Raw genomic sequence first — 56910 nt, 5'->3', positions numbered from 1 at the left:
TGCCCTGACGGCTGTCGGTAAAGGTAATCAGCTTGCGGCCGCGGCCGGGTAGCTCTTCTGGGGAGCGTCCGTTGCTATCATCTTTGTCCGCATCCGGGCAGAACTCCAAGACTGTCGGGACGGCATTCGCGACGTAGAAGGGCGCGCCCAGATAGGCCTTTCTCAGAAAGCTTTTGCCGTTTGGCAAATAGTGGTCACAGTGGCTACAGCAGGCTTCTTTGTCTTCCGCTATGACAATGTTGATAGGGCGTTTTGCGTTAGTGGCGCATATACCGTGCGTGTCGAGATCGAGACTGACGGTAAGGAAAGGCTCTTGTGCCACCTGCAAACCAGCAATCACAAGGCGTTGCACTGGCGTCCTATTGGAGGGACCGGTAACTTCACCTCCAGACGATGCCTCTTCTTCTCCGTTCTCGTAGCTGAGAGAAAACTCATCACCTGCGTATGGGCTTAGCTGATGAAGTACGCCGCTTCGATCCTCCGCAATCAAATGCGGGGTTTTACAGTCATCGCAAAAGCCCAGCTCGTAAACAGGCGCTTTGCATTCGCAGACTGCGCGCTGATTCACGTAAACGTTACCGAACGGCCAATCTTTCAGATGCGCGGATTTGGCACTGCAATTCACATCAACGCAGGACCAAAGGCCATGAAGCATTCGTTGGAAAAGGTGCGTGCGTAGCTTTAGGAAGGGAGGATCGTCTTTTTTGAGCCGCGTGCCAGTCAACACATCAAGCCAGCCTAATACTTCCCGTTGCTGTTTTAGTCTACTTCCAGGTTGTAGCTTCGAATCGAGCGCCACAAGCAAGTCATCTAGATCGAGCGGTTTAGCCGAGTTAACAACGGTATGTCTTAATGATCTGGCAATTGAGCTTTGACCAAGGGCATCGAATCGGGTCGACGATACCTCGTGCTGGGGCTCGATGGATTGAACCTCCTCGAGCGGAATGTCTTGTTCTTCAGAGTCAAACAGGAGATCAGGCCAAACACGGGATCCGCCGATTACTTCCACCTGCTGAAGCCTCACCCCCGCCAGATCCGCAAGATAACGTTTCAAACTATCTTCGGCGTCCACACCCGCTATGGTGGCTGATGTTGCAATAAAGCGAATTTGCTCTGGAGTTTTACCGAAGGCCTGGACAACTCGACGCAGTAGTAGGGACATTTCTGCTGCTTGGGAGCCAACGTAAGTGTGCGCCTCATCAAGGACTATCCAGCGCAGAGACTGCTGTTGTTTTGAAATTTCTAGAATCGGATTGTCTACCTGGCGGACCAGCATGTATTCGAGCATTGTTGCGTTGGTCATCAGTATTGGCGCAGGCTCTTTACGCAAGAGTTCCCGTGACAAAACTTGATTTTGTTTCAGTACTTGAATCTTGCGAACTACACCTTCGCGCTCTTCAGTTTTACCGTTGTATAAGCAAAACCGAATATCTTTGCCGTATGCGCGCGTCCATGCGTCCAAACGCTCCTGTTGAGAGTTGATTAGGGCGTTGAGAGGATAGAGGAACAGCGCTCTCACTCCGACCAAGGGCGTCTGTTTCAGATCACGCTCACGGATTAGATCCTCGAGGATTGGCACCATAAAACACTCAGTTTTACCCGAGCCGGTACCGCTGGTGATTATGGCAGAGCGAGGCTCCTCGCAGAGTAAAGTACGCCACGCGTGAAGCTGGTGCGTATATGGATGGGCGTCTTTTGGAAAAATATAGGCGTGTGCATTTTGTAGCGTATTAAGCAGGCTTTTAGAGAGCAACGAGCCCTCTAAATCTTGGAGGCGTTCTTTTGACTCTTTCCAACCAAACGTGTGCTCGAAAACAGGGGGCGCTAGGAAGCAGCCGTCGGCCCCCAGCTCATCTACCATTTTTTCGCTTAAATGACGACGAAGCCCTGAGTCGTTGACGCCCAAGACCCCCAGAGTCGCTTCCCTCGTGCGGTTAAGACTTTGCTCGATCAAATCCCTGAAAAAACGCATTGAAACTCCTTATGCCCCGTCTTCAGAGGCCAGCAAATAGGAGACCATCAGAGCATGAGTCGGCGCGAACCAGCCCTGACGGTCGAAATCAGAGACAAGACGAATTGCGAATTTCAGATACGCCATAGGCACAGGCAAATCGTTTAGCGTTGCCTTTCCGGCAGTCACGTAGGCCAAAAAAATTGGTAAGTAGGAAACAGCCTTGGTGAAACCAACGGGTGTGATTTCTCTCAAGAAGGCGGGTATCGGATTCTGAAAAACCCAGCTGGTCAACTCCGCAGTGAGATCTGTAGGCCACTTAGTGTTGGACGCGTGTTGTTGGCGTAATGCTTGGTTCCAACCCGGTACCACCAATTGAGGCGGGATTTTCGTCAGGCTGCTTTTGTTACCGGTGCGCAGATAGTCGCCCAGGTAATCGAAGCCCGAAACCACCAGACGCAATACCGCGGCGCGATTCGCCTCCAGGTTCTTAATGAGAATTTCCGGGAAGCCAGTGGCCACCAATCCTTCCAGAAACTGCACATGAGCCTCTGCCCACACAGGCAGAGGAATCGCCTCCCAGATAACGGCTAATTCGTCGCGAATTCGGCCGCAAAATACTTCATCCATCTCAAGACGAAGAACAGCAAAGGCCAAAGCTTCCGGATTTCTTGACAGCGCTCTCCAGCTTTCAAAAGAAGACAAGGGTAGGTGCGCGTAGTGTTGCTTCAAGTCCGCCAGGTATTGCCAGCCGCTGTGACCAAACTCTTTCGCCATAGCGGCAATTTGTTGGCTGATTGCGGTGGAATTTGTTTTCGGGTGAAAAACCTGCGTGGCCCTATGCAGTGAGAGAATCTCTGTCGCCCCGTCTGTGATGGTGGCGTCGGAAAGGAAGAGGGCAGGACGGAACTGAGTTTTGCAGTCCTTGGCCGGATAGATCAGCCACGGCCCTTTGCGATGCATAGTGTTCGGTATATCGAACTGTCCTGTTCCCACGTTTTGACTCTTACGTTCACCAAGATGGATTGGCGATTGTTTTGGATCAGAAAGAAGCATCGCTTCGACTTGGGCGCCGTCCAAAATAGTATCTGTGCTCATCTCGCAGATCGTAAGCGTGTCTCGACTCTCCCATTGAAGGCGCCCGTTGTAGCGTCGAATACTTAGGCTAAGAAGACGCTGCTCTGTTTCCAGCGTGAGCTTGATGAATGCATCCTGCTCATCAACGGCACCTAGCATTTGCTGCATGTCGCTTTGGTAGCTGAATAAATTCAGCAACGTTGGGATAGAACCTACCTTGATTTCGTAGTGTCGCTTGGGGTGCGGCGTAGCCTCGCAAATTAACTCCATTTGCATATGGAAGCTTTGGCCCTGCATTAGCCCTGACGTTAATGTGATGCGATGCCCGATTAACTGGTTCAGCGTGAGTTCGCGTACTCGCGAAGGGGTTTCGTCGGGTGCTATGAGTCGCGCCCCTTGGTAAGGATAAGGCAGTCGAATTTGTAGGGGCTGGTTGCCGCCTATTCGGTCGATCTCCAACGTAAAGCTGGCCGGAGGTGTTTCACCTAGATGGTGAAGACTGAATGTGGCGCATTGCTCTGAGTCCAATCGCTTGGCCGTCAACATATCGCTGCCAACCTTTAAATCGAGCTGTAGGGCGCCTTTGATCTGCAATCGGGCCGACTTTTCGTTGGCCGCTGGAAAGAGTGAGAGGCTAAAATCTTTAGGCAATACCGCGAAACGACGTTGTAAAAGCGTTTTTCCAGAACGACTCTTCAGGGTGTAGCGCACCACACCGGTGAGGCCGACACGACGAAGGCTATCCAGTGGCTGCCCATTGGCAAACTCTTGAATCTCATCCACAGCAAATGCATAGCCATCGGGCAGCACAAGCCGTGGCCAACCCAGATATGTGACGCTGGGATTGCTGTCGTAGAGCCCTTGAGCACCAGCAAGTGTTGGTCTGTTTTGATCGCTCCGCGCTTGATTAAGCTCGATCCGATAATGATCTGTGCCATTCAGCAGAGATAAATCGGCCAAGGTATCTAGCCACTGACCGCCCTCGCTGTCTTTAGTCAGTAACTCGGGAGCAGCGCCTTCAGATGAAATTTTAAAACCAACTGGGAGGCGAAGCCGGGCCAGGTTTCCCGCCACGCAGCAAGAAGAAGTTCCAGCTAATTGCCAGCGATCCGATCGCTGCTCAAAAACCAGCGGTGTTTCCTGGGAATCTAAACCACTGCCGTCAAAATGAAAGCACTGAACCATACGTCCATTGTCGAGCAAGCGCAGTGTCACTTGCTCGTTCAGTCGACGTCGTTCCAGTGTGACCTGTGGGCTTGAAAAGCGAACTGTCAGTTTGTCGCCAGCCAGCTGGCCATACACGGCCGCGCCGCGAGCGAGTATGTGTTCACCCTCGTAATAAGCCAATTCCAGGCGTGTACTGCCTAGCTGCTCGGCGTCGACGGTGAAGGTTTTCTCAATTGGCAGAGTCAACTCTGTTCGAATCTTCCATTCTGGAAGCACTCCTTGCAGGAAATGTTCACAGGTGAAGGCCCTAGCGCGCTCGAGAACTTCTTTTCTACCTAGACGCACTTGCTCAGCGTCACGCAGCCAGTCGTTAATCAGACCTCTGGCATTAGTTTCGTCGAGAGGAATCGGAAAAGCTCCCGTCCACTCAGGGGCTACTTTATCCAGGTAGGCAGCGGGATCTTTATGGCCCTTCAGTGGATATTGCTCGGCCAGATACATCAACTGCTGAACGATGCCGGCCAGTAGCTGACGGGTTTCCAGGTTACGAAACGAAGAGGGTAGCTCGTCTTCATGGTCAGCTATGAGGTCGGCAGTGGTACGGCGATTGCCTTCGGTGCTAAAGAAGTTTTTAATTCCGCGCCTTACGGCTTTACCGAAGCCGTGCGAATCCTTTTGAACCAGTGGCCACGGTAATCCTCCTTCAGCAAAGAGGGAGCCCAGCCAGTCTCGGCCGTTTTCACGGTAGCGAATGGGGCGCTTCCAGTACTCCAGCCCCTTGCTGGTTAGGTCTGAATGCTGGGCTTGCGAAAGCGAGACAGAAAGTTCGGCTTCTGCACCGGACCACGACCATGAGCTGTTGTAGTTTCTACGGTACTGCTCACTGACGAACAGGCAAAAACAGCCTCCCAAATGTAGAGCATGGAGTGAATTGTTAGCTCGACAGAGGTTCTGGCGAAGCAAATTTCGTAGCGATCCGTATTCATGTTCTGAGAGTTGGTAGCTGTAAAGAGGCTTTCCGCTAGGGCCTTTGAATAGCTCGCGATTGAGCAAAAACTCGCTCAACCAAGCTTTCAATGGATTTGTAGTTGTGGTGTATGCGGTCATAACGCAAATCCTTTCGCTTACCGTTTCAGACGCATTTGGGCGTCAGATGTCTTGCTGGTTGCCTGGCACCTGTCTTCGTGGCCCTTTGCCATCCTCTTCGCGCGAAATGCACAAGTCAAGGCGTGTCTCGGGGAGTGCTCAGCCGTCCGTCGCTCTAGGCATTAGGTTCATCCGGACTTGGTCTTGGGTGAAGAACGTCGATGTGATACTTACCAACCCTTAATTGGTTTGCTCTGCACTCGGCACCCCAAGAATTAACCCATGTCACCCGCATAGCTCGCGAAGACTATTGCTTCTACTGTAGTCACCTCTCAGGTATCTCACGAGTTGTTGTCGGCCTTTTCAGTTTGCGGCGGGCGAACTGGAGCGGAGCTGGCATATACAGCCCAGGCATCCATCAACTCGCGGCGCTTATCAAAAAAGTCAGATCGGGAATAGGCGCTCTCAGTTTCGCCGCGCTCATCATGGGCCAAGGCCAACTCGCAGATTTCTCTAGGGAAGTGGGTCTTTTCACCAGCCCAATCCCGAAAGGTCGAGCGAAAGCCATGACGGGTGATGTGCTCATAGCCTAGCTCATGAAGTAGATTACGAATGCCGTTGGCATGCATAACACCGCTTCGACCGCGCCCTGGAAACACGTACGGGCTCTCGGTGCCGAACTTGGAAAGGTTTTTCAGAAGAGAGACGGCTTCGGGGGCTAGCGGGATCGCGAAAGGCTCGCGAGTTTTCATGCGTTCAGCTGGCAAAGACCAGCGACCAGCTTCCAGGTCTAACTCATCCCAGCGTGCGAGCCGAATCATATGTGAGCGGGCGCCAGTAAGGATCAGTAGCTGAGTTGCGACGGAGACGTGGCTGGGGTTGTTGTTCAACGTCCGCATTAGTTCAGGAAGGTCTTGCCATCGAAGTGCTGGATGATGGACACGTTTTCGTGCCTTCTTCTTCTCATGACGGCTGAGGAGGTTTTCCAGATGACCGCGCCAACGAGCCGGGTTTTCGCCTGTCCGAAGTCCTTGGGCTCTAGCTGCATCCAGGATCTGTTCGATTTGCCCACGAACTTCGTCAGCCGTCCGCGTCTTGGTTGACCAGAGCGGTTGCAAGACTTTGATTAAATGCTTGGTGTCGACCTGGTCAGCCGACAGCTTCCCTATAGTAGGAAAAGCATAGAGCTCGAGTTTCCTCAGCCAGCCCTTGCGCCATTTCTCCGACCAGCTTGATCCATGGGCGTCTCGGTAGTCAGCGGCCAGCTTCTCGAAGGTAATCAGCTGCGCCAGTTCCCGGCGTGTGGCTTCCCGCTGAGCGGCTTGTTCAGCCTGTCGTTTCGCGAGTGGATCAGTGCCATTGAGGATCTGGATTTTATTTTCATAGGCGGCTGCGCGGGCTTTTTTCAGGTCAAGCTGAGGGTAGCTCCCCAGACCCATCTCCCTGCGTTTGCCATTCAATTGAAAGCGGAGCACCCAGGTTTTTCGTCCTGAGGGTTTCACTAAAAGACGAAGCCCGTCACCGTCTTCGTACGTTCCAGCCTCAACCAAATTTTTGACTTGATTTGCGGTCAGCTTGCCCATTTTTTCGCCCTCTGTTCCCCCACTTGTTCCCCCACATACGCGTGGAACGCCTCGGATCAAAACGGAAGTCACAGGAACGAAAATAGGCTGAAACCCTTGATCTATCAAGGCTTCAGAGGGTTTTAGTAGCTGAGAGTGGCTTTCAAAAAGACATTAAAAAGCCGGCTTGTGGCCGGCTTCTCGGGGACTGGCTTGGTTTATTTTTGGTAAACCGCGCCAGCCTTCAAAACGTACACCCGGATCTTGCGTCCGGCTGTGGGACTTGGCGAGAAAGTCATCTGCCTTGTCGGTGCGATCTGAGCCTGAAGAAGGGTCGATGCGCAAATGTGGGGCGCAGCATACTGATTTTTTTGAGAAATTCCCAGCTTGGTATGCGAGGTAGAAGGATTGCGCTGTGTAGCAGCTGCCGAAGGCTGCGTTCGGCTGCGAAGCAGTCGTAAACCCGGTAACCATGGACTGTCTGCCACAGTGAATGGTTTGCGACTGCTGCGCAGTCGAACGGGGCGATGCAGCGTTCCGACAAGCCCCCTCGCCACAGTGGATCACAGGGTTGCGTGCTTACAGGAAGGGCACGGAAGGTCTGCGTTTATTGAGCGTCGACCACCAGAAAACCCATCCCAATACCCTGATGTTTTGCTTGTCGATCTGCTCGGCACTGAAGATCTCGTCTGGATACTCGGCTTTGTTATAGCTGCGCAACCGCAACGCATTCCCCGGCATCCGATGCAGGTATTTGATTCGCAACATCCCGTCGTGCTCGATCGCATAAATCTCCCCATCAATTACCTGATTCAGTCCGCGGTCGATCGCAAGCGTCGAACCGTCTTCTATCTTGTCGCCCATGCTGTTGCCGATCATTTGGGTACAAATAGCGTCGGCGTGGTTGATTTCCAGGGAGTCCAGATGGCTGCGGGGCAGGCGGATGGATTGGCTGGGGTCTTTGACGACGTGGGTTTTGTTGGAGCCCGGGGCGGTGGCTGTTTCTTTGTAGAAGGGCAGCTCAACGTCGATGGGCTCGATCACCGTGTAGATGCCGCGAATGGCTTGGGCGTCGAAGGTGTTGCCGGCCTCGTCGAGTACGCGCAGACGAGAGGACTCTTTCGGGCCTTCGCCGGTTTTCAGCCAGTCGCTGTTTACAGACAGTAGTCTGGCGACCTCTTCCATGCGGTAGGCGGGCACACCGCGGGTGTACCAGTTATGGATATTTTGCGCTTCCGTGTCGAAGAAAGCGGCAAATCCTGTGGTTGTGATTTTCGCTGCTTCAAGGAGCGCTTTAAACCGTGGGCCGCTAGTGTTCTTTTTCATAAACACGAGTTTACTGGCGCAGGATGGGGGTTTGAATAAACGACCTGTTCAAATTTCGAGGGAAATTTAAGACTGGATGTAAGACGCTTTTAGTGGAATTTAAACAGGCAAAAACCAGAGCCAATAAGCGTTCCACGTACCGTTAAAGGTGAGTGTCTGAGCGGAGCGCCCACAAAAAACCCCGGATCAACCGGGGTTCTTCTTCAAACGTCGCAGCTAGAAGCTTACTGCGGCTTCTCAGCCTTTATAGGCAGCAACCGACTTGGTGATCGCGTCGCGGGCGGCATCTGCGCCGGCCCAGCCTTCGATCTTCACCCATTTGCCTTTTTCGAGATCTTTGTAGTTCGCGAAGAAGTGCTCGATCTGCTGAATCAGCAGCGCAGGCAAATCGGTGTATTCCTTCACATCGACGTACAGCTGGGACAGCTTGTCGTGTGGAACCGCGATCACTTTGGCATCGCCGCCGCCGTCGTCGGTCATGTTCAGGATGCCGACTGGACGCGCGCGGATTACCGAACCTGGAGCAACAGGGTAAGGGGTCACGACCAGCACGTCGAGGGGATCACCGTCGTCGGCCAGGGTGTTCGGGATGTAACCGTAGTTGGCCGGGTAGAACATCGGGGTGGCCATGAAACGGTCAACGAACAGGCAGTCGCTGTCTTTGTCGATTTCGTATTTGATCGGCGCGTGGTTGGCCGGGATCTCGATCGCGACGTAGATGTCGTTCGGCAGGTCTTTGCCAGCCGGAATCTTGCTGTAGCTCATTGGGCGGTGCCCCCGTTAGTTGACCAAAAACACTTGGCCGGATTGACCAAAAAGTGGCGGCGATTATAGGCATATTCCGCCTTCGACGCTATGGACCAGAGGTCGTGTAGACCTTAGTCGTGTGCCTGATAGACCGGATCTTCGGCCTGAAGTTGCCGCAACCTGCTCAAAGGATCCTGACGATAAAACAGCTTCAGCTGCTCATAGACCTGTGGATAAGCCTTGTGCAGCAAATCCGGGGCGCTAAAGAAGTATTCGCTGGTGACCGCGAAGAACTCGGCGGGGTTTTCCGCTGCGTACGGGTCGATGGCGGTCTGCGCGTCAGGGTTGCGGTCCAGTTGCCGGTCGAGGTCGTCATAGGCTTCTTGCATGACCTTGGCCCAGTCGCTGACGCGCATATCGGCATGCAGCGGTGGCAGGCCATTGGCGTCGCCGTTGAGCATGTCGAGTTTGTGCGCGAGTTCGTGGATGACCAGGTTGTAGCCTTCCCAGCCACCGCTGGCCATTACGCCGGGCCAGGCGAGGATGATCGGGCCTTGCTGCCACGCTTCGCCGCTGTGTTCGCCGTCCCATTCGTGTTCAACGCCGCTGGCATCGCGATGGCGCTGGGGGCTGAGGAAATCGTCGGGGTAGAGGATGATTTCGTGAAAGCCCTGATACCAGTTCAGATCGCCCAGATGCAGCAGCGGCAATTGGGCCTGGGCGGCGAGTAGCAGGCGTTGTTCCTGGTGAAGCTCGACGCCGGGCAGGGCGGTCAGGTGCTTGTCTTGCAGGAACAGCACGCAGGCTTTGCGCAGCCACTGGTCTTCGGCTGCGCTGAGGCCATCGAGAAAGCTCAGGTGATGGCGCACCCGTTGCCACATGTCGTCGGCAATCGGATGCCTGGCCAGGGTGCGCTGGCGTCGCCAGGCGCTAAGGGACCACATCGTGAGTCAGCGGGGTTCGGCTTTGGACGCGGCATGACCGAGGCGGCTGCGGATCACGCCGATGATCATCGGTAGCAGCGACAGGATGATGATGCCCAGCACTAGCAGCGACAGGTTCTGCTTGATGAACGGTACGTTACCGAAGAAATAGCCGAGGGTGACCAGACCGCCCACCCAGAGAATGGTGCCGAGGATGCTGAAGGCAAAGAAACGCGGATAAGGCATTTTGCCAACGCCGGCGACGAACGGGGCAAAGGTGCGGATGATTGGCAGGAAGCGCGCCAGGGTCACGGTCTTGCCGCCGTGTTTGTCGTAGAAGTCATGGGTTTGTTGCAGGTAGTCGCGGCGGAAAATTTTCGAGTTCGGGTTGCTGAACAGCCGTTCGCCAACGGTTCGGCCAATCAGGTAGTTGGTGCTATCGCCGAGAATCGCCGCCAGCATCAGCAGACCGCCCAGCAGCACCGGGTCCATGCCGCCACCGGCCGCCACGGCGCCCGCAATGAAAAGCAGAGAATCGCCTGGCAGGAATGGCATCACCACCAGACCGGTTTCGCAGAAGATCACCAGAAACAGAATGGCGTAAATCCATGCCCCGTAGTTGGTCACCAGCAAGTCGAGGTAAACATCGAGATGCAGGATAAGGTCGATAGGGTTGAAATCCATGGAAAGCACCTGTGGTGATGGCCCGACTCTGCAGGCCTGTGCGGATGGCTTCGCGTAAGACTACAGCTAAGTGTGATTTTTCTTACGAGCCGGAAGAATGGGCATTATACGGGGTGACAAGTGAAAAACGCGTCGAGTTTGTAGCGGGGAATGTCGATGGCTCGATCAGAGGTATTTTGCCCTTGCGCATTACCTCGTGGCGAGGGGGCTCGCCCCCGTTGGGTTGCGAAGCGACCCCTAACCAGACGGCGCGTTTCTTCAGGCATACCGAATTCAGCAATTTGCGACTGCTGCGCAGCCGAACGGGGCGATGCGGCGTTCCGACAAGCCCCCTCACCACAAAAGCCCGCAGCTTCAAGCTGTGTTACAGCTCCTCACTGATCGGCAACACGTAGTTCTTGAACTCGGTGTCTTCCTTGAACCCGATGGATTCGTAGGTTTTCTGCGCGACGTCGTTATTGCTGCTGGTGGAAACACGCATGCGCACGGCATTGGTTTCCTTGGCCATTTTTTTCGCGGTGCGGATCAGGTTGTCGGCCACCAACTGGCGGCGGGCGTCTTCGGCGACGTAGATGTCGTTGAGGATCCACACGCGTTTAAGCGAAAGAGACGAAAAGCTGGGGTACAACTGACAAAAGCCCATCAGTTTTTTGTCGTCGTCATCGGCCAGGGCCAGGTAGATCACCGATTCCTTGCGCCGCAGGCGTTTCTCGAGGAACGCCCGGGACGAGTCCGGATACGGCAGGGAACCGTAAAACTCACGATATTTGACGAACAACGGGGTCAGCAGGTCGAGGTGTTCGAGGGTCGCTTGAATAATCCGCATGGTAGGTCTCGTCTTCAAGTGGCTGTCTTACGTGGTGACGGCGACGGGAAACCCTGGCGGCCGTGCATCGATCCTGCCTGAAACCTGAATAGAAACGCAATGCGGAAACGGTTCAGGTATCCGACGGGCTCAGTAGGAAATTACCTTTCATATCTGCACCAATGTCCGACTCCAGCGTCTGAACCTGGGCTTCGTCCTTCAGACTGACCCCTGATAACTGCCGCCGACAGGCTTCGCGCATCAAATACAGCAAACGGTGTGCCGCCATGCCGTAACTCAAGCCTTCGAGCCGAACATTCGAGATGCAGTTGCGATAGGCATCTGTCAGTCCGACTTTGGGATTATAGGTGAAATACAACCCCAGGCTGTCTGGCGAGCTCAAGCCGGGGCGTTCGCCGATCAATATGACCACCATCTTCGCGCCCAGCAGCTCGCCGATCTCGTCGGCCACCGCGACTCGGCCCTGTTCCACCAGAATCACCGGCGACAGGGACCAACCCTCAGCGGCTGTCTGTTCTTCCATGCGCGCCAGAAACGGTAAGGTGTGGCGATGAACGGCCAATGCCGAGAGGCCATCGGCCACCACAACGGCCAAATCGATCCCGCCAGGATGGCTCAGCGCGTAGTCGCGCAGGGTCTGCGCCGACTGATCACTCAGCTTGCGCCCCAAATCGGGGCGCTGCAGATAGCTGTTCCGGTCCGTGGCGGCGCTGTGCAGCAGCAAACTCTCACGTCCACGCTCGGCCAGTTGCGAACTGAGCCCCATGTGATCGAATGGCAGGTGCACCGCATCCCGGGCCTGTGCATGGGCGTACTGAAAATCCAGCTGCGCGCTGGTCGGCATGCTGGTGCCTGTACGACCGAGGGCAATACGTGCCGGGGTCAGGCGACGCAGTTCCAGCAATGGGTTTTGCGGATCGACAGGTGGTTTATCCATCTCAATACTCATCCCAGTTGCGCCATGGCCTGACGGAAGGCCGGCGGCAGGTTGTCGCCGAAGTGAATTTTGCCGTCTGCCTGGGTGAAGATGCCCATGTTCGCCAGCCACTGTTCAAACTCCGGCGCCGGTTTCAGGCCCAAGGTTTTCCGGGCGTAGAGGGCGTCGTGGAACGATGTGGTCTGGTAATTGAGCATGATGTCGTCGGAACCGGGAATGCCCATGATGAAGTTGATCCCGGCCACGCCCAGCAGGGTCAGCAGGGTGTCCATGTCGTCCTGATCGGCCTCGGCGTGATTGGTGTAACAGATGTCGCAACCCATGGGCACGCCCAGCAGCTTGCCGCAAAAGTGGTCTTCGAGACCGGCGCGGATGATCTGTTTGCCGTTGTAGAGGTATTCCGGGCCGATGAAGCCTACGACAGTGTTCACCAGAAACGGTTTGAAATGGCGTGCCACGGCGTAGGCGCGGGTTTCGCAGGTCTGTTGATCGACGCCGTGGTGGGCGTTGGCCGACAAGGCGCTGCCCTGGCCGGTCTCGAAATACATCAGATTCTGGCCCAACGTGCCGCGATTCAGGCTCAAGCCCGCGTCATAGCCTTCCTGCAAGACGTTGAGGTTGATGCCGAAACTGGCGTTGGCCGCTTCAGTGCCGGCGATCGACTGGAACACCAGGTCCAGCGGAACACCGCGATTCACCGCCTCGATGGAGGTGGTGACGTGGGTCAGCACGCAGGCCTGTGTAGGAATTTCGTAACGCTGGATGATCGCATCGAGCATTTCCAGCATGGCGCAGATCGAGGCGATGCTGTCGGTGGCCGGGTTGATGCCGATCATTGCGTCACCGTTGCCGTACAGCAGACCGTCGAGAATGCTCGCGGCGATACCGGCCGGTTCGTCGGTGGGGTGATTGGGTTGCAGGCGCGTCGAGAGCCGGCCGCGCAGGCCCATAGTGCCGCGAAATTTCGTGACCACGCGGATTTTCTGCGCCACCAGCACCAAGTCCTGCACGCGCATGATCTTCGACACGGCGGCGGCCATTTCCGGGGTCAGGCCCGGAGCGAGGGCGCGCAGGCTCTGTTCGTCGGCGGCGTCGCTGAGCAGCCAGTCGCGAAAACCGCCAACCGTGAGATGGCTGACCGCTTTAAAAGCCTGTTTGTCGTGCGTGTCGATAATTAGTCGGGTGACTTCATCGGTCTCGTAAGGAATCAGTACTTCCTGCAGGAAGTGAGTCAGCGGGATGTCAGCCAGGGCCATTTGTGCGGCCACTCGCTCGCCATCGTTGAGGGCGGCAACGCCGGCCAGAAAGTCCCCGGAGCGCGCCGGGCTGGCTTTGGCCATGACGTCCTTGAGGCTGTCGAAGCGGTAGGTCTGGGCGCCGACCGTGTGAGCAAAACTCGCCATACAGATTCTCCGTGACGGCGCAGACAGGGTCTGCGCCGTGATTTGCGGCCGTTAGTGCAAGGCTTCTTCAGCTTTCTGAATGGCCGCGAACTCTTCTTCGGGCGTGCCTGCTACCAAGTGATGCCGACTGTAGAAAGCAAAGTAAGCAATTAACACTCCATAGATGATCGCGGCGCCAATCACCACCCGCGGATCCACCAGAAAACCCGCCACCACGGCGATGCAAGCCAACACCAGTGCCACGCCTGAGGTGAAGATACCGCCGGGCGTGCGGTACGGCCGATCCATTTTGGGGCGACGGATACGCAAGGTGATGTGCGCGGCCATCATCAGCACATAGGAGATGGTCGCGCCGAATACCGCCACCAGAATCAGCAGGTCGCCCTGGCCGGTCAGTGACAGACCAAAGCCGATGATGCCGGGAATGATCAACGCCAGTACCGGCGCCTTGCTCTTGTTGGTTTCGGACAATTTGCGCGGCAGATAGCCGGCACGGGACAAGGCAAAGATCTGCCGCGAATAGGCATAGATGATCGAGAAGAAACTGGCGATCAGCCCGGCCAGGCCCACAAGGTTGACGAAACTGCCCATCCAGGTCGAGCCGCCATAGGCTTTGGTCAGCGCTTCGACCAACGGGTTACCGGAGGTCAGCAGCGCGTTTGAGCCGGCACCGCCAGGGCCGATGACCAGAATCAGCAAGGCAAAACTCACCAGCACCAGCATGGCGCCGATTAGCCCGCGCGGCAGATCGCGTTTCGGGTTTTTGGTTTCTTCTGCCGCCAGTGGCACACCTTCGACGGCCAGGAAGAACCAGATTGCGTAAGGAATGGCTGCCCAGACACCGACATAGCCGAAGGGCAGGAAACTGCTGGCGCCCTTGGCCTCGGTCACCGGGATGTCCAGCAAATTGGCGACGTTGAAGTGCGGCACCATCGCGATCAGAAATACTGCCAATGCCAAGGCTGCGACGGCGGTGATGACGAACATCAGCTTCAGGGCTTCGCCGACACCGAAAATGTGAATGGCGATAAAGATGATGTAGAACGCCAGGTAAATCATCCAGCCGCCAATGCCGAACAGCGACTCGCAATACGCCCCGATAAACACCGCGATCGCCGCTGGGGCGATCGCGTACTCGATCAGGATCGCGGTTCCGGTAAGGAACCCGCCCCACGGCCCGAATGCACTACGGGCAAATCCGTAGCCACCGCCGGCGGTCGGGATCATGGAAGACAATTCGGCCAGGGAGAAGCACATGCACAAGTACATGGTGGCCATCAGCAACGTGGCGAGAAACATGCCGCCCCATCCGCCTTGGGCCAAACCGAAGTTCCACCCGGCGTAATCACCTGAGATGACATAGGCCACACCCAAGCCCACCAGCAGGACCCAGCCCGCTGCACCTTTTTTCAGTTCACGTTGTTGGAAATAATCGGAGCCGACTTTTTCGAAGTCGACCGAGGAGATTGCCGGCTGCGCGCTGGCTTGATCGCTAGGCATAGGGGTTCACCTGTTCTTATTGTTTTTTAGTCGGCGTTTTTGCCGGGGTGGCGCTAGACATTTTTGCTGAATGTTCAACCGCTTCGCGAGCAAGCCCGTTCCCTCAGGGGAAGTGGCTTGCTCGCGACAGGCGTTTAGAAGAAGCCCAACGGATTGATGTCGTAGCTCACCAGCAGGTTTTTGGTCTGCTGATAGTGGTCGAGCATCATTTTGTGGGTTTCACGGCCGACGCCGGACTTTTTGTAACCACCGAACGCGGCGTGCGCCGGGTACAGGTGGTAGCAGTTGGTCCATACGCGACCGGCCTTGATGGCGCGGCCCATGCGATAGGCGCGGTTGATGTCGCGGGTCCAGAGGCCGGCGCCCAGGCCGAACTCGGTGTCGTTGGCGATGGCCAGGGCTTCGGCTTCGTCCTTGAAGGTGGTAATGCTCACCACCGGGCCAAAGATTTCTTCCTGGAACACGCGCATTTTGTTGGTGCCCTTGAGCAGGGTCGGCTGGATGTAATACCCGGTCGCCAGGCTGCCCTCGAGTTTCTCTACCTTGCCGCCGGTCAACAGCTCGGCGCCTTCGCCCTTGGCGATTTCCAGGTACGAAAGGATTTTGTCGAATTGCTGCTCGGACGCCTGGGCGCCGACCATGGTGTCGGTGTCCAGCGGGTCGCCACGCTTGATTTGCAGGACTTTGTTCATGACCACTTTCATGAACTCGTCGTAGATCGACTCTTGCACCAAGGCGCGGGACGGGCAGGTGCAGACTTCGCCCTGGTTGAAGAACGCCAGCACCAGGCCTTCGGCGGCTTTCTCGATGAAGGTCGGTTCGGCTTGCATGATGTCTTCGAAGAAGATGTTCGGCGACTTGCCACCCAGCTCCACGGTGGACGGAATGATGTTTTCAGCGGCGCATTTCATGATGTGCGAGCCGACCGGGGTCGAGCCGGTGAAGGCGATCTTGGCGATGCGCTTGCTGGTGGCCAGGGCTTCCCCGGCTTCTTTGCCGAAGCCTTGCACCACGTTGAGCACGCCGGGTGGCAGCAGGTCGCCAATCAGTTCCATCAGCACGGTGATGCCCAGCGGGGTTTGCTCGGCAGGTTTGAGGACCACGCAGTTACCGGCGGCCAGGGCCGGGGCAAGTTTCCAGGCGGCCATCAGAATCGGGAAGTTCCACGGAATGATCTGCCCGACCACGCCCAGCGGTTCATGGATGTGATAGGCCACGGTGTTGCCGTCGATCTCAGCGGCGCTGCCTTCCTGGGCGCGGATGCAACCGGCGAAGTAGCGGAAATGGTCGGCGGCCAGCGGGATGTCGGCGTTGAGGGTTTCGCGAACGGCCTTGCCGTTGTCCCAGGATTCGGTGATCGCCAGCACTTCCAGGTTCTGTTCGATGCGATCGGCGATTTTCAGCAGGACCAGCGAGCGTGCCTGGGCGGACGTGGCGCCCCAGGCATCGGCGGCGGCATGGGCAGCGTCCAGGGCCTTTTCGATGTCTTCGGCTGTGGAACGCGGGAATTCGGCAATAGGTTGGCCGTTGACCGGCGATGTATTGGTGAAGTACTGACCTTTGACAGGCGCGACGAACTCGCCGCCGATGTAGTTACCGTATTTGCTCTTGAACGAAACGATAGCGCCTTCAGTACCGGGGTGAGCGTAACGCATGATGGGTTTCTCCTTGGCTTTTGTGCTTATAAGGGAGGACGCGCTAAAGCGCTGCATTAAGCGTAGAGCAAAGGTCGGGCCAGCGCCTTGCAGGTCAGGTAAATCAAGGCCTTGCGTGTTTTTTGTCGGACGGATGGGCAGCGTTTGTGACGCTTGCGGTACAGCCCCTGTGACACTTTGTACCGTTTATGGCGCAGGCTGTGACTGGCGGGTCTTGCCAGCATTGCAATGCGTCGATGGCTGGAGGATGCTGGGCCTCAAATTGCCACACAGGTAATCCTCTGTGGCGAGGGGCGATGTGTGGTGCGGGGCTTGTGTGACGAGGGGGCTTGCCCCCGTTGGGCAGCGATGCACCCTAAACCATTCACCTCGATTACCTGGATACACCGCATACACAGGATTTACGACTGCTGCGCAGCCGAACGGGGGCAAGCCCCCTCGCCACAGGAAGTGGCTATAGGTAAGCACTCACCTATCGGGGAGAATAATAAGAAATGCACGACAACCATTTGAGTCGCCATGCCCAGCAAGTGTTGACCGTGACCCAGGGTAAATCCCACCTTCACGGTCCCGGCAGCGATCCGTCCATTGCCCGTTCCTGGCTGCGTTGTCTTGAGGACTATCACCTCGACCCGGCCCTGACCGTGGCGCCGACGGTGCTGGAACATGGCCGCGTGCTGGAAAGCCGCGAACGCTTGCAGCAAGTGCTGCAGATCGCCGGCAACGAAATGACCAGCCTTCACCAGCAACTTTCCGGCGCCGGCCACGCGGTGCTGCTGACCGACGCCCGCGGGGTGATCCTCAACTGCGTCACCGCGCCCGCCGAACGGAAGATTTTCGAGCGCGCCGGCCTTTGGCTGGGCGCCGACTGGAGCGAAGCCTGCGAAGGCACCAATGGCATCGGCACCTGCCTGGTGGAGCGCCAGTCCCTGACCATCCATCAAGACGAACATTTTCGTGGCCGTCACACCGGCCTGACTTGCTCGGCGAGCCCGGTGTTTGATCCTCACGGCGAGCTGCTGGCGGTGCTCGACGTGTCTTCGGCGCGTCATGAGGTTTCGCGTCAGAGCCAGTTCCACACCATGGCCCTGGTCAATCTGTCGGCGAAGATGATCGAGAGCTGCTATTTCCTGCGTTACTTCGACAATCAATGGTTGCTGCGTTTTCACTTGCAGGCCGAATCCGTCGGGCTGTTCAGTGAAGGGTTGCTGGCGTTCGACGGGGAAGGGCGGATCAGTGCGGTGAACCAGAGTGCGCTGAATTTGCTGGGGCATATTCGTGGCGGGCTGTTGGGTAAACCGGTGGAGGCGTTTTTCGACTGCTCGCTGGATGAATTGCTCGGCCGCGCGAGCCCTAGTGCCAGCGCCAGTTGGCCATTGCGCACCCGTGACGGGCGGCGGCTGTTTGCCGTGTTGCGCGGGCAGCCGCGCAGTATTCCGGTGCCGGTGGTGCAAAGCCCGATGGTTGCCGAGCGTCCGCGCTTGTCAGGCATTTGCCTGGGCGATGCTGCGTTGCAGGAGGATTTCCGCAAGGCCTTGCGCGTGTTTGAACGGGACGTGCCGTTGCTGATCAACGGCGAAACCGGCTCAGGTAAGGAGGCCTTCGCCAAAGCTGTGCATCAGGCCAGTCAACGGGCAGCAAAATCTTTCGTTGCACTCAATTGCGCGGCGATTCCCGAAAGCCTGATCGAAAGCGAGCTGTTCGGCTATCGCGGCGGTAGCTTCACCGGTGCCCGCAAGGAAGGCATGCGTGGCAAGTTACAGCAGGCGGATGGCGGGACGTTGTTCCTTGATGAAATCGGTGACATGCCGCTGAGCATGCAGACCCGTCTATTAAGGGTGCTGGAAGACCGTCAGGTGGTGCCGATTGGCGGTGAGCCGGAATCGGTCAATGTGCGGATCATCAGCGCCACTCACCGCAATCTGCTTGAACGGGTGCAGGACGGCAGTTTCCGCGAGGATTTGTATTACCGGCTCAATGGGCTGGAGGTCGCATTGCCGGCGCTGCGCGAGCGCGCTGACAAATCACAGTTGCTCGACTTTTTGCTGGCCGAAGAGGCGGGCGCAGAGACGGTATTGATCGACGGGCCGGCGCGGCAGGCCTTGCTGGATTTTGCCTGGCCGGGGAATGTGCGGCAGTTGCGCAATGTGCTGCGAACCCTGGCGGCGCTATGTGACGAGGGCCGGATCGGGCTGGAGGATTTGCCGGCGATGATTCGCCAGGCCCGGCCGGTGCCGGCGTCGGCGGTTGAAGAGCCGTCCGAGTATCCGCTGGACGATGCCGAGCGGCTGGCGTTGCTGACGGTGCTGGAGCAGCAGCGCTGGCACATGACGCACACGGCCGAACAGCTGGGCGTCAGCCGCAATACCCTCTACAGAAAGCTGCGCAAACACGGTATCGCCCGGTAAACCGAGTCGCGGCCATTCGCGGGCAAGCCCGCTCCCACATTGGATTTGTGAACGACACAGATCTAATGTGGGAGCGGGCTTGCTCGCGAAGGCGTCCTCAAGTCAGAAACAAAGGTGCGATTTTCCCCTCCCTACGCTAACCTGCGGCCATGTTTTACGAGGTCGACTATGCACATTCATATTCTTGGTATTTGCGGCACTTTCATGGGTTCGATGGCGGTTTTGGCCAAAGAGCTGGGCCATCACGTGACGGGCTCCGATGCCAACGTCTATCCGCCAATGAGCACTCAGCTGCAAGCCCAGGGCATTGAGTTGACCCAAGGTTACGACCCGGCGCAGCTCGATCCGGCCCCGGACCTGGTGGTGATCGGCAATGCGATGTCGCGCGGCAACCCGGCCGTCGAATATGTGCTGAACAAAGGCCTGCCGTACGTCTCCGGCCCGCAATGGCTGGCGGATCACGTGTTGCAAGGCCGCTGGGTGCTGGCGGTTGCCGGGACTCACGGCAAAACCACCACCAGCAGCATGCTCGCCTGGGTCCTGGAGCACGCCGGCATGAGCCCGGGTTTCCTGATCGGCGGCGTGCCGCAGAATTTCTCGGTGTCGGCGCGGTTGGGCGGCACGCCGTTCTTCGTGATCGAAGCCGACGAATACGACAGCGCGTTCTTCGACAAGCGCTCCAAGTTCGTTCACTACCGTCCACGCACGGCGATCCTGAACAATCTTGAGTTCGATCACGCCGACATCTTCCCCGATTTGCCGGCGATCGAGCGTCAATTCCACCATTTGGTGCGGACCATCCCGAGCGAAGGCCTGGTGATCCATCCGACCACCGAGCCGGCATTGCTGCGCGTCATCGAAATGGGCTGCTGGACCCCGGTGCAAACCACCGGTGCCGGCGGTCAGTGGCAAGTCAAACTGCTCAGTGAAGACGGCTCGAAATTCGAAGTGATGTTCGAAGGCGCCGTTCAAGGCGTGGTCGAGTGGGACATGACCGGTCAGCACAACGTCGCCAACGCCTTGGCCACCTTGGCCGCTGCGCGTCACGTCGGCGTAGTACCGTCGATGGGCATTGCGGCACTGAGCGCGTTCAAAAGCGTGAAGCGGCGGATGGAAAAAGTCGCGGAAGTGCGCGGTATCACCATTTACGATGATTTCGCTCACCATCCGACCGCTATCGCCACCACCCTCGACGGTCTGCGCAAACGCATTGGCGACGCGCCGTTGATCGCGATCATCGAGCCGCGCTCCAACTCCATGAAGCTCGGCGCTCACCGCGATGGCTTGCCGGAAAGTGTGGTCGATGCCGATCAGGTGATCTGGTATTCGCCAGCCAACCTCGGTTGGGATCTGGGTGCCACAGCAGCGTTGTGCACCGTGCCGTCGATTGTCAGCGACTCGCTGGAAGGCATCATCGAGCGCGTGAAGAGCCAGGCCCAGCCAGGCACTCACGTGGTGATCATGAGCAACGGCGGCTTCGGCGGCCTGCATGGCAAACTGGCTGAGGCGCTGCAATGAACAACGGCCCGGAACGCATCACGCTGGCGATGACAGGCGCTTCGGGCGCCCAGTACGGCTTGCGCCTGCTCGACTGCCTGGTGCGTGAAGACCGCGAGGTGCACTTCCTGATTTCCAAGGCTGCGCAACTGGTGATGGCTACCGAGACTGATGTCTCTCTGCCGTCGAAACCGCAGATGATGCAAGCCTTCCTCACTGAATACACCGGCGCCGCCGCCGGGCAGATTCGGGTGTATGGCAAGGAAGACTGGATGTCGCCGGTGGCTTCGGGCTCTGGCTCGCCAGCGGCGATGGTGGTGGTGCCGTGTTCCACCGGGACCTTGTCGGCTATCGCGACCGGGGCCTGCAACAACTTGATCGAACGGGCTGCCGATGTGACGTTAAAGGAGCGCCGCCAGCTGATTCTGGTGCCGCGCGAGGCGCCGTATTCGAGCATTCATCTGGAGAACATGCTCAAGCTGTCGAACATGGGCGTGACCATTCTGCCGGCGTCACCGGGCTTCTATCACCAGCCGCAGACCATCGATGACTTGATCGACTTCGTCGTGGCGCGAATTCTCAACTGTTTAAACATCCCGCAAGACATGCTGCCGCGTTGGGGCGAACACCATTTGAGCAGCGATGAATAAGCTGCTGATTATCCTGCTGGCTTTGCAATTGGCGGGCTGCGCCACGGCGCGCACGCTCGATGCCGCCAAGCCTGGAGCGCCGGTGGTGTATTCGGGGACGCGTCTGGATTTGTATGCGATGAATGGCGGGTGCTGCGCCATGGACCGATTCGGCGCAGAAGCGCCGAGCTATCCGGGTGTTGACCTGCCGGCCAGTGCGTTGCTCGACACGTTGCTGTTGCCGCTGTCGTTGTTGACGGTGATTGGCGTAAGTTTTCAAGCGACCGGTGGGTTGTAGCGTTCGGCTGTGAATCGGTGTTGCGCCCTTCGCGAGCAAGCCCGCTCCCACATTTGATCTGTGTCGTTCACAAATCCAATGTGGGAGCGGGCTTGCTCGCGAAGGCGTCCGTTTGGGCGCCGCAGAATCATTTGCCCAACTTGCGCAACTCATCCGACTCGACAATCCGCACGCCATCCTGCTCTTCCAGCGCCAGGCGCCACATGGCGCGGGCCAGTTGGCAGGCTTCGATGCCGTGGTACTTGCCCGGAATCAATCGCGACAACGGGCCGGCGACTTTCTCGGCCAGTCGCGGCTCGACGCGATCGCCCAATAACAGAGAAGGCCGGCAAATGGTCAGCTGCGGCCAATTCTGCGCGCGCAATGCGTGTTCCATCTCGCCTTTAACCCGGTTGTAGAAAATCGAGGATCGCCGATCGGCACCCAGAGCGCTGATCACGATCAAGTGCCGTGCGCCCATTTCCCGCGCACGTTTGGCGAAGGCCACCACCATGTCCAGGTCTACCGCGCGAAACGCTTGCTCGGAGCCTGCCTGTTTGATCGTGGTGCCGAGGCAGCAGTAGGCAATGTCGACGCGACCGTTCAATTGCGGCAAAAACACCGCCGGGTCGCCGACCGGGTTTTCCAAGTGAGGATGCTCTGCCAGTGGCCGGCGTGAGGGGGCCAATACTCGTGTAATCGTTGGCTCGTTGAGTAGACGGTCAAGCAAATGTTCACCGGTTAACCCGGTAGCTCCGGCAAGCAATACATGCTGAGGCGTCAAGTACATAGTAATTCCCCCTTGATACTATTCAGCTTAGTTGCTCTTTTCATCCTTGCTGATAGAGACACTTTGCAGTGCCTTTCGTGCCTGTTGTTTGCGCAACAGTTGCCAGTGGCTGAGAACGGTTTTCGGTGCCCAGATCTGTGGCTCGGAAGCTTCGAAGCTGTCGGCCAGTTCACGCTCGGCCACGGTGGCGCTGGCCAGTTTGAAGGCTTGCTCCAGATCGTCGGTCTGGTTCAGCGCCTGGGCGAACAGCGCGTCGCCGAAATACGTGAAGTTGGCTTCTTCCGAACACCCAAAGGACACTCGATCGGCGCGCGAGGCGGTCATGATCAGGGTGCGTTCATCCTTGAGGGCGGGGATGAAACCGCCGGAATAGCAGGACGAAATCACGATGATTTTGTCACGCTTCTTCAGGGGCGCGAGGACGGCGGCGAGTTCGTCGGCCGGCAAATCGGCCAGTTCCATGCGCGGCTGGTCGAGCACCAGTTCGTGTTCACTGGAGCCATGGCTGGTCAGGTAAATGAACAGCAAGTCTTCCGGACCGCTGCGTTCGGCCAGGGTCTGGGCGGCGCGGCGCAGGTTTTCCCGGGTGGCCATCGGCCGGTCGCCGAGGTGATCGCGATGGTTGACCAGGCGGATCTGGCCGAAGGCGCCGAAACGGCTGGCGAGCATGTTGGCGACGTAGTCGGACTCGCGCAGGAACACGCTCTGCTTGCCATCGCCGCCCAGGGTCAAGGTGTACAGTTCGACCGCCGGGGTCGAGGCCGGCACGTTGGCCAGTGCATCGTCGAGCAAGCGCCCTTGGGCCAGCAAGCCGAGTTCAAGAGGGTCGGGCAGCAGCTTGCCGTCGGCGTCGCGCACGCGCTGACTATTGACCCAGGTGCCGCTCTGCACCGTGCCATCGGTCAGCACCAAAGTACCTTTGCCCTGATAGTTGTCGCCATCGAACTGGCCGATATAGAAGCTGCCATCGGCCAGGTTCAAGCGGCCCTGACCGGTGAAACGCCAGTCGCTGAACTGACCGATATAGTGACTGCCGTCGGCGCCGATCAACTCGCCCTTGCCGCTGAGCACGCCTTCCTTGAAGTGACCCAGCCAGACATCGCCATCGGCGTTTTCGTAGCGGCCCTTGCCATGCAGTTGATTGTTCTTGAAACCGCCGACATAGATATCGCCATCGGCGCTGTTGAAGGTGCCATTGCCTTCCAGCTGGCCATTGGCGAAATGCCCGGTGAACTGATTGCCGCTGGCATCGCTGCGCTGGCCTTCGCCGTTGGGTTTGCCGTGGGCAAATTGACCCTGGTATTGACTGCCGTCTGCGAGCTCCAGACGACCGAGCCCTGAATATTGATCGGCCTTGAATTCGCCGCGGTAGGTCATGGCGTTTTCTTTGAGGGTGCCTTCACCATCGCGTCTACCCGCCTTGAAACCGCCGGTATAGCTGCTGCCAGTGGTGGTCAGGGTGCCTTGGCCGTCGAATAGCCCTTGCTGGAATTGTCCGCGATAGACCTCGCCGTTGCTGCCATGCCATTCGCCCTGGCCATGCCATTGGCCTTTGTCGAACTGGCCGGCGTACCAGCTGCCGTTCGGGTAATCGATGCGGCCTTCACCTTGCAGCAAGCCATTGACCAGATCACCGCGATAGCGTCCGCCGTCCGGCAGGCGGGCGTCGGGGGGCAACAGCGATTCGCCATCGCCGCAAGCGGTGAGCAACAGGGTCAGAGCAAGGAGTGCAAGTGGGCGCATAGCGGGATCCGGGCAATTAGACGACCGAGTATGCCGCAGCTATGTGTCGCATTTATAGGGACACGGCAGAGACACGGCGCGAAACAGCGTGGCTGCTTCGCATCCGGGATGCTTTACACGAAGCAGAGGGACAGTGGCTCGGCGATATACGCCGGTTTGTCCGACCCTTCGATTTCAAGCGTGGCGGTGGCTTTGAGCAACCATTGGCCGGGTTTCTTCTCGATGACCTCGTTCATGTCGACCTTGAGTCGCACCCTGGAATTGACCTTCACAGGCTGGATGAAACGCACGCTGTCCAGACCGTAGTTGACCACCATCTTCGCGCCTTCGGGCAGGATGAGGATGTCTTCCATCAGTTTGGGGATCAGTGACAACGACAGGAAACCATGGGCAATGGTGCTGCCAAAAGGTGTTTGCGCAGCTTTGACTGGATCGACATGGATGAACTGATAATCGCCTGTGGCTTCTGCGAACAGGTTGATACGTTCCTGGTCGATGGTGAGCCACTGGGAACGTCCGAGTTCCTTGCCGACATAATCTTTGAGCTCCGCAACTGGAACATAGGGCATTGAGACTCTCCTTGGGTTCATCGGTTTTTAGTTTTTCGAGCGGGGGGATGACCTCCCTTGCGAACCACTTTAGATCAACATGACAAATTGTTCCGGTCAACTATCCATGCTTTTGGCGAATGCCGATTCATAGCGTTGGCGTGCTTATAATGTCGGGCCCCTTCTTTGTGGGGAGAGCGCGTGGGAGATGATGGATGTTGTTACGTGGCCTGACCTGGCTGGTGCTTTTTCAATTGCTCGGCACCGCCCTCAATCATCTGTTTTTGCCGGTACTGCCGGGGCCGATCATTGGCCTGCTGTTGCTGCTGGGGTATCTGATTATTCGCGGGCAAGTCGGCGAGCCCCTGAACCTCGCCGCCAGCAGCTTGCTGCGTTACCTGCCGTTGCTGCTGGTGCCGCCGGCGGTGGGGGTGATGGTTTACGCCGCCGACATTGCCGCGGATTTCTGGGCGATCACCGGTGCGCTGGTGCTGTCGCTGCTGTTGTCGATGGCCTTCGCCGGCGTGTTGATGCAGCGCATGGTCAAGCCTCACGCTCATCGCGAGGACGGCCAATGATTTTCGATTGGCACGGCGCCTGGGCGTCGGTGATTCATCATCCATTGTTCGGTATTGGTATTACGCTGGGGGCGTATCAGTTGGTGCTGGCAGCGTTCGAGAAAACCCGCTGGGTTTTTCTGCAGCCGGTACTGGTTTCCATGTTGCTGGTCATCGCTGTGCTGGTCGGTTGCGGCCTGAGTTACGCCGAGTACCGCAAGAGCACCGAGATCCTCAGTATCTTGCTCGGGCCGGCCACTGTTGCGCTGGCGGTACCGCTGTACCTCAACCTGCGGCGGATCCGGCAGTTGTTCTGGCCGATATTTACTACGCTGGTGATAGGTGGTGTGGTCGCCACGGGCATGGGTGTGCTGCTGGGCTGGTGGTTCGGCGCCGAACACATGATCCTGATGACCATGGCACCCAAATCGGTGACTTCGCCGATTGCCATGCTGGTGGCGGAGCAGATCGGTGGTGTCGCGGCATTGGCGGCGGTGTTCGTATTGATTACCGGGGTGATCGGGGCAATCTTCGGGCCGAGTCTTTTGACCCGTCTCGGTGTCCACAGCCCAGAGGCCCGCGGCATGGCTCTGGGCATGACCGCTCATGCGGTCGGCACTTCGGTGGCCTTGCAGGAAAGTGAAGAGTGCGGTGCCTTCGCGGCACTGGCGATGAGTCTGATGGGCGTGGCCACGGCGGTGTTCCTGCCGTTGGCGGTGTCGATGGTGGTGTAAGGAAATGTCTATGAGTCTGCCGCTTTTTCCGCTGAACACGGTGCTGTTTCCGGACTGCATCCTCGACTTGCAGATCTTCGAGGCGCGTTATCTGGACATGATCGGTCGCTGCATGAAACAGGGCGGCGGCTTCGGCGTGGTGTGCATCCTCGACGGTGAAGAAGTCGGCATCGCCCCCGAAGGCTACGCACGGGTGGGGTGCGAGGCGCTGATCACCGACTTCCACCAGCAGGACAATGGCCTGCTGGGTATTCGGGTGAAGGGCGGGCGGCGTTTCCACGTTGTGCGCACCGAGGTGCAGCGCAACCAGTTGATCGTCGCCGAAGTCGAGTGGCTGGAAGACGAGCCCGAGCAACCGCTGCAGGATGAGGACGCCGACCTGGTCGCACTGCTCAAGGCTTTGGCGGAACACCCGATGGTCGAAGCGCTGAGCATGGGCACCGAAGCGACGGGGCAACAGTCGCTGGCAAATCAGCTGGCCTACCTGTTGCCGTTTGCCGAGGTGGACAAGATAGACCTGCTGCAACTTGATGATCCGCAGCAGCGGCTGGATGCGATTCAGGCGTTGCTGGATGAGTTGCAGGGTGAGTTGTTTGCCTGACGTCCGCTAAAAGATCGCAGCCTGCGGCAGCTCCTACATTAAATTGGCGTACTCCCTGTAGGAGCTGCCGAAGGCTGCGATCTTTTGATCTTCAGTACGCATACCTCAACATCGCATGCGGCATGTGCCTCAACACAAAGAAACCGAACAATGCCACCAATGAAGGCAACACCAGCCACCAGATTTTCTGCGGCATGGCGTTGAGCGACGTCTGGCGTTGAGTCAGCCAAAGGCTGGCCGCACACACGCATGCCGCCAGCATCGCGCCGGCCAGTACATCGGTCGGCCAGTGCGCGCCCAGGTACACCCGTGAAAAGGAAATCGTCAGCGCCGGCAAGCAGCCCACCAATAACCAGGTCAGGCGCATGCGCGGCGGTTGTCCGCGACCCGCCAGCACCGCCAGCGTCAAGAACAGCGCGAAAGAGCCCGAGGCATGGCCGCTGGGCATGCTGTAGCTGGTCAGTGGGTCGCTCAGCACTTCTGGGCGCACGCGGGCGAAAAAGTGCTTGGTCGCGGTGTTGCCCAGCGCGGTGAACAGCAGGGTGCCGCCGGCGAAGATCGCGTGCCGCCATTGTCGTGTCAGCAACAGCAAGACTGTCAGCAGCGCGCTGATCATGAACATGTTGCGGAATTCACCGATCAGCGTGAACACCACAGCCGCTTCATCAAGCACCGGGCTGCGGTGCTCCTGTATCAGGGTCATCAATCCCTGGTCGAGGGCGGTCAGGTGCGGGTAGCCGATGAACAGCCCGATCAGGATCAACAGGCTCATGCTGCTGATCCAGATGGTCGCCCGGCGATGGCGGCGCAGGCTGCTGTTTGCGCTCAGACCGACCATCACCGCAATGCTGCCGGCGACAATCCCGGCTTCAGGCCAGAAACCTTCCGGCAATGGCAAGCGAATCGCCGCCCCGGTGGCCCAGCCCGGCAGGAGATAGGCGAGGCTCCAGCCCGCGGCAGCCAACAGGCTGACGACGGCGAATCGCGGGAATGGCATGTCGAACATCCCGGCGACCATTGGCAGCATTGGCCGCAGCGGGCCGATAAAGCGTCCGACCAACAGGCTGGCGATGCCATAACGCTGGAAATAAGCCTCGGCCCCGGCCATCCATTCCGGATGATGGCGCAACCCTGGCAGGCGACGGATGTTCTGGTGGAAATGTCGCCCTAAAAAGTACGAAACGATGTCGCCCAGTACACCGCCGAGGAAACCCAGCAGCAGCGTTTCACCCAATGACAACGCGCCACTGCCGGCCAGCACCGCCACGGCAAACAGCAACACTGTGCCGGGCACGATCAGCCCGGCAATTGCCAGGCATTCAACGCAAGCCACTATGAACACTGCCGCGGCCAGCCACTGTGGATTGACCGTCAACCAACCGGTCACGCTATCGAGCCATGGGCCCATAAAAACAACTCCATCGAATAATCAATCGGTCCCAAAGGACGAACGCAATCTTCAAAACACTACAGGTCTCATGTGGGAGCGAGCTTGCTCGCGATAGCGGAGTGTCAGACGACATCTACTTCGACGATCAGTCTGCTATCGCGAGCAGGCTCGCTCCCACAAGGGATTTCCCAATATTCAGGACAACAAAAAATAATCGCGACCTTCGACTTGCCCCCGGCGCAGCGGGTTACGCGTGCAGTAAAGTGCGTAAGCCGCATCAACAAAACGGTACATCAAATGTTCGTCGCGCCCGTGGGGGATGCCCAGGCGTGTGGTCTGGATGATATGGCCGGGCGCGGGCCCGACATCTTCCACCAGCAGCACTTCATGGTCGAAGCGCTTGGCATCCCAGACCGGCACCTTCAGTCCCAGCGCTTTGCAGAGCAGCGTCTGCCCGGCACACAGTTTTTGCGAGGGGCGAGGGCGGCCCTGAGCATCGGGATTGTTCAATAGCATCTGCGCCAGACTCGCCGGCCCGCTCAGTTCGTCGACCCATGGATAGGCGGATTTGATCAGCACTGCATTGCCTGGCCCCTGAGCGCTGAAGTTCAGGGAATCGCCGCCGCGGGCGTAATACATATAGATGTGGCCGCCATCCAGAAACAAAGCCTTACGCTTTTCTGTGTAGCCAAGTGAGGCGTGGCTGCCTTTTTCTTCGCAGTAATAGGCTTCGGTCTCGATAATCCGCGCACTGAGCCACAGATCGCCGACCCGATGACGGATGATTTTGCCCAGTAAATCCCGGGCCAGCGTTTGCGCATCGCGGTCGAAAAATGCATCCGGCAGCCCCTTGGGCTGGTGCGTAGTGGATGCAGAAACAGGCAGATTGGTCATGATGAACAGCGTTTATCAGGGCTGATTGAGTCGTGATGATAACAATATGCAGCTTAATCCCGGCTGAACGTCGGCAAATTGCGCTCCATTTCGACCATCCGCCTGTCACCGCTGTTAGTCCCGGGACGCGACAGCTATAATCTGCCGCTTTACTCTTTACCAAGACTTTAGCAAAGACCATTGCAGACCATGACTGAGTCCGTTCTTGACTACATGACCCGTTTGGGTCGCGCCGCCCGCGAAGCTTCCCGCGTGATCGGCCGTGCCAGCACCGCGCAGAAAAACCGCGCCTTGCAGGCAGCTGCCAATGCGCTGGACGCTGCACGCGCCGAGCTGACCGCAGCCAATGAACGGGATTTGGCCGGCGGCCGCGCCAACGGTCTTGAGCCTGCTCTGCTGGAACGTCTGGCACTGACCCCGGAACGCATCGACGGCATGATCGTCGGTTTACGCCAGGTCGCGGCCTTGCCGGACCCGGTGGGTGCGATCCGCGACATGAGTTATCGCCCGTCTGGCATCCAGGTCGGCAAGATGCGCGTGCCATTGGGCGTGATCGGGATTATCTACGAATCACGGCCGAACGTGACCATCGATGCCGCCAGCCTGTGCCTTAAGTCCGGCAACGCGACCATTTTGCGTGGCGGCTCCGAGGCGATTCATTCCAACCGTGCGATTGCTGCCTGCATCCAGCGCGGTCTGGCCGAGGCCGGTCTGCCGGCCGCCGTGGTGCAAGTGGTCGAAACCACCGACCGTGCCGCCGTTGGCGCGCTGATCACCATGCCGGAATACGTCGACGTCATCGTGCCTCGTGGCGGTCGTGGCCTGATCGAGCGGGTCAGTCGCGATGCCCGCGTGCCCGTCATCAAGCACCTGGACGGCATCTGTCACGTCTACGTCAGTGCCCACGCCGATCTGCCGAAAGCCCAGCGCATTGCATTCAATGCCAAGACTTATCGCTATGGCATCTGTGGTGCCATGGAAACCTTGCTGGTGGATCAATCGGTTGCCAAGGAGTTCCTGCCGTCGATGGCTGCCCAGTTCCGCGAAAAAGGCGTCGAACTGCGCGGTTGCGAGCGCACCCGGGCGATCATCGAGGCCGTTGCGGCCACTGAAGAAGACTGGCACACCGAATATCTGGCGCCGATCCTTTCGATCCGTGTGGTCGACGGTCTGGATCAGGCCATCGAGCATATTAATAAGTACGGCTCCCATCACACCGATTCAATCGTCAGCGAAAACCTGGCCGACACCCGGCGTTTCGTGGCTGAAGTCGATTCGTCTTCGGTCATGATCAACACCCCGACGTGCTTCGCCGATGGCTTCGAATACGGATTGGGTGCCGAGATTGGCATTTCTACTGATAAGCTGCACGCCCGCGGTCCGGTGGGCCTCGAAGGGCTGACCTGCGAGAAGTACATCGTGGTCGGTGACGGTCAGTTGCGCGGCCAGGAGTCGGTCTGACTTGGGCGACTTCGACCCGTCAGCCCAAGTGACCGCCAGCGAGCCCCAGCCTCGACGCATTGGCGTACTGGGCGGGACCTTCGACCCGGTGCACATCGGCCATTTGCGCGGTGCGCTGGAAGTCGCCGAATCGCTGGCGCTTGATGAGTTGCGTCTGACACCCAGTGCCAGGCCGCCTCATCGCGGTACGCCGCAAGTGTCGGCGAAGGACCGTCTGGCGATGGTCAAGTGCGCGGTGGCCGGTGTGCCACCGTTGGTGGTGGACGCTCGCGAATTGCAGCGGGACAAACCGTCCTACACTATCGATACCCTGGAACTGATGCGTGCCGAACTGGCCGCCCCAGACCAGGTTTTTCTACTTTTGGGCTGGGACGCATTTTGCGGCCTGCCCACTTGGCACCGCTGGGAAGAGTTGCTCCAGCATTGCCACATCCTGGTGCTGCAACGCCCGGATGCCGACAGCGAACCGCCGGATGCCTTGCGCAACCTGCTGGCAGCGCGCTCGGTGAGCGACCCGCTGGCCCTCAAAGGGCCGAGCGGACAGATTGCATTCGTCTGGCAGACGCCGCTCGCGGTATCCGCCACCCAGATCCGTCAACTGCTGGCCAGCGGTAAGTCGGTACGTTTCCTGGTGCCCGACGCGGTCCTGGCCTACATCGATGCGCACGGGCTTTACCGTGCGTCGAACTGAAAAAGGGCGCGCTTCAAGGCACGTGAATGCGTGTATCGAAGCGCCCGAACATACGAGCAAAACGAGTTTTATATGACTGACAAAGACGTAAACAAAGTAAAGCGCAAGGGCACGTTCAAGAGCGCTCCACTGCCAGTAGTGGCCAATACCGGCCCGGAGTTGCGCGGCGAAGAGCTGGTCAAGGTCGCCGTAGCGGCCCTGGAAGACGTCAAGGCCCAGGATGTTCTGGTGATCGACGTTCGTGAAAAGCAGAGCATCACTGATTTCATGATCATCGCTACCGGTACTTCCAACCGCCAGATCGGCGCGATGCTGGATAAGGTCCGCGAGGCGGTCAAGGCCCAGGGCGTCAAACCGTTGGGTGAAGAAGGCAAGGGCGACAGCGACTGGGTATTGCTGGATATGGACGATGTCATCGTGCACATGATGACTGCCAGCGCTCGCCAGTTCTATGACCTGGAGCGTTTGTGGCAGGGTGCCGAGCAGAGCCGTGCCGGCAGCGCCGCGCACCACAGCCCGGAAAACACCCATGAGCATTTCATCAAGCTCAACAAAGACCAGCAATAAGGGACCGCTGTGCGACTGCGACTGATCGCCGTCGGTTCACGCATGCCCAAATGGGTGGAAGAAGGCTGGCATGAATATGCCAAGCGTCTTCCGTCCGAGCTGGCGCTGGAACTGGTGGAAATTCCGCTCAACACCCGCGGCAAGAACGCCGACGTGGCGCGCTTTATCCGTCAGGAAGGCGAAGCCATGCTGGCCAAGGTCGGGCCGAACGAGCGCGTTGTCACCCTCGAAGTCCACGGCAAGCCCTGGAGCACCGAGCAACTGGCGGTCGAACTCGATCGCTGGCGGCTGGACTCGCGCACGGTGAATTTCATGGTCGGTGGCCCCGAGGGGCTGGCGCCGGAGGTCTGTGCCCGGGCGGATCAACGCTGGTCGTTGTCGCCGTTGACGTTGCCGCACCCATTGGTGCGGATTCTGATCGGCGAACAGCTGTATCGTGCCTGGACAGTCCTGTCCGGCCACCCTTACCACAAGTAGTTCTGCCCTCATGCCCCAGCCGATCCGCATCAAGGACCACGAAAAAGACGCCCGTCTAGTGCGTGGCCGCGTCGTGTTCGGGGCCATTGCAGTGGTGGCGCTGATTGGCGTGCTGATCGCGCGGCTGTATTTCCTTCAGGTGATCCAGTACGAGTACCACTCGACCCTGTCGGAAAACAACCGCGTCCATGTTCAGCCGATTCCGCCGACTCGCGGGTTGATCTTCGACCGCAATGGCGTCGTAGTGGCCGACAACCGGCCGAGCTTCAGCCTGAGCATGACCCGCGAACGCTCCGGCAACTGGCAGCAAGTGCTCGACGTGATCGTCGAGGTGCTGGAGCTGACGCCCGAGGACCGGGTGATCTTCGAGAAACGCATGCGTCAGGGGCGCCGGCCGTTTGAGCCGGTGCCAATCCTGTTCGAACTGACCGAAGAGCAGATCGCCCGCATCGCGGTGAACCAGTTCCGCCTGCCTGGTGTGGAAGTGGTCGCGCAGCTGGTGCGGCATTACCCGCAGGGCGCGCACTTTGCGCACTCGGTGGGTTACATGGGGCGGATCAACGAGAAAGAGCTGAAGACGCTCGATCCGGTCAACTACAGCGGCACCCACCACATTGGCAAGACCGGCATCGAGCGTTTTTATGAGCCCGAATTGCACGGCCAGGTGGGTTACGAGGAAGTCGAAACCAACGCACGAGGCCGTGTATTGCGCGTGCTCAAGCGTACTGATCCGATTCCCGGCAAGGACATAGTCCTGAGCCTGGACATCAAATTGCAGGAAGCGGCCGAAGCCGCACTGGGCGGTCGCCGTGGTGCGGTGGTGGCGCTGGACCCGAAAACCGGCGAAGTGCTGGCGATGGTCAGTCAGCCGAGTTTCGACCCGAACCTGTTCGTCACCGGCATCAGCTTCAAAGCCTATTCCGAGTTGCGCGATTCCATCGACCGGCCACTGTTCAACCGCGTGTTGCGCGGTCTGTACCCGCCGGGCTCGACGATTAAACCGGCGGTGGCGATTGCCGGTCTGGATGCGGGCGTGGTTACGGCGTCGAGCCGGGTCTACGATCCCGGTTACTACCAATTGCCCAACTACGATCACAAATACCGTAACTGGAACCGTACCGGCGACGGGTACGTGGATCTGGACACGGCGATCATGCGTTCCAATGACACCTACTTCTATGACCTGGCCCACAAGCTGGGGATCGATCGGTTATCGGCGTACATGAGCAAATTCGGCATTGGCCAGAAGGTCTCCCTGGACATGTTCGAAGAGTCGCCGGGGCTGATGCCGACCCGGGAATGGAAGCGCGCGACCCGTCGTCAGGCCTGGTTCCCGGGCGAGACGCTGATTCTGGGGATCGGTCAAGGCTATATGCAATCGACTCCGTTGCAACTGGCGCAGGCCACAGCGCTGGTGGCCAACAAAGGCGTCTGGAACCGTCCGCACCTGGCGAAGACTGTCGAAGGCGAGCGGCCGAAGGACGAAAACCCCATGCCGGACATCGTCCTGCGTGACCCGTCGGACTGGACCAAGGTCAACCACGGCATGCAGCAGGTGATGCACGGTGCCCGCGGTACGGCGCGCAAGGCCTCCATCGGTGCTCAATACCGGATTGCCGGCAAGAGTGGTACGGCTCAGGTGGTCGCGATCAAGCAGGGTGAAAAGTACGACCGCTCCAAGGTTCAGGAGCGTCACCGCGACCACGCCTTGTTCGTCGGCTTCGCGCCGGCCGACAACCCGCAAATCGTAGTGTCGGTGATGGTCGAGAACGGCGAGTCCGGTTCCGGCGTCGCCGCACCAGTGGTGCGTCAAATCATGGACGCCTGGCTCCTGGACCAGGACGGCCGACTGAAAGCCGAATACGCCAGCCCTATCAGTGCGGAGGCTACGGCCCGTGAAGAGTAATTTCGATCGCATCCTCTCCAGCGAGGATGTGATGCGTCGCCGTGCGACGCTGCTGCAACGCATGCACATCGACGGCCCGTTGCTGATTCTGCTGCTGACCCTGGCTGCCGGCAGCCTGTTCGTGCTGTATTCGGCCAGTGGCAAAAGCTGGGATCTGCTGGCCAAGCAAACCACTTCCTTCGGCATCGGTCTGGTATCGATGATCGTCATCGCCCAGTTCGAGCCGCGCTTCATGGCCCGTTGGGTGCCGGTCGGTTATGTGATCGGCGTGCTGTTGCTGGTGGTGGTGGATGTCATGGGCCACAACGCCATGGGCGCCACGCGCTGGATCAACATTCCGGGGGTGATCCGCTTCCAGCCTTCGGAATTCATGAAGATCCTGATGCCGGCAACCATCGCCTGGTACCTGGCCAAGCGCTCCTTGCCGCCACAGCTCAAGCATGTGGGCATCAGCCTGTTTCTGATCGGATTGCCGTTCATTCTGATCGTGCGTCAGCCCGACCTTGGCACTTCGTTGTTGATCCTGGCGGGTGGCGCGTTCGTACTGTTCATGGGCGGCCTGCGCTGGCGCTGGATTCTCAGTGTGATTGCTGCCGCCGTGCCGGTGTCTGTGGCCATGTGGTACTTCGTGATGCACGACTACCAGAAGCAGCGCGTCCTGACGTTCCTCGACCCGGAGAGCGATCCGCTGGGTACCGGCTGGAACATCATTCAGTCGAAAGCCGCCATCGGTTCCGGCGGCGTGTTTGGTAAAGGCTGGTTGCTCGGCACTCAGTCGCACCTGGACTTCCTGCCGGAAAGCCACACCGACTTCATTATTGCGGTGCTGGGCGAAGAGTTCGGCCTGGTGGGCATTTGCGCACTGTTGCTGATTTACCTGCTGTTGATCGGTCGCGGGCTGGTGATTACCGCCCAGGCGCAGACATTATTCGGCAAATTGCTCGCGGGCAGCCTGACCATGACGTTTTTTGTTTACGTTTTCGTCAACATCGGTATGGTCAGTGGCCTGTTGCCGGTTGTGGGGGTGCCGTTGCCGTTCATTAGCTACGGAGGAACTTCGCTGGTGACGCTACTGTCAGCGTTTGGGGTTTTGATGTCGATCCATACCCATCGTAAGTGGATCGCACAGGTTTGAATAAGGTGAAGATTTCAATGCAAGTAATGCGTGGCTGGGCGACTCGATACGCACCGTGGGTCGGCCTGGTAAGCATCCTTGGTACCGCGCAGCAAGCGTGGGCCGGCGATTATGAAGGCTCACCCCAAGTGGCCGAGTTCGTCGGTGAAATGACCCGCGACTATGGCTTTGCCGGCGAACAGCTGATGGGCGTGTTCCGCGAAGCCGAGCGCAAACAGTCGATTCTGGACGCGATCTCCAAGCCCGCCGAACGGGTTAAGCAGTGGAAAGAATATCGTCCGATGTTCATCACCGATGCGCGCATCGCTCGTGGTGTGGACTTCTGGCGTCAGCACGAAGCGGTCCTGGCTCGTGCCGAGCAGGAATACGGCGTGCCGGCGCAGGTGATTGTCTCGATCATCGGCGTCGAGACCTTTTTTGGTCGAAATACCGGAAATTTCCGGGTGATCGATGCCTTGTCGACCCTGGGTTTCGACTATCCTCCCCGTGCCGAATTCTTCCGCAAGGAATTGCGTGAATTCCTGCTGCTGGCCCGTGAAGAGCAGGTGGACCCGTTGACCCTCAAAGGCTCCTACGCCGGGGCCATGGGCTTGCCGCAGTTCATGCCGAGCAGTTTTCGCGCCTATGCTGTGGATTTCGACGGTGACGGCCACATTAATATCTGGAACAACCCGGACGATGCCATCGGCAGCGTCGCCAGTTATTTCAAGCGTCACGGCTGGGTCGCCGGCGAACCTGTGGTCAGCCGCGCCGATGTGCGTGGCGATCAGGTAGACGATGGTTTGACCGCAGGCATTGAACCGACGAAAACCGTCGGGGAGTTGCGGGCGCTGGGCTGGTCGAGTCATGATGCGCTGCGCGATGATATGCCGGTCACGGCTTTCCGTCTGGAAGGTGACAATGGCCCCGAATACTGGATGGGCCTGACGAATTTTTACGCGATCACGCGTTATAACCGCAGCGTGATGTACGCCATGGCCGTACATCAACTGTCTGAACAGCTGGTCCAAGCACGGGGCGTCAAGTAATGCGGGCATTGCCTATGAATAAACCCCTGAAGCTCATGGCATTCGCCGCGTTGACGGTTCTGGTCGCCAGTTGTTCGACCAGCCGTGCGCCGGCTCAGAAGTCTCCGACCGCCGTTCGTTCGGCACCTGGCCTGGATATCAACCGGGCTCACAAGGATGGCGCACCCTGGTGGGACGTCGACGTATCGCGCATCCCGGATGCCACGCCGACTCTGCACAGCGGTCCTTATAAAGCCAACCCGTACACCGTGCTGGGCAAGACTTATTTCCCGTTGCAGGAATCCAAGACCTACGTGGCCTCGGGTACTGCGTCCTGGTACGGCACCAAGTTCCATGGTCAGAACACCGCCAACGGCGAGGTGTATGACTTGTATGGCATGAGCGCCGCGCACAAGACCTTGCCATTGCCAAGTTACGTTCGGGTGACCAACCTGGACAACAACAAGAGCGTGATTCTGCGGGTCAACGATCGTGGGCCGTTCTACTCGGACCGGATCATCGACTTGTCCTATGCAGCGGCCAAGAAGCTCGGCTATGCCGAAACCGGTACCGCGCGGGTCAAGGTCGAAGGCATCGACCCGCAGCAATGGTGGGCACAGAAGGGCCGTCCGGCGCCGTTGATGCTTAATGAACCGCAAGTGGCGCAAAATGCCGCGCCGACTGTGACGGCCTCCACCGGCACCGTCGAGCAGTGGACGCCACCGCCGCAGCAGCACGCCGCGGCCGTTGTGCCTGTGCAGATCGATGCAAAAAAAAACGCTTCTGTACCAGCCTCTGGCCAGTATCTGCAGGTGGGCGCGTTCGCCAACCCGGACGCTGCAGAACTCCTGAGATCGAAGCTCAGCGGGATGGTGAGCGCTCCGGTGTTCATCAGCTCGATCGTGCGTAACCAGCAGACCCTGCATCGGGTGCGCCTGGGGCCGATCGGTTCGCCGGGTGAAATCCAGCAGGTGCAGAACAGCGTGCGGCTGGCCAACCTCGGTTCGCCGAGCCTGGTCAGCGCCGAGTAGTACCTGGTACTTGATTGACGGTTCGCCTGCGGTTTGGGGGGGCGAACCGGGTTGTTGGCTCGTTGAAGAATAAAAGCCCGGCAAGGGTTGCAGAGTGAGCAACTGAACACGCGACAACTTTTTAGAGAGTTGTCTGATTAGTTTTGCCCTAGGGCAGTTTCCATTAGCGATTTCGAGAGACGGATGAATATCACCACCTTTGCCAAACGCCTGTGCCTGCTAGTCCCGCTGCTCCTCTCGCCTGCCGCTTTTGCGGTCGAGATGATGCCGTCGCCACCGCAACTGGCCGCCAAAGCCTACGTACTCATGGACGCCAGCAGCGGCAACGTGCTGGTAGAGAACAACGGTGACCAGCGTCTGCCGCCGGCCAGCCTGACCAAGCTGATGACCGCTTACATCGCGACCCTGGAAATCCGTCGCGGCCAAATCGGCGAGAACGACCCGGTGACCGTCAGCGAGAACGCCTGGCGTACCGGCGGTTCGCGGATGTTCATCAAGGTGGGTTCGCAAGTCACCGTCAGTGATCTGTTGCACGGCATCATCATTCAGTCGGGTAACGACGCCAGTGTTGCGCTCGCCGAGCATATCGCCGGCAGCGAGGATGCCTTCGCCGATCTGATGAACAAAACCGGCGCCGAACTGGGCCTGACCAACACCCACTTCATGAACCCGACCGGCCTGCCAAACCCTGAGCACTACTCGTCGGCTCACGACATGGCGGTGCTGGCTCGCGCGATCATCCACGAAGACCCGGCTCACTACGCGATCTACTCGCAGAAAGAGTTCTTCTGGAACGGCATCAAGCAGCCTAACCGCAACCTGCTGCTGTGGCGCGACAAGACCGTCGACGGTCTGAAAACCGGTCACACCGACGAAGCCGGCTACTGCATGGTGTCTTCGGCCGTACGTGATGGCATGCGCCTGATCGCCGTGGTGTTCGGCACTAACAGCGATGTAGCCCGCGCTGCTGAAACCCAGAAGCTGCTGACTTACGGTTTCCGCTTCTTCGAAACCCAGACCTTCTATCAGAAAGGCGCCGAGCTGGCTCAGGCACCTGTCTGGAAAGGCACTACCAATCAAGTCAAGGCCGGCCTGGCTCAAGACCTGACCATGACCCTGCCAAAAGGCCAGCTGAAAAAGCTCGCCGCCAGCATGACCATGACCCCGCAACTGGTCGCGCCAATCGCCAAGGGCGATGTGATCGGTAAAGTCGAAGTGAAACTGGATGACAAGGTGGTGCACAGCGCCGACCTGATCGCTCTGGACGCGGTCGACGAGGGTGGTATCTTCCGCCGCATGTGGGATAGCATCCGTCTATTCTTCTACGGCTTGTTCAACTGAATTAGTGTGGACCTGCATGGCCCCGTTCCAATCCGGAGCGGGGCCATGTCCGTTGCCACGGCTTACGAGGCCGTTACGCCATGACAGACACTGAAGTAAAGGCGCCAAAAATCGAATTCCCCTGCGCGGATTACCCGATCAAGGTAATCGGCGACACCGGCGTGGGTTTCAAGGACAAGATCATCGCGATCCTTGAGAAACACGCCACCGTTGACCACAACACCTTTGCCGAACGGCAGAGTACCAACGGCAAATACACGACCATCCAGTTGCACATCATCGCCACCGGCCAGGAACAGCTGTACGACATCAACAGCGAGTTGCGGGCTACCGGTTTCGTGCACATGGTGCTGTGATGTCTGGCACGCTGGGCTTTCGCGAACTTGGTCAGATGGCTTACGAGCCGGTCTGGCATGCCATGCAGCGCTTCACCAACGAACGCGGCAGCGATGCCGCCGACGAAATCTGGCTGGTGGAACATCCGCCGGTATTCACCCAGGGCCAGGCCGGCAAGGCTGAGCATCTGTTGCTGCCGGGGGATATTCCGGTGGTGAAGGTCGATCGCGGTGGTCAGGTGACTTACCACGGTCCCGGCCAATTGGTGGCCTACCTGTTGCTGGACGTGCGCAAGCTGGGGTTCGGCGTGCGTGACCTGGTCAGCCGCATGGAGCGATGCCTGATCGAGCTGCTGGCCAGCTACGGCGTGACCGCAGTGGCCAAGCCGGATGCGCCGGGTGTCTATGTCGATGGCGCGAAAATCGCTTCTCTGGGTCTGCGGATCCGCCACGGTTGCTCCTTTCATGGCCTGGCCTTGAATGTGGATATGAACCTGGAACCGTTTCGACGGATTAATCCCTGCGGCTACGCCGGGCTGGCAATGACCCAGCTGCGCGATCACGCAGGATCGATTGAATTTGCCGAGGTAAGTGCCCGGCTGCGCGCGCAGCTCGTCAAACACCTCGACTATGCTGAGCAGACGACCCTAACGGGCGGAATCGACTGATATGACTACTGATGCAGTGCAAACCATGATCCCGACGCTCGATGTCACCGAGCGTCCGGCCCCGCGTGCCAAGGTTGAAGCCGGCGTCAAGCTGCGCGGCGCCGAGAAGGTTGCACGCATCCCGGTGAAGATCATCCCGACCACTGAACTGCCGAAGAAACCCGATTGGATTCGCGTGCGCATCCCGGTTTCCCCGGAGGTCGACCGCATCAAGGCCCTGCTGCGTAAACACAAGCTGCACAGCGTGTGCGAAGAGGCGTCTTGCCCGAACCTGGGCGAGTGCTTCTCCGGTGGCACCGCAACCTTCATGATCATGGGGGACATCTGCACCCGTCGCTGCCCATTCTGCGACGTCGGCCATGGTCGTCCGAAGCCACTGGACGTCAACGAGCCGGAAAGCCTGGCCATCGCCATCGCCGACCTGAAACTCAAATACGTGGTAATCACCTCGGTAGACCGCGACGACCTGCGTGACGGCGGTGCCCAGCACTTTGCCGACTGCATCCGCGAAATCCGCAAGCTGTCGCCGAACGTGCAGCTCGAGACCCTAGTCCCGGACTACCGTGGCCGCATGGACGTCGCACTGGAAATCACCGCCGCCGAGCCACCGGATGTGTTCAACCACAACCTGGAAACCGTGCCGCGCCTGTACAAGGCTGCGCGTCCGGGTTCGGATTACCAGTGGTCGCTGACCCTGCTGCAACGCTTCAAGCAGATGATGCCGCACATTCCGACCAAGTCCGGCCTGATGCTGGGTCTGGGCGAGACCGACGAAGAAGTCATCGAAGTCATGAAGCGCATGCGCGAACACGACATCGACATGCTGACCCTGGGCCAATACCTGCAACCGTCCCGCAGCCACTTGCCGGTCCAGCGCTTCGTGCACCCGGATACCTTCGCCTGGTTTGCCGAGGAAGGTTACAAGATGGGCTTCAAGAACGTCGCTTCCGGCCCGTTGGTACGTTCCTCGTACCACGCTGACGAGCAGGCGAAACTGGTCAAGGCCGAGCTGATGTCGTCCTGATCCCGTTTTGAGAGCAAAAAAGGCCCGCAAGGCTTCTCAGGCCTTGCGGGCCTTTTTTTAGCAGTGCCCACGGCGATTACAGTCTTTTCCTGCAAGCCGTGGTGCGATTGACCCTCTTCTGTTTATTCCCGTTCCTGACTACTGTGTGCTTAAGCGTTCACAGGGAGAATCATGGATGACTGCTCGACCGACCCACACCCTTTGTCCTCATGCTCCCGTTTCGGCCTTGCCACCTGCAGGGCTGATCGGCGTGATTGCGCCCGCCGGCCCCGCAGCGCTGGACACCGATAAAGCCATTGCCTGGATGCGCGCTCGCGGCTATTCGCTACGCGTGTTTCCCGGCGTTTATGAGCAAGAGGGTTATCTGGCCGGCAGCGATGATGTGCGGCTCAATGACTTGCATGGCGCATTCGCCGACAGCGAGGTCGATGCCATCATCTGTCTGCGTGGTGGTTACGGTACGCCGCGTTTGCTCGATCGCATCGATTACGAATTACTGCGCAACAACGCCAAGCCGTTTATCGGCTACAGCGACGTCACTGCACTGCACTCGGCCATCAGTCGTTATGCCGGGTTCGTGACCTTCCATGGCCCGATGCTCAACGCTGACCTGCTGGGTGACAAGCAGCAACCCACCGAGTTCTCGTTTTTCAACATGCTGCGCGGGCAGGTGAAGGCGGGCAGTGTGCTTTCTCACCCGGTGGCCTGGCCGTTGACCACAATCGAGCCCGGCATCGCTCACGGGCGTTTGCTGGGGGGCAATCTGTCGATGATCGCCGCAACCATGGGCACGCCTTACGAGATCGATGCCGAGGGCGTCATCCTGTTCATCGAGGACATCAACGAGCCGCTGTATCGCATCGACCGGCTGCTGACTCATTTGCGTCTGGCCGGCACGCTGCACAAGCTGCGCGGGGTTCTGGTTGGGGATGTGGCAGGGGTTGATGCAATTGCGCTGGAGAGGCTGCTCAAGCAGACCTTTGCTCCTTTGCGGATACCGGTGCTGTCCGGATGGCGTAGCGGGCATTGTGATCCGAATTTGACGCTGCCGATGGGCGCGCTGGTCAGGCTGGATGCGGGGAACAAGACGTTGGTGTTGGAGCAGGATGTGGTGATCAAGGCTTAAGAATTCATCGCCTGACAGTCAGTCTTCGCGAGCAAGCCCGCTCCCACAGTTGACCGAGTTCTTTCATGAAAATGCGGTCGAATGTGGGAGCGGGCTTGCTCGCGAAAGCGGTATCAGCCATTCGTCTTACTATCGGCTACGCAACCCTTCCAGCAACTTGTGCGTCGGATAACCATCCGCCGGCCAGCCAAACGACTGCTGGGCGCTGCGGATCGCTTTGCGGGTATTGGCGCCGATAATCCCGTCGGCGGTCCCTGCGTCGTAGTTCTGGGCGCTCAGCAGGTTTTGCAGTTCGATTCGCTCGGTACGGCTCAGCGGCAAGTCATCTTTCGGCCATAGACCGCTGATCAAACCGCCGCCATTGAAGCGCTCGGACAGCAGGCTCACGGCCAAGGCGTAGGACGAAGAGTTGTTGTACTTGAGAATCGCGCGGAAGTTATCGAGGACCAGGAACGCCGGGCCGCGATAGCCTGCCGGCAGCAGCAGGGCGGCCGACAGGTGTTCGGAACCTGCTGGAACCTGGCCGCCATTGGGCAGGGTCACCCCCAGTTGCCGCCACTCGGCAACGCTCTTGCGAATCGTGCCATCGGCCAGGGCGTAATTGAAGCCGCTCGGCAATTGCGCTTCGAAGCCCCAGGGCTGGCCTTTCTGCCAGCCGGAGCTTTGCAGGTAGTGCGCGGTCGAGGCCAATGCATCTGCGGAGCTGTTCCAGATATCGCGGCGGCCATCGCCGTCGAAGTCCACAGCGTGGGTATTGTAGGTGGTCGGAATGAACTGGGTCTGGCCCATGGCGCCGGCCCAGGAGCCGAGCATTTTCTCAGGTTCGATATCGCCCTGTTGCAGGATTTGCAGGGCAGCGATCAATTGCGCATGGGCAAAGCCTGGACGTCGACCTTCATAAGCCAGGGTCGCCAGGGAATTGATCACCGACTTGGTGCCCTGGAACTGACCGAAGTTACTTTCCATGCCCCACACCGCGACCAATGCCTGACGGTCGACGCCGTAGCGTTGCTCGATGCTTTGCAGGATGTCGGCGTACTGGCTGACCAGTGCCTGACCTTTGCGCACCCGCAACGGCGACAGCGCGCCATCGAGGTATTCCCACACCGGGCGAGTAAATTCCGGTTGGCTGCGATCGGCACGGATCACGCTGTCGTCCATGCTGACATTGGCAAAAGCACGATCGAACAGGTCGGCGCGAACACCGGCGGCGAGGGCGTCTTTACGGAAACCCGCCTGCCATTCGGCAAAGGTCTGGGTAGGCTGGATATCGAGATTTTCACCGGTTGGAACCACCGGCGGAATGACCGCAGGGGCCGTCGCAACGGTCCGGGTCTGAAGCGGTTGGGCGTCGGCGGCAGTGGGTTTTTCCGCGCAGGCGACAAGCAGAACGAGGCTGGAGGCAGCTATCAGTTGGCGAAGAGGCCAACGACGGGAAAGACAAAGGGGCATGCACAGGTCCAGAGGATACGAATCAGGTGCAGACCTTAACATGTTGAGCGATGGCTTGCCTTTCAGGCCGCCAGAAAGTAAGAAGCCTCCCAGCTATTAGACTGGAAGGCTTCGCGGCGGTAGCTGCCTTTGCCCTTGCCGGCTCGTTCCTGACGGCTGCGGAACAGTGGCTGGGCGATGATGGATTTGGCCTTGTTTGGGCCATTTTTGGATGGCTTTTTGCTCATGATGATCTCTCGCAAGTGAGTGGGTTTTGCGGGGGGAATAATCTGCCGAAGTAGGGATTCTGTCTAGTCCCTACATTGTGTAGGACCTTTCGACATTCTTTGTAGTGAGGTTGGTTTTTGTGGCGAGGGGGCAAGCCCCCTCGCCACAACAGCCTTACTCGGCAGGCAACGACAATCTCTGTCCGGCCATCAACAGCGTCAACCGACTCAGGCTCATCCACGGTGAACCCGCCGCCTGGCCTTTGATCTGCGCGTCAATGCGCTGGGCTTCGAGCAGCAATTGTGCCCAGCGTTGCGCCGAGTAGCGTTGCAGCGCCTTGCTCATCAGCGGTTTGCGTTTGTCCCAGATCGGCGGTCGGGCCTGGCTGAAGGCTTTGTCCAGCGGCACGCCCTGGCTGTATTGCAGCGACAGGTTGGCCAGCAGACGCAGCTCCCGGGCCAGCGCCCAGAGAATCACCGGCGGTTCGACACCTTCGCCACGCAATCCTTCGAGCATGCGCAGGGCGTGAGCCGCTTCGCCATTAAGGATTGCATCGGTCAGGCCGAAGACATCGAAACGCGCGCTGTCGGCCACCGCCGCCTGCACGGTTTCGACGGTGATCTGGCCACCCTCGGCCATCAGCTTGAGCTTTTCGATTTCCTGGGCGGCGGCCAGCAGGTTGCCTTCGACTCGAGCGGCGATCAGTTCGACGGCGTCCTGAGTGGCGGAAAGCCCGGCCTGGGACAGGCGTTGACGGATCCAGCTCGGTAACTGGTTGGTGTCCACGGGCCAGATCTGCACGAACTGGGTTTGCGGACCTTCGATCAGTGCCTTGCCCCACTTGGTCTTCTGCGCGCTGCCGTCAAGCTTGGGCAGGCTGATCAATAGCACCGTGTCTTCGGCTGGGCGCGAGCAATACTCAATGAATGCCGCGGCGCCTTTGTCTCCGGGTTTGCCGGAGGGCAGACGCAGTTCCAGAAGACGCTTTTCGGCGAACAGCGACATGCTGGCGCCGGCCTGCAGTAGCGTACCCCAGTCGAAACTGGCGTCGGCGGCAAAGACCTGGCGTTCATCGAAACCTTGCTGGCGGGCAGCCGCACGAATGGCGTCGGCGGCTTCCTGACACAGCAGTGGGTCATCGCCACTGATGACGTAAACCGGCGCGAGGGCGCCTTGCAGGTGTTTACCGAGTTGGGCGGGGGCGAGTTTCATAAGAAGAGGCAAACGGGGCGCCTGAGCGCCCCGTAAGGCTTATTGCTGCGGCAGTTCGACAGGCGACTGACGCGGCGTCTGCGCTTCAGCCTTCTGCGCCGCCTCCAGTGCGTCGGCTTCAGCCTTGGCCCTGGCGTCAGCGGTCTGTTGCAGCTGTTCCAACTGCGTCGGGGTCAGCTGTTGCAGGCGCAGCATCATGCGTTGAATCAGCTCACGACGCATTTCCTTGCGGGCATCGTTGGCTTCCTGGTCGGAGCCCACCAGGTTGTTGCCATCATGAATGAAGACTTTCTGTACTTCGAGCTTGTCGCTCAGCAGTTGCAGGTTGCCCTGACCCCGGATGTCGTAGCTCAGCACCGTGCTCATCTGGTACTCGCCAGTACGACCGGCGCCCGCGTAACTGAGGATGCGCTGGCTTTCCTGCTCATCGGCCAGAAACAGCTTGTAAGGCGCGCCGCTGTAGACCTTGACGCCACTGCTTTCCAGCACCTGACGCAGTTGCGTCACGGTTTCGCCGTAGGCATTACGGGCACTCAGATCGAGTTCCTTGATTGCCAGTTCAGTGGTGCCGGTGCCGCGCAGCTGGAAACCGCAGGCGCTCAGCAGGACTGCAAGGCCCATCACCAGCAAATTGCGTTTGATCATCTTGTTGCTCCCCTTGAAACCATGTGGGCCGGTCAAGCGGCCCGAAAGGTTTTACTCGGCGCCAGGCATGACCTGGCGCCCGATCCAATTTAGCTGGCGACGATATTGACCAGTTTCCCGGGCACTACGATCACTTTGCGAATAGTCAGGCCATCGACGAAGCGCAGGACGTTTTCGTTGGCCCGTGCGGCAGCTTCGACTTCTTCGCGGCTGGCACTGGCCGGCATTTCGAGGTGGCCGCGCAGTTTGCCATTCACTTGAATGACAAGCTGCAGGCTGTCCTGCACCAGGGCGTTTTCGTCTAGTACCGGCCAATCGGCATCGATTACCGGGTCAGCATGGCCCAGTCGATGCCACAGTTCGTGGCTGATGTGCGGGGTGATCGGTGCCAGCAGCAGGACTACGGTTTCCAGACCTTCGTGAATCAGTGCGCGATCCTGTTCGATGCCTTGCTCGGCTTTTTCCAGCACGTTCATCAGCGTCATCACTTGGGCGATGGCGGTGTTGAATTTGTGGTTCTGGCCGACGTCGTGGCTGGCCTGCTTGATGGCCTGGTGGATCGAACGGCGAATGGCTTTCTGCTCGTCGTTCAGGCTGGCGACGTCCAGTTTGCCCGGAAGGCCCTGAGTGACGTGCGCTTGAGCCAGACGCCAGACGCGTTTGAGGAAGCGGTGCGAACCCTCTACTCCGGAGTCGGACCATTCCGCGCTCATGTCAGGTGGCGAGGCGAACATCATGAACAGGCGGCAGGTGTCTGCGCCGAACTGGTCAATCATCGACTGTGGGTCAACGCCGTTGTTTTTCGACTTGGCCATCTTCTCGGTGCCACCGATTTCCACCGGCAGGCCGTCAGCGATCAGCTTGGCGCTAATGACCTTGGCCTTGCTGTCGCGTTCGAGTTCGACGTCCGCCGGGTTGAACCATGTGTAAGCACCATTGGTTTCGCGACGATAGTAAGTCTCGGCGATCACCATGCCCTGAGTCAGCAGGTTCTTGAACGGCTCGTTGGAGCTCACCAGGCCTTCGTCGCGCATCAGCTTGTGGAAGAAGCGCGCGTAGAGCAGATGAAGAATGGCGTGTTCGATGCCGCCGATGTACTGATCCACTGGCAACCAATGGTCGGCAGCCGCTTTTTCCACCAGACCACCTTCATAGTGTGGCGAGGCGTAGCGAGCGTAGTACCACGAGGACTCGACGAAGGTGTCCATGGTGTCGGTTTCACGCTTGGCCGCAGCGCCGCATTTCGGGCAGGTGCACTCGTAGAATTCGGGCATGCGCGCCAGCGGCGAACCGGCACCGTCCGGTACGACGTCTTCCGGCAATACCACAGGCAATTGATCTTCCGGGACCGGCACATCACCGCAGGTGTCGCAGTGGATGATCGGGATCGGGCAGCCCCAGTAGCGCTGGCGGCTGATGCCCCAGTCACGCAGGCGGAACTGGGTGCGCGAGGCGCCGAGGTTTTTCTTGATCAGCGCCACTTCTATGGCGTCGAAGGCGCCTGCGAAGTCGAGGCCGTCGAATTCGCCGGAGTTGATCAGCGTGCCGTGCTCGCCGTACGCATCCTGCCAAGGGGCCGGGTTGGTGTCACCAGAACTTGTGCGCACCACGGATTTGATCGGCAGGTTGTACTTGGTGGCGAACTCGAAATCACGTTCATCGTGAGCCGGAACAGCCATCACCGCGCCATCGCCGTAATGCATCAGCACGTAGTTGGCGACCCATACCGGGAGTTTCTCACCGGTCAGCGGATGCTCGACGAACAGCGAGGTCGGCAGACCTTTTTTCTCTTGCGTGGCGACGTCGGCTTCGGCGACGCTGCCGCCCTTGCATTCAGCGATGAACGCTTGCAGCTCAGGGTTGTTCTGCGCGGCCAGGGCAGCCAAATGGTGTTCGGCGGCCACCGCAACGTAGGTTGCGCCCATCAGGGTGTCCGGACGGGTGGTGAATACTTTCAGTGCGCCGGTTTCGCCGATGGAGGCGACGTCGAACGGGAACTGCACTTCCATGCCGCGGGATTTGCCGATCCAGTTGCGCTGCATGGTCTTGACCTGCTCAGGCCAGCCCGTCAGTTCGTCGAGGCTTTCCAGCAGCTCATCCGCGTAGGCGGTGATCTTGAAGTAGTACATCGGGATTTCGCGCTTTTCGATCAGCGCGCCGGAACGCCAGCCGCGACCGTCGATCACTTGCTCGTTGGCCAGAACGGTCTGGTCGACCGGGTCCCAGTTCACGGTGCCGCTTTTTTTGTAGATCACGCCTTTTTCGAACAGGCGGGTGAACAGCCATTGTTCCCAGCGGTAGTAATCCGGCTTGCAGGTGGTCACTTCACGCGACCAGTCCACCGCCAGGCCCAGGCTGCGCAGCTGGGATTTCATGTAGGCGATGTTTTCGTACGTCCACTTGGCGGGCGCTACGTTGTTCTTCATCGCGGCGTTTTCTGCCGGCATGCCGAAGGCGTCCCAACCCATGGGTTGCAGGACGTTCTTGCCTTGCATGCGCTGATAGCGGGAGATCACGTCGCCGATGGTGTAGTTGCGCACGTGCCCCATGTGTAGCTTGCCGCTGGGGTAAGGGAACATCGACAGGCAGTAGAACGTCTCCTTGCCTGGCTGTTCACTGACTTCAAAGGACTTTTGCTCGTCCCAGAACGACTGGGCGGCGGCTTCGATTTCACGGGGCTGATATTGTTCGTGCATGGCTACTTTTGAACTGAATAGGGGTGGCCTAATCCTCTTCAATGCAACGCTGGACGGTGATAACGCCAAATCGACGTTCCGGTGCCCAGACGAGCTGGAAGTGGAGTTACAGGAAGCGCCGTAGCATACATGACCGCACTCTACCGAGGGAAACCCTGATTACACGCAAGGAGGCGGCCAATACCCGCTCCGAGGGCCGTTGGTCGCGGCACTCAGCCGGTTTTTTCAGCGAGGCTAAGCTCTAAAAGGGGAGTGAGTCTTATCTTCAATGAGGTGATGGATGGTTGAGTCACAGCAAAAAGTTACAAAACCGGAGCTGTACGAAAAACTGATAGACCGTCTCGCGATGGCCCTGGATACGGCCAAAACAGCCGGACGGCTGCGTGATGAGCGTCCCCTGGAGCTGGAACTGCGTGGCTTGAGCCCCGCAGAGTTTGAACTGGTCAAGGCCTATCTGGATCGTAGTGAACGTGAAACGCACGGATGCTTGTCAGCAGCAGTGAAGCAACTCGAGGCACCACGTTCGGCCAAGATCATCTGGCTCAAGGATAAGGCACCCGGCAAAGGCGCGGTAAAGGTCCGGTCGTTGCAATTCAAGTAAGGGCACTTGAAGCCATGGGCTATGGTTTTTTGAAGCAAAGTCCTTCCACATTTGTTGTCGCAATGCGTCAACCCACCTAGGCTTCGGGCATCTATGGAGATGCCCGATGCCTTTTCGTTATTTCATTAAACAACTTCTACTGCCGCCCGGCATTTTATTGCTACTGCTGGTGCTTGCCTGGTGGTGGCGCCGCTCAAGGCCGAGGCTGGCGGGGTTGTGTTTCATCCTTGGCGTGGGCGGCTTTTGGTTGATGAGCCTGCCGGTGGTGGTGGAGTGGAGTGCCAAGGCCCTGGAGCGAGAGCCGCCGCTGGCGCGCGAGGAATGGGCAACTTTGGGCCAGCGCGCCGATGCGATCGTGGTGCTGGGTTCAGGGCGTGAGCGTGGCGATCCGGCCTGGGGCGTCGACCAGCCGACTGGCGTAGGCCTGGGGCGCGAGCGCTATGCCGCGCGCCTGGCCAAGGCGTCCGGCTTGCCGATTCTGACCAGTGGCGGCCTGCATTACGGCACGCCACCTACCGAAGCGAAGCTGATGGCGGACTCATTGCTCGATGATTTTGGTGTGACGGTGCGCTGGCAGGAAGGGCGCAGCCGCACGACCTGGGAAAACGCGCAACTCAGCGCCCAGGTGTTGTTGCCGGAGGGGATCAAGCGGGTGGTGGTCGTGACCCAGGCCTGGCATATGCCGCGAGCGGTCTGGAGTTTTCGGCAGGCCGGATTTGAGGTGGTGCCCGCGCCAGTGGGGTTTTTAGGCGTGGACAATGCCCGGCCGTTGGGCGGCTGGATGCCGGAATTCAAATCGATCTGGCAGAGCGGGCAGTTGATGAACGAGGCGGTGGGGCAGCTCGGGTATTCGTTGTTTTATCGAGGCGATGTTGAGGTTGATTGATATCGTGCCTGTGACGCCGCCTTCGCGAGCAAGCCCGCTCCCACATTTAAACTCTGTCGTTCACACATTATGTGTTCACAGAGGATCAAATGTGGGAGCGGGCTTGCTCGCGAAGCTTTTAAACGGTTTTCGCCATCCGGTTGGCCACGAGCGCCCAACCAAATAACAACACGCAAACGATGATCAACGGCCACGAACGCCATTGCAGGTACGGCGTCAGGTTGTGCATCGGCACCACTTCGCCATACAGAATGCCTTGTTCGAACTGCGGGATCTGCGCAGTGATCTGACCAAACGGGTTGATCAGGCCGGTCACGCCGTTGTTGGTGGCGCGGATCATCCAGCGGCCGGCTTCAAGTGCGCGCATCTGTGCCATCTGCAAATGTTGCAGAGGGCCGATCGAGGTCCCGAACCAGGTGTCATTGCTGATGGTCAGCAGCAAATCGCTGCGGGCGGCGAGGCCGGCGGCGAATTCCGGGTAGACCACTTCGTAGCAGATGAACGGCGCAATCTGATAACCCTTGGCTTGCAGCAGCGCCTGATCGGCCGGCCCACGGGCAAAGTCGGACATCGGCAGGTCGAAGAAAGCGATCAGGCCGCGCAACACTTCCTGCAATGGAACGTATTCGCCGAACGGCACCAGTTTCTGCTTCAGATAAGTGCCATCGCCTTCACCAACAACGGTAATGCCGTTGAAAAAGCGCTTCTCATGATGGACTTCCTGGCGAATCGGTACGCCGGTAATCAGCGCCGATTTACGCTCGGCGGCGAAGCTTCCCATCATGTTCAGGTAGCCCTCGGCGGACTCCTTGAGCACCGGGACCGCCGTCTCCGGCCAGATCAGCAGGTCGACGCGTTTGGAGCTGAAACTCATATCGCGGTACAGCGCCAACTGCGCATTGAGCTGCGAGGGGTCCCACTTCATGCTTTGTTCGATATTGCCCTGAATCGCCGCGACGCTCAGGGGGGCGCCCGCCGGGCTGGTCCAGGCATGTTCCTTGAGCGCCATGCCGGCCACCCATGGGCCAGCCAGCAGTAGCACGCCGACAGCGATGAAGCCTTTACGGCCAGTGCGCACCAATCGTGCAGCGTTGTAGATCAGTGCAGCCGTCAGGGCCAGGGTGAAGGAAATCAGCCACATTCCGCCGACCGGCGCGAGCCCGGTCAGTGGACCATTGAGCTGGCTATAACCGGAATAGAGCCATGGGAAACCGGTAAGGAACCAGCCGCGAAAGGCTTCCTGACCCACCCACAACGCCGCAAATGCCAAGGCATCGGCCAGCGGCGCTTCGTTACGGCGCAGCCAGCGCGCCCAAATCCAGGCGGGCAGGGCAAAGAACCAGGCAATTGCGGCGGTGAAGAGCAGCATCAAGAAGCCGGCCAGCAGCACCGAGGCGCCGCCGAAGTTGTGAATGCTGTAGTAGATCCAGCTGGTGCCTGCGGCAAACAGGCCGAAACCGAAACACCAGCCACGGCCCAAGGCCTGGCGGGGGCTCAGTTCGCGCAGCCCGGCGTAAAAGAAACCGACCGCCAGCAATGCCAGCGGCCAGATATCGAACGGCGCCAGGGCCAGGGTGGTGAGTGCACCGGCTGCCACGGCCAGCAGGTTACCGGGCCAGCCGGGGCGGGTTACGCGAAGCATGTCAATCCTTAACGGGCAATGGGCGACAGACGCAGCAAATGAATACGACGGCTATCGGCATTGAGGATGCGGAAGCGGTAGGCGCCGATTTCAGTGATTTCGTTGCGTTTTGGCAAGTGTCCGAACGCGCTCATCACCAGGCCGCCGACGGTGTCGAATTCGTCGTCGGAGAATTCGCTGTCGAAGAACTCGTTGAAGTTATCGATCGGCGTCAGGGCCTTGATCAGGAAGTCACCGCTGGGCAGCGGCTTGATGTAGCTGTCTTCTTCGACGTCGTGCTCGTCTTCAATGTCGCCGACGATCTGTTCCAGCACGTCTTCGATGGTCACCAGGCCAGCCACGCCACCGTATTCGTCAATGACGATGGCCATGTGGTTATGGTTGGCGCGAAACTCGCGCAGCAGCACATTCAGACGCTTGGACTCGGGCACGAACGTGGCCGGGCGCAGCAGATCCTTTATGTTGAAGCTGTCGCCGTTTTCCTTGAGGATCAACGGCAGCAAGTCCTTGGCCAGCAACACGCCCATCACGTCATCGTGGCTTTCGCCGATCACCGGGTAGCGGGAGTGGGCCGAGTCGACCACGGCCGGCAGGAACTCGCGAGGTGTCTGGGTCGCCTTGATGCTGATCATCTGCGAGCGCGGGACCATGATGTCCCGCACTTGCAGGTCTGCAACCTGGATGGCGCCTTCGACGATGGCCAGCGCTTCGCTGTCCAGCAACTTGTTTTGATGTGCATCGCGCAGCAGCTCCAGCAGCTCCTGGCGGTTCTTCGGCTCGTGGGCAAAAGCCTGGGTGAGCTTACCCAGCCATGACTTCTGCCCGTTGCTCGATCGATCTTCGCTCATAGCGATTACTCTGAATCCTTTGTTGTTACGATTGGGGATGTGTCTGTTTCGTCGTCCGCATAAGGGTCCGGATGACCCAGCTCTGCAAGCAACGTTCGTTCCAGTGCTTCCATTTCTTCGGCTTCGTCATCATCTATATGGTCGTAACCAAGCAGATGCAAGCAGCCGTGAATGACCAGATGCGCCCAGTGGGCCGTTAATTCCTTGCCTTGTTCCGCCGCTTCGCGCTCGACCACTGCTACGCAGATCACCAGATCGCCAAGCAAGGGAATGTCGAGAAATTCATCGGGAACATCGGCCGGGAACGACAAAACGTTGGTGGCGTAGTCTTTCTGCCGCCAGGTGAAGTTCAGTTCGCGGGCTTCCTCCTCGTCGACCAAACGGATGGTCATTTCGGAGTCGGCAGTACGCTGGCGCAGGGCCAGTTCGCACCATTGACGGAATTCGGCTTCGCTTGGGGCAGACGCTTCGGTAGCCAGTTGCAGATCAAGCTCAAGCATCGGGGCGAGTGTCCTTGGGAGAGAACTTCGCCGGTTCGTCGGCTGTGCGATTTTCGAAGCGCTCGTAGGCTTCGACGATGCGCTGCACCAGCGGATGGCGCACCACGTCCTTGGGCATGAAGTGCGTGAAGCTGATACCCGGTACGTCTTTCAACACCTCGATCACGTGATGCAGCCCGGACTTGGTGCCTTTCGGCAGGTCGACCTGGGTGATGTCACCAGTGATGACGGCGGTGGAACCGAAGCCGATCCGGGTCAGGAACATCTTCATCTGCTCGACGGTGGTGTTCTGGCTTTCGTCGAGGATGATGAAACTGTTGTTCAGCGTACGACCGCGCATGTAGGCCAGCGGCGCGACTTCGATCACTTGACGCTCGATCAGCTTGGCGACGTATTCGAAACCGAGCATTTCGTAGAGTGCGTCATAGAGCGGGCGCAGGTACGGGTCGATTTTCTGGGACAGGTCGCCGGGCAGGAAACCGAGCTTTTCGCCCGCTTCAACCGCCGGACGGACCAGCAGAATGCGGCGAATCTGCTCACGCTCCAGCGCGTCTACCGCGCAGGCAACGGCCAGATAGGTCTTGCCGGTACCGGCCGGGCCGATGCCGAAGTTGATATCGTTACCGAGGATTTCCTTCACATAGCGCAGCTGATTCAAGCCGCGAGGGCGAATCATGCCTTTCTTGGTGCGCAAGGCGACGGACGGTTCGGCGGGGGAGTGGTTGTCCAGTTCCTCGACGGCCGATTCCTGCAGGAACAGGTGAACCATGTCCGGCGACAGCTCGGTACCTTTGGTTTCCCGGTACAGGCGGCGCAGCAGGTTTTCCGCGGAGGTGGTGTGCTTGGGTTCACCGATCAGTTCGAACTGATTTCCGCGGTTGCGGATCTCGATCGCGAGGCGCTGTTCGATCAAGCGCAGATGCTCGTCGAATTGCCCGCACAGATTGGCGAAGCGGCGAGCTTCAAAAGGCTCGAGGATGAAACGATGTGGTTCTATGGGTGCGTTCAAGGTCGTATTTAGCCGCCCAGGGGCAATTATGATGAATCAAGGATAGCGCCAGTCGCCTGGGTGCGAAAGCTCTTAAATAAGATGCCGGTTGGCGCTTGATCTGTGGCGAGGGGGCTTGCCCCCGTTCGGCTGCGAAGCAGTCGCGAAATATTCGGGATCGCTTCGCGATCCAACGGGGGCAGCCCCCTCGCCACAAAAGCCCGGCTCCCACAGATGACGAGGTGTTATTGGATCAGCGAGCCCCGCAGCGAGTGCGGTTGCGCGGCATCGATGTGCACGTCGGCGAACTGGCCGATCAGGGTCGGATTGTCGCAGCGGAAGTTGACGATACGATTATTCTCGGTCCGGCCTTGCAGTTCACCGGGGTCTTTTTTCGAATAATCGGTTACCAGAATCCGCTGAATGGAGCCCACCATTTGTCGGCTGATCTCGAAACCTTGCTGGTTCAGGCGATGTTGCAGGGCGTTCAGGCGTTCTTTTTTCAGTTCTTCCGGCGTTTCGTCAGCCAGATCGGCGGCCGGAGTACCCGGGCGCTGGCTATAAACGAACGAGTAGGAGAAGTCGAAACCGACGTCTTCGATCAGCTTCATGGTCTGTTCGAAGTCTTTCTCGGTCTCGCCCGGGAAGCCCACGATAAAGTCAGAGCTGATGCAGATCCCCGGCACGGCGGCCCGCAACTTGCGCAGTTTGGATTTGTACTCCAGCGCGGTGTGGTTGCGCTTCATCGCCGCGAGGATCCGGTCGGAACCGGATTGCACCGGCAAATGCAGGTGTTTCACCAGTTCCGGTACGTCGGCGTGGGCCTGGATCAGGCTGTCGGAGAATTCCAGCGGGTGCGAGGTGGTGTAGCGAATGCGATCGATGCCATCGACAGCGGCCACTACGCGGATCAATTCCGCCAGATCGGCCAGCCGACCATCGTGGGTAGTCCCGCGATAACCGTTGACGTTCTGCCCCAGCAAGGTCACTTCGCGCACGCCGTTTTCGGCCAGGTGAATGATCTCGGCAATCACGTCGTCGAATGGTCGGCTGACTTCTTCACCGCGCGTATATGGCACTACGCAGAAGGTGCAGTACTTGCTGCAGCCTTCCATGACCGACACGTAAGCGCTCGGCCCGTCGATGCGTGGCTCGGGCAAGTGGTCGAATTTTTCGATTTCCGGGAACGAGACGTCGACTTGCGGCAGCTTGGTCAGGCGCGCGGCGTCGATCATTTCCGGCAGGCGATGCAGGGTCTGCGGGCCGAATACCACGTCCACGTACGGAGCGCGATCACGGATGGCCGCGCCTTCCTGGCTGGCCACGCAACCGCCGACAGCGATGACCATGTCAGGGTTGGCCAGCTTCAATTCGCGCCAGCGGCCCAGCTGGGAATACACCCGGTCCTGGGCGCGTTCGCGGATCGAGCACGTGTTGAGCAGGATCACGTCGGCATCTTCAGCACGAGCGGTGACTTCCAGGGCCTGATGTTCACCCAGCAGATCGACCATGCGCGAGCTGTCGTACTCGTTCATCTGGCAACCGTGGGTTTCGATGTAAAGCTTCTTGGCCATGGACAGAGTCATCACGTGATTCAAAGAACCGCGCATTATAGGGAACATGCACCAAGGTTCCTACCGTTGCGCGTCCGACGGCTATGCTATAGTTCGCGCCCTCATTTTTATCCCCGATGTGTTACCCGCCCACCATGACCAAACGTGAAGCTCCAATCTACAAGGTGATTTTCCTCAATCAGGGCCAGGTGTACGAAATGTATGCCAAGCAGATCTATCAAAGTGATCTGTGGGGCTTCCTGGAAGTGGAAGAGTTCGTCTTTGGCGAGCGCACGCAAGTGGTCGTCGATCCGAGCGAAGAGAAGCTCAAGGCTCAGTTCGAAGGCGTTGTGCGCAGTTTTGTGCCGATGCATTCGATCGTGCGCATCGACGAGGTCGAGCGCCTCGGCACCCCGAAAATCAGCGAAGCCCGCGGTGCGGTCGGCAATGTCATGCCGTTTCCGATGCCGATGCCTGAGAAGTAAGCTTCAAGACCGAGTTGCCCCCATTCGCGAGCAAGCCCGCTCCCACATTTAATCTCTGGTGCTCACAAATATTGTGTTCACTGAAGATCTAATGTGGGAGCGGGCTTGCTCGCGAAGGGGCCAGAAAGATCGATGCAGAATTCAGGGCAGTGGCGAAAACGGCGTGCGCCCATCGGCGCTCTGCAATTCCATCAGGTATTTACGGAAAATTTGCCCCAGCACCTGGGTAGCGACTTCCAGATCTTCGCGGGGCATTTTTTCGGCGACTTCGTCGGCGGTGTCCAGCGCCTCTTCGGCACCGTTGACGGCGGCCATTTTCAGCACGATATACGCCTGAACATTATTGGCCGGTACGCCTTCACCGTGGAAGAACATGGTGCCGAGTTTGAATTGCGCCTGGGCGTGGCCTTGCAGCGAGGCCTTTTCGAAGTAACTCAGGGCTTGATTGAGGTCGCGGGGCGCGTTTTTGCCGTCGTAGTAGAACTCACCCAACTCGTATTGCGCTTGCGCATCCCCTTCATCCGACGCTTTCTGACAGGCGGCGAGCGCTTGCGTCAGGTCTTGCGGCTGAGTATTGAGGGTGCAGCGACCCATCGCCGGGATCAACAACGAGTTGCCGCCTGCTTGTGCGAGCGCGAGCAGGGGCTGAAGGAGCAACAGGCAGCCCAATGCAAGGGTGCGGCCGGTGCGGTTCATGGGAATCGACTTACCTCTGAGGGGCGCGTGGACCCATCGAGGGATCCAATAAGCGCGCATTATGAAATAAGCAGGGCCAACCTTACAAAGTCTTTACTCGTTTTTCTGCTGCACGGGGAATATATCGCCCACTTTGCGGGGGATTATTGGCAGATGAGTAGGAAAAAGGACGCGAATGTAGGTGAAAGCTGACGCTGGCAATAGCCAACGTCAGCGTCGCAGCTTTATTTCAGTGCGGCGAATGCACGCTCGGCGGCGTCCAGTGTCAGTTTCAACTCGGTTTCGCCGTGGGCGATCGAGGTGAAACCGGCTTCAAAGGCGCTTGGCGCCAGGTACACACCGCCTTCGAGCATCAGGTGGAAGAAACGCCCGAACAGGCCGGCATCGCTGGCCATCACATCTTCAAAGGTCACGATGTCGTCGGCGCCGCTGAAGTACAGGCCGAACATGCCACCCGCCTGAGTGGTCACGAACGGAATGCCGGCGGCGTCGGCGCGCTGTTGCAGGCCATCGAGCAGACGGCTGGTGTAGTCGCTCAGCTCGGCGTGGAAACCAGGACGACTGATCAGGCGCAGAGTGGTCAGGCCCGCCGCCATCGCCAGGGGGTTACCCGACAACGTGCCAGCCTGGTAGACCGGCCCCAGTGGCGCGATTTGCTCCATGATCTTGCGTTTGCCACCGAAGCAGCCAACCGGCATGCCGCCACCGATGATCTTGCCGAAGGTGCTCAGGTCCGGCGTGACGCCGTAATGGGCTTGGGCGCCACCGAGGGCGACACGGAAACCGGTCATCACTTCGTCGAAAATCAGCACCACGCC

General features: G+C 59.0%; 52 protein-coding genes (2 of these 52 running past the window's edge). 23 read left to right on the top strand and 29 right to left on the bottom strand.

Annotation, left to right across the window (positions count from 1 at the left end; all coding sequences use genetic code 11):
* From KVG95_RS23880 to exaC, 12 genes are all read right to left on the bottom strand, one after another.
* Positions 1-1972: the 5' portion of a DEAD/DEAH box helicase gene (locus KVG95_RS23880; RefSeq protein ID WP_217858180.1), read on the bottom strand. Its footprint begins 476 nt before the window's first position; only the first 1972 of its 2448 coding nucleotides appear in the window; it begins with the start codon at positions 1970-1972; its stop codon lies beyond the left edge, outside the window.
* A gap of 9 nt (positions 1973-1981) precedes the next feature.
* Positions 1982-5302, bottom strand: coding sequence for an STY4851/ECs_5259 family protein (locus KVG95_RS23875; protein WP_217858179.1), 3321 nt, complete (start codon positions 5300-5302; stop codon positions 1982-1984).
* 320 nt (positions 5303-5622) lie between these two features.
* A complete protein-coding gene (locus KVG95_RS23870) occupies positions 5623-6864 on the bottom strand; it encodes a tyrosine-type recombinase/integrase (protein WP_217858178.1) in 1242 nt (413 codons plus the stop codon).
* Between the two features lie 558 nt (positions 6865-7422).
* Positions 7423-8169 carry a S24 family peptidase gene (locus KVG95_RS23865; RefSeq protein WP_217858226.1) on the bottom strand — a complete coding sequence of 249 codons (747 nt, stop codon included), beginning with the start codon at positions 8167-8169 and terminating at the stop codon, positions 7423-7425.
* A 237-nt stretch (positions 8170-8406) separates the two neighbouring features.
* Positions 8407-8934: an inorganic diphosphatase gene (gene ppa, locus KVG95_RS23860; RefSeq protein WP_007894323.1), complete on the bottom strand. Its 528-nt coding sequence runs from the start codon at positions 8932-8934 to the stop codon at positions 8407-8409.
* A 113-nt stretch (positions 8935-9047) separates the two neighbouring features.
* Positions 9048-9860, bottom strand: a complete 813-nt coding sequence (locus tag KVG95_RS23855) for a M90 family metallopeptidase (protein ID WP_217858177.1) — start codon at positions 9858-9860, stop codon at positions 9048-9050.
* 6 nt (positions 9861-9866) lie between these two features.
* Positions 9867-10523, bottom strand: coding sequence for a DedA family protein (locus tag KVG95_RS23850; protein WP_217858176.1), 657 nt, complete (start codon positions 10521-10523; stop codon positions 9867-9869).
* Between the two features lie 364 nt (positions 10524-10887).
* Positions 10888-11349, bottom strand: a complete 462-nt coding sequence (locus KVG95_RS23845) for a GNAT family N-acetyltransferase (RefSeq protein WP_052967090.1) — start codon at positions 11347-11349, stop codon at positions 10888-10890.
* 112 nt (positions 11350-11461) lie between these two features.
* A complete protein-coding gene (gene eutC / locus KVG95_RS23840) occupies positions 11462-12286 on the bottom strand; it encodes an ethanolamine ammonia-lyase subunit EutC (RefSeq protein ID WP_217858175.1) in 825 nt (274 codons plus the stop codon).
* An 8-nt stretch (positions 12287-12294) separates the two neighbouring features.
* Positions 12295-13689, bottom strand: a complete 1395-nt coding sequence (locus KVG95_RS23835) for an ethanolamine ammonia-lyase subunit EutB (RefSeq protein WP_217858174.1) — start codon at positions 13687-13689, stop codon at positions 12295-12297.
* 51 nt (positions 13690-13740) lie between these two features.
* On the bottom strand, positions 13741-15189 hold the full coding sequence (gene eat, locus KVG95_RS23830) for an ethanolamine permease (protein ID WP_038981364.1): 1449 nt from the start codon (positions 15187-15189) through the stop codon (positions 13741-13743).
* 134 nt (positions 15190-15323) lie between these two features.
* Positions 15324-16844 carry an acetaldehyde dehydrogenase ExaC gene (gene exaC / locus KVG95_RS23825; RefSeq protein ID WP_052967093.1) on the bottom strand — a complete coding sequence of 507 codons (1521 nt, stop codon included), beginning with the start codon at positions 16842-16844 and terminating at the stop codon, positions 15324-15326.
* Positions 16845-17338: 494 nt separating this feature from the next.
* Between exaC and KVG95_RS23820 the strand changes: the two genes are divergently transcribed.
* From KVG95_RS23820 to KVG95_RS23805, 4 genes are all read left to right on the top strand, one after another.
* Entirely contained in the window at positions 17339-19252 is a 1914-nt protein-coding gene (locus tag KVG95_RS23820) for a sigma-54-dependent Fis family transcriptional regulator (RefSeq protein WP_217858173.1), read from the top strand.
* A gap of 168 nt (positions 19253-19420) precedes the next feature.
* Positions 19421-20770 (top strand): UDP-N-acetylmuramate:L-alanyl-gamma-D-glutamyl-meso-diaminopimelate ligase, encoded by a 1350-nt coding sequence (gene mpl / locus KVG95_RS23815; protein ID WP_007894342.1) that lies wholly within the window; start codon positions 19421-19423, stop codon positions 20768-20770.
* Positions 20767-21399: a flavin prenyltransferase UbiX gene (gene ubiX / locus KVG95_RS23810; RefSeq protein ID WP_007894343.1), complete on the top strand. Its 633-nt coding sequence runs from the start codon at positions 20767-20769 to the stop codon at positions 21397-21399. The genes mpl and ubiX overlap by 4 nt, the downstream gene beginning before the upstream one ends.
* Positions 21392-21676, top strand: coding sequence for a YceK/YidQ family lipoprotein (locus KVG95_RS23805; protein ID WP_008009029.1), 285 nt, complete (start codon positions 21392-21394; stop codon positions 21674-21676). The genes ubiX and KVG95_RS23805 overlap by 8 nt, the downstream gene beginning before the upstream one ends.
* A 127-nt stretch (positions 21677-21803) precedes the next feature.
* Here the strand turns inward: KVG95_RS23805 and KVG95_RS23800 are convergent, their stop codons facing one another.
* From KVG95_RS23800 to KVG95_RS23790, 3 genes are all read right to left on the bottom strand, one after another.
* Positions 21804-22445 carry an oxidoreductase gene (locus KVG95_RS23800; protein WP_123359082.1) on the bottom strand — a complete coding sequence of 214 codons (642 nt, stop codon included), beginning with the start codon at positions 22443-22445 and terminating at the stop codon, positions 21804-21806.
* 27 nt (positions 22446-22472) lie between these two features.
* On the bottom strand, positions 22473-24188 hold the full coding sequence (locus KVG95_RS23795; RefSeq protein WP_217858172.1) for a C13 family peptidase: 1716 nt from the start codon (positions 24186-24188) through the stop codon (positions 22473-22475).
* 113 nt (positions 24189-24301) lie between these two features.
* Positions 24302-24757 (bottom strand): MaoC family dehydratase, encoded by a 456-nt coding sequence (locus KVG95_RS23790; protein ID WP_052967098.1) that lies wholly within the window; start codon positions 24755-24757, stop codon positions 24302-24304.
* 194 nt (positions 24758-24951) lie between these two features.
* Between KVG95_RS23790 and KVG95_RS23785 the strand changes: the two genes are divergently transcribed.
* Genes KVG95_RS23785 through KVG95_RS23775 form a run of 3 tightly spaced genes read left to right on the top strand, consistent with a single transcriptional unit; the run spans position 24952 to position 26628 of the window.
* Positions 24952-25314 carry a CidA/LrgA family protein gene (locus tag KVG95_RS23785; RefSeq protein ID WP_038981371.1) on the top strand — a complete coding sequence of 121 codons (363 nt, stop codon included), beginning with the start codon at positions 24952-24954 and terminating at the stop codon, positions 25312-25314.
* Positions 25311-26027, top strand: a complete 717-nt coding sequence (locus KVG95_RS23780; protein ID WP_008009037.1) for an LrgB family protein — start codon at positions 25311-25313, stop codon at positions 26025-26027. The genes KVG95_RS23785 and KVG95_RS23780 overlap by 4 nt, the downstream gene beginning before the upstream one ends.
* Positions 26028-26037: 10 nt before the next feature.
* Positions 26038-26628 carry an LON peptidase substrate-binding domain-containing protein gene (locus KVG95_RS23775; RefSeq protein WP_052967100.1) on the top strand — a complete coding sequence of 197 codons (591 nt, stop codon included), beginning with the start codon at positions 26038-26040 and terminating at the stop codon, positions 26626-26628.
* A gap of 91 nt (positions 26629-26719) precedes the next feature.
* On the opposite strand, the gene KVG95_RS23770 is transcribed toward KVG95_RS23775, so the two are convergent.
* A complete protein-coding gene (locus KVG95_RS23770) occupies positions 26720-28036 on the bottom strand; it encodes a bifunctional DedA family/phosphatase PAP2 family protein (RefSeq protein ID WP_217858171.1) in 1317 nt (438 codons plus the stop codon).
* Positions 28037-28213: 177 nt separating this feature from the next.
* Positions 28214-28912, bottom strand: coding sequence for a DNA-3-methyladenine glycosylase (locus KVG95_RS23765; protein WP_052967102.1), 699 nt, complete (start codon positions 28910-28912; stop codon positions 28214-28216).
* A gap of 189 nt (positions 28913-29101) precedes the next feature.
* Here KVG95_RS23765 and KVG95_RS23760 point away from each other — a divergent pair, with 189 nt between their 5' ends.
* From KVG95_RS23760 to KVG95_RS23700, 13 genes are all read left to right on the top strand, one after another.
* Complete coding sequence (locus KVG95_RS23760; protein WP_217858170.1) at positions 29102-30373, top strand: glutamate-5-semialdehyde dehydrogenase; 1272 nt, start codon at positions 29102-29104, stop codon at positions 30371-30373.
* 1 nt (position 30374) lies between these two features.
* Entirely contained in the window at positions 30375-31064 is a 690-nt protein-coding gene (gene nadD / locus KVG95_RS23755) for a nicotinate-nucleotide adenylyltransferase (RefSeq protein ID WP_008009047.1), read from the top strand.
* Between the two features lie 72 nt (positions 31065-31136).
* Positions 31137-31631 carry a ribosome silencing factor gene (gene rsfS, locus KVG95_RS23750; protein WP_038981377.1) on the top strand — a complete coding sequence of 165 codons (495 nt, stop codon included), beginning with the start codon at positions 31137-31139 and terminating at the stop codon, positions 31629-31631.
* 9 nt (positions 31632-31640) lie between these two features.
* Positions 31641-32108: a 23S rRNA (pseudouridine(1915)-N(3))-methyltransferase RlmH gene (gene rlmH, locus KVG95_RS23745; protein WP_007937439.1), complete on the top strand. Its 468-nt coding sequence runs from the start codon at positions 31641-31643 to the stop codon at positions 32106-32108.
* Between the two features lie 10 nt (positions 32109-32118).
* Positions 32119-34014, top strand: coding sequence for a penicillin-binding protein 2 (mrdA, locus tag KVG95_RS23740; RefSeq protein WP_217858169.1), 1896 nt, complete (start codon positions 32119-32121; stop codon positions 34012-34014).
* Positions 34015-34045: 31 nt separating this feature from the next.
* Positions 34046-35149, top strand: a complete 1104-nt coding sequence (rodA, locus tag KVG95_RS23735) for a rod shape-determining protein RodA (RefSeq protein WP_217858225.1) — start codon at positions 34046-34048, stop codon at positions 35147-35149.
* A 17-nt stretch (positions 35150-35166) separates the two neighbouring features.
* Positions 35167-36177 carry a lytic murein transglycosylase B gene (mltB, locus tag KVG95_RS23730; RefSeq protein WP_217858168.1) on the top strand — a complete coding sequence of 337 codons (1011 nt, stop codon included), beginning with the start codon at positions 35167-35169 and terminating at the stop codon, positions 36175-36177.
* On the top strand, positions 36177-37187 hold the full coding sequence (locus KVG95_RS23725) for a septal ring lytic transglycosylase RlpA family protein (protein ID WP_123720531.1): 1011 nt from the start codon (positions 36177-36179) through the stop codon (positions 37185-37187). Before mltB ends, KVG95_RS23725 begins: the two co-directional genes overlap by 1 nt.
* 183 nt (positions 37188-37370) lie before the next feature.
* Positions 37371-38528 (top strand): D-alanyl-D-alanine carboxypeptidase family protein, encoded by a 1158-nt coding sequence (locus KVG95_RS23720; RefSeq protein ID WP_123720530.1) that lies wholly within the window; start codon positions 37371-37373, stop codon positions 38526-38528.
* A gap of 80 nt (positions 38529-38608) precedes the next feature.
* Complete coding sequence (locus KVG95_RS23715; RefSeq protein ID WP_008009062.1) at positions 38609-38884, top strand: DUF493 domain-containing protein; 276 nt, start codon at positions 38609-38611, stop codon at positions 38882-38884.
* Positions 38884-39531 (top strand): lipoyl(octanoyl) transferase LipB, encoded by a 648-nt coding sequence (gene lipB, locus KVG95_RS23710; protein ID WP_123720529.1) that lies wholly within the window; start codon positions 38884-38886, stop codon positions 39529-39531. Before KVG95_RS23715 ends, lipB begins: the two co-directional genes overlap by 1 nt.
* Before the next feature lies 1 nt (position 39532).
* Positions 39533-40555, top strand: a complete 1023-nt coding sequence (gene lipA / locus KVG95_RS23705; RefSeq protein ID WP_007946663.1) for a lipoyl synthase — start codon at positions 39533-39535, stop codon at positions 40553-40555.
* A gap of 175 nt (positions 40556-40730) precedes the next feature.
* Complete coding sequence (locus KVG95_RS23700; RefSeq protein WP_217858166.1) at positions 40731-41681, top strand: S66 peptidase family protein; 951 nt, start codon at positions 40731-40733, stop codon at positions 41679-41681.
* A gap of 129 nt (positions 41682-41810) precedes the next feature.
* On the opposite strand, the gene KVG95_RS23695 is transcribed toward KVG95_RS23700, so the two are convergent.
* From KVG95_RS23695 to leuS, 5 genes are all read right to left on the bottom strand, one after another.
* A complete protein-coding gene (locus KVG95_RS23695; protein ID WP_217858165.1) occupies positions 41811-43133 on the bottom strand; it encodes a lytic murein transglycosylase in 1323 nt (440 codons plus the stop codon).
* Positions 43134-43195: 62 nt separating this feature from the next.
* Positions 43196-43360 (bottom strand): alternative ribosome rescue factor ArfA, encoded by a 165-nt coding sequence (gene arfA / locus KVG95_RS23690; protein WP_094470475.1) that lies wholly within the window; start codon positions 43358-43360, stop codon positions 43196-43198.
* A 154-nt stretch (positions 43361-43514) separates the two neighbouring features.
* Positions 43515-44552: a DNA polymerase III subunit delta gene (gene holA / locus KVG95_RS23685; protein ID WP_052967115.1), complete on the bottom strand. Its 1038-nt coding sequence runs from the start codon at positions 44550-44552 to the stop codon at positions 43515-43517.
* Between the two features lie 39 nt (positions 44553-44591).
* Positions 44592-45197 carry an LPS-assembly lipoprotein LptE gene (locus KVG95_RS23680; RefSeq protein ID WP_217858163.1) on the bottom strand — a complete coding sequence of 202 codons (606 nt, stop codon included), beginning with the start codon at positions 45195-45197 and terminating at the stop codon, positions 44592-44594.
* 89 nt (positions 45198-45286) lie between these two features.
* Positions 45287-47893 carry a leucine--tRNA ligase gene (gene leuS / locus KVG95_RS23675; RefSeq protein WP_217858157.1) on the bottom strand — a complete coding sequence of 869 codons (2607 nt, stop codon included), beginning with the start codon at positions 47891-47893 and terminating at the stop codon, positions 45287-45289.
* Between the two features lie 280 nt (positions 47894-48173).
* On the opposite strand from leuS, the gene KVG95_RS23670 reads away from it, so the two are divergent.
* Positions 48174-48494 (top strand): hypothetical protein, encoded by a 321-nt coding sequence (locus KVG95_RS23670; RefSeq protein WP_052967118.1) that lies wholly within the window; start codon positions 48174-48176, stop codon positions 48492-48494.
* Between the two features lie 106 nt (positions 48495-48600).
* Positions 48601-49380: a YdcF family protein gene (locus KVG95_RS23665; protein ID WP_217858155.1), complete on the top strand. Its 780-nt coding sequence runs from the start codon at positions 48601-48603 to the stop codon at positions 49378-49380.
* 118 nt (positions 49381-49498) lie between these two features.
* Here the strand turns inward: KVG95_RS23665 and lnt are convergent, their stop codons facing one another.
* From lnt to miaB, 5 genes are all read right to left on the bottom strand, one after another.
* Positions 49499-51022, bottom strand: coding sequence for an apolipoprotein N-acyltransferase (lnt, locus tag KVG95_RS23660; protein ID WP_217858154.1), 1524 nt, complete (start codon positions 51020-51022; stop codon positions 49499-49501).
* A gap of 8 nt (positions 51023-51030) precedes the next feature.
* Complete coding sequence (locus KVG95_RS23655; protein ID WP_030129528.1) at positions 51031-51870, bottom strand: CorC family transporter; 840 nt, start codon at positions 51868-51870, stop codon at positions 51031-51033.
* A gap of 5 nt (positions 51871-51875) precedes the next feature.
* The gene (gene ybeY / locus KVG95_RS23650) at positions 51876-52370 is read right to left on the bottom strand and encodes an rRNA maturation RNase YbeY (protein WP_217858152.1); all 495 of its coding nucleotides are present in this window, start codon (positions 52368-52370) and stop codon (positions 51876-51878) included.
* Complete coding sequence (locus KVG95_RS23645; protein ID WP_217858151.1) at positions 52363-53379, bottom strand: PhoH family protein; 1017 nt, start codon at positions 53377-53379, stop codon at positions 52363-52365. Before KVG95_RS23645 ends, ybeY begins: the two co-directional genes overlap by 8 nt.
* Positions 53380-53603: 224 nt before the next feature.
* Positions 53604-54932 carry a tRNA (N6-isopentenyl adenosine(37)-C2)-methylthiotransferase MiaB gene (gene miaB, locus KVG95_RS23640; protein ID WP_038983596.1) on the bottom strand — a complete coding sequence of 443 codons (1329 nt, stop codon included), beginning with the start codon at positions 54930-54932 and terminating at the stop codon, positions 53604-53606.
* A 134-nt stretch (positions 54933-55066) separates the two neighbouring features.
* Here miaB and KVG95_RS23635 point away from each other — a divergent pair, with 134 nt between their 5' ends.
* Positions 55067-55396, top strand: coding sequence for a DUF1820 family protein (locus KVG95_RS23635; RefSeq protein WP_007894425.1), 330 nt, complete (start codon positions 55067-55069; stop codon positions 55394-55396).
* 141 nt (positions 55397-55537) lie between these two features.
* Here KVG95_RS23635 and KVG95_RS23630 read toward each other — a convergent pair whose 3' ends face one another.
* Positions 55538-56092: a tetratricopeptide repeat protein gene (locus tag KVG95_RS23630; RefSeq protein ID WP_008070087.1), complete on the bottom strand. Its 555-nt coding sequence runs from the start codon at positions 56090-56092 to the stop codon at positions 55538-55540.
* A 224-nt stretch (positions 56093-56316) separates the two neighbouring features.
* On the bottom strand, positions 56317-56910 hold the 3' portion of the coding sequence (gene hemL, locus KVG95_RS23625) for a glutamate-1-semialdehyde 2,1-aminomutase (protein WP_052967419.1). The gene runs 690 nt beyond the window's last position; only the last 594 of its 1284 coding nucleotides appear in the window; its start codon lies beyond the right edge, outside the window — the gene reads right to left on this strand; the stop codon is at positions 56317-56319.

The organism is Pseudomonas farris, assembly GCF_019145235.1.
In the GTDB taxonomy this organism is placed as follows: domain Bacteria; phylum Pseudomonadota; class Gammaproteobacteria; order Pseudomonadales; family Pseudomonadaceae; genus Aquipseudomonas; species Aquipseudomonas farris.
Note: the sequence above shows the minus strand (reverse complement) of the source record. Positions and strands in the feature narration are given on the sequence as shown.

Excerpts from the sequence above, each read along its gene's own strand:
- KVG95_RS23875 (WP_217858179.1), bottom strand. The coding sequence starts at position 5,302 with ATGACCGCATACACCACAACTACAAATCCATTGAAAGCTTGGTTGAGC.
- KVG95_RS23870 (WP_217858178.1), bottom strand. The coding sequence starts at position 6,864 with ATGGGCAAGCTGACCGCAAATCAAGTCAAAAATTTGGTTGAGGCTGGA.
- KVG95_RS23865 (WP_217858226.1), bottom strand. The coding sequence starts at position 8,169 with ATGAAAAAGAACACTAGCGGCCCACGGTTTAAAGCGCTCCTTGAAGCA.
- ppa (WP_007894323.1), bottom strand. The coding sequence starts at position 8,934 with ATGAGCTACAGCAAGATTCCGGCTGGCAAAGACCTGCCGAACGACATC.
- KVG95_RS23855 (WP_217858177.1), bottom strand. The coding sequence starts at position 9,860 with ATGTGGTCCCTTAGCGCCTGGCGACGCCAGCGCACCCTGGCCAGGCAT.
- KVG95_RS23850 (WP_217858176.1), bottom strand. The coding sequence starts at position 10,523 with ATGGATTTCAACCCTATCGACCTTATCCTGCATCTCGATGTTTACCTC.
- KVG95_RS23845 (WP_052967090.1), bottom strand. The coding sequence starts at position 11,349 with ATGCGGATTATTCAAGCGACCCTCGAACACCTCGACCTGCTGACCCCG.
- eutC (WP_217858175.1), bottom strand. The coding sequence starts at position 12,286 with ATGGATAAACCACCTGTCGATCCGCAAAACCCATTGCTGGAACTGCGT.
- KVG95_RS23835 (WP_217858174.1), bottom strand. The coding sequence starts at position 13,689 with ATGGCGAGTTTTGCTCACACGGTCGGCGCCCAGACCTACCGCTTCGAC.
- eat (WP_038981364.1), bottom strand. The coding sequence starts at position 15,189 with ATGCCTAGCGATCAAGCCAGCGCGCAGCCGGCAATCTCCTCGGTCGAC.
- exaC (WP_052967093.1), bottom strand. The coding sequence starts at position 16,844 with ATGCGTTACGCTCACCCCGGTACTGAAGGCGCTATCGTTTCGTTCAAG.
- KVG95_RS23820 (WP_217858173.1), top strand. The coding sequence starts at position 17,339 with ATGCACGACAACCATTTGAGTCGCCATGCCCAGCAAGTGTTGACCGTG.
- mpl (WP_007894342.1), top strand. The coding sequence starts at position 19,421 with ATGCACATTCATATTCTTGGTATTTGCGGCACTTTCATGGGTTCGATG.
- ubiX (WP_007894343.1), top strand. The coding sequence starts at position 20,767 with ATGAACAACGGCCCGGAACGCATCACGCTGGCGATGACAGGCGCTTCG.
- KVG95_RS23805 (WP_008009029.1), top strand. The coding sequence starts at position 21,392 with ATGAATAAGCTGCTGATTATCCTGCTGGCTTTGCAATTGGCGGGCTGC.
- KVG95_RS23800 (WP_123359082.1), bottom strand. The coding sequence starts at position 22,445 with ATGTACTTGACGCCTCAGCATGTATTGCTTGCCGGAGCTACCGGGTTA.
- KVG95_RS23795 (WP_217858172.1), bottom strand. The coding sequence starts at position 24,188 with ATGCGCCCACTTGCACTCCTTGCTCTGACCCTGTTGCTCACCGCTTGC.
- KVG95_RS23790 (WP_052967098.1), bottom strand. The coding sequence starts at position 24,757 with ATGCCCTATGTTCCAGTTGCGGAGCTCAAAGATTATGTCGGCAAGGAA.
- KVG95_RS23785 (WP_038981371.1), top strand. The coding sequence starts at position 24,952 with ATGTTGTTACGTGGCCTGACCTGGCTGGTGCTTTTTCAATTGCTCGGC.
- KVG95_RS23780 (WP_008009037.1), top strand. The coding sequence starts at position 25,311 with ATGATTTTCGATTGGCACGGCGCCTGGGCGTCGGTGATTCATCATCCA.
- KVG95_RS23775 (WP_052967100.1), top strand. The coding sequence starts at position 26,038 with ATGAGTCTGCCGCTTTTTCCGCTGAACACGGTGCTGTTTCCGGACTGC.
- KVG95_RS23770 (WP_217858171.1), bottom strand. The coding sequence starts at position 28,036 with ATGGGCCCATGGCTCGATAGCGTGACCGGTTGGTTGACGGTCAATCCA.
- KVG95_RS23765 (WP_052967102.1), bottom strand. The coding sequence starts at position 28,912 with ATGACCAATCTGCCTGTTTCTGCATCCACTACGCACCAGCCCAAGGGG.
- KVG95_RS23760 (WP_217858170.1), top strand. The coding sequence starts at position 29,102 with ATGACTGAGTCCGTTCTTGACTACATGACCCGTTTGGGTCGCGCCGCC.
- rsfS (WP_038981377.1), top strand. The coding sequence starts at position 31,137 with ATGACTGACAAAGACGTAAACAAAGTAAAGCGCAAGGGCACGTTCAAG.
- mrdA (WP_217858169.1), top strand. The coding sequence starts at position 32,119 with ATGCCCCAGCCGATCCGCATCAAGGACCACGAAAAAGACGCCCGTCTA.
- rodA (WP_217858225.1), top strand. The coding sequence starts at position 34,046 with ATGCGTCGCCGTGCGACGCTGCTGCAACGCATGCACATCGACGGCCCG.
- mltB (WP_217858168.1), top strand. The coding sequence starts at position 35,167 with ATGCAAGTAATGCGTGGCTGGGCGACTCGATACGCACCGTGGGTCGGC.
- KVG95_RS23725 (WP_123720531.1), top strand. The coding sequence starts at position 36,177 with ATGCGGGCATTGCCTATGAATAAACCCCTGAAGCTCATGGCATTCGCC.
- KVG95_RS23720 (WP_123720530.1), top strand. The coding sequence starts at position 37,371 with ATGAATATCACCACCTTTGCCAAACGCCTGTGCCTGCTAGTCCCGCTG.
- KVG95_RS23715 (WP_008009062.1), top strand. The coding sequence starts at position 38,609 with ATGACAGACACTGAAGTAAAGGCGCCAAAAATCGAATTCCCCTGCGCG.
- lipB (WP_123720529.1), top strand. The coding sequence starts at position 38,884 with ATGTCTGGCACGCTGGGCTTTCGCGAACTTGGTCAGATGGCTTACGAG.
- lipA (WP_007946663.1), top strand. The coding sequence starts at position 39,533 with ATGACTACTGATGCAGTGCAAACCATGATCCCGACGCTCGATGTCACC.
- KVG95_RS23700 (WP_217858166.1), top strand. The coding sequence starts at position 40,731 with ATGACTGCTCGACCGACCCACACCCTTTGTCCTCATGCTCCCGTTTCG.
- KVG95_RS23695 (WP_217858165.1), bottom strand. The coding sequence starts at position 43,133 with ATGCCCCTTTGTCTTTCCCGTCGTTGGCCTCTTCGCCAACTGATAGCT.
- arfA (WP_094470475.1), bottom strand. The coding sequence starts at position 43,360 with ATGAGCAAAAAGCCATCCAAAAATGGCCCAAACAAGGCCAAATCCATC.
- holA (WP_052967115.1), bottom strand. The coding sequence starts at position 44,552 with ATGAAACTCGCCCCCGCCCAACTCGGTAAACACCTGCAAGGCGCCCTC.
- KVG95_RS23680 (WP_217858163.1), bottom strand. The coding sequence starts at position 45,197 with ATGATCAAACGCAATTTGCTGGTGATGGGCCTTGCAGTCCTGCTGAGC.
- leuS (WP_217858157.1), bottom strand. The coding sequence starts at position 47,893 with ATGCACGAACAATATCAGCCCCGTGAAATCGAAGCCGCCGCCCAGTCG.
- KVG95_RS23670 (WP_052967118.1), top strand. The coding sequence starts at position 48,174 with ATGGTTGAGTCACAGCAAAAAGTTACAAAACCGGAGCTGTACGAAAAA.
- KVG95_RS23665 (WP_217858155.1), top strand. The coding sequence starts at position 48,601 with ATGCCTTTTCGTTATTTCATTAAACAACTTCTACTGCCGCCCGGCATT.
- lnt (WP_217858154.1), bottom strand. The coding sequence starts at position 51,022 with ATGCTTCGCGTAACCCGCCCCGGCTGGCCCGGTAACCTGCTGGCCGTG.
- KVG95_RS23655 (WP_030129528.1), bottom strand. The coding sequence starts at position 51,870 with ATGAGCGAAGATCGATCGAGCAACGGGCAGAAGTCATGGCTGGGTAAG.
- ybeY (WP_217858152.1), bottom strand. The coding sequence starts at position 52,370 with ATGCTTGAGCTTGATCTGCAACTGGCTACCGAAGCGTCTGCCCCAAGC.
- miaB (WP_038983596.1), bottom strand. The coding sequence starts at position 54,932 with ATGGCCAAGAAGCTTTACATCGAAACCCACGGTTGCCAGATGAACGAG.
- KVG95_RS23635 (WP_007894425.1), top strand. The coding sequence starts at position 55,067 with ATGACCAAACGTGAAGCTCCAATCTACAAGGTGATTTTCCTCAATCAG.
- KVG95_RS23630 (WP_008070087.1), bottom strand. The coding sequence starts at position 56,092 with ATGAACCGCACCGGCCGCACCCTTGCATTGGGCTGCCTGTTGCTCCTT.